Below are 57671 nucleotides of genomic sequence, written 5' to 3'. Positions count from 1 at the left end.
CGATCTACAGGTATCATTGTGAGACGTAGAGTAGATACGCAGCTTAAAGCCCACTACCCTTTAGCGACAGCACAAAATGTTATCGAGCGCTAAAAAAGGTAGGTGGCTTTCACGATACAGCCATGCGGAAGTGATGGTTGGGGCGGTAGCGTTATCTCACCGGGCCTACTCTTTAGGTGGGTACCAAAATCTACTTCGGTTTTATCTTATCACCTTTTTTTGCACAAATATTGTTAATGATTCTCACCCTAATGCAGATTGTAAAATAATAATGAATATCGCGCATTATATTTACTTTATTTGTCAAGGCTGAACGCTGTTCAAGTAATGAAGTAATTGCGATGAATTGAAGGATTATCAGCCTTTATTTTAATTAGTGTGGGGCTTGAGTTTAAATTTTTGTTATATCAAAAGTATTTTTTAAGATAATGGGAAATATATATATTTTAAATTTACTATGTTGAGCTTGAGATATGTAATTTTGATAAATCTCAGTGATTTAATTTCATGTTTAATGAAAAGTTAGCTAATGCAATGCTTGGTAAATCGATGCCTAATAGTCGACAAAGGAGAGACCTTGATTCTTTTTGACGCATTACAAGTATTATCAAAATCATCAAAATATTCTGTTTCAACACTAAGAACTGAATGTATCGTGGGAGAATTTGAAACTTTAAAAGATTATTTATATATTCCAACTGAAATTCATGATGATTTACAAAAAAGTTTGGATCTAGCTTTATTAAAGTCGAATCCTAAAAGTATTATTTGCTTGTGCGGTAGTTCTGGTGATGGAAAATCTGAAATTCTAACAAAATTATATGGTGATTATAGCGATCGAGTTGATTTTCATTTAGACGCTACTCATAGCGATAGTCAGCATAAATCAGCAATAGAATGTCTAAATGAGAAGTTTGATAACTTTAAGGAAAGTAGCAAACCTTTTGTTATTGGTATAAATATAGGAATGTTACAAAAGTTTATAAAACAAGGAGATAACAGGCACTCTGATATAAAAAATTCCTTCAGCACTTATTTCGATAATAGACATAGCAAAGGTTATGTTAATGGGGCTGTTACGTTCTTTGATTTTGAATGTTATCCAAGATTATCATTTTCAAAAGGTAAAATAACGTCAGGCTTCATATCAGATTTTTTAAAGAAATTAACAGACAAATCTCCTAGAAATCCATTTTACGGAAGTTATCTTTTGGATTCCAAACTTGGTGGGTATGTTTCCAAGAATTTCGACGTCTTGTCTTTACAATCATTTCAAAATAAGTTAATCGAGTTATTTGGTCTTGCTAGGTTAATTGATGAGCAATTTTTAATTCCTAGAATATTTGTTGATTTTATATTCCAGATACTAACACGTGAAAATAAGGATGGTATCGTTGGGAATGTTTTCTCAGAAATAGATAATGAATTCAGTAGTTGTTTTAGAAAATTAGATCCAATAAATATAAGGAATAACGAGCTAGACAATTTCTATCTTGAGTATACGTCGAATACATTATCAAAAGACATTATCCAAGATATTGATAATTTTAACCAACTCACAGGAAGAGAGCTCACTCCAGAAGGATTGATTCGGTGTTCATTTTTGTTGCGGGAATTAGGTCTCTCGTTTCCATCCCCAAATTGCTTTGAGAGCGAAATAATAACGAAATCACTAAATTATTACTTGAAATTAATCAATGTATATGAAAAGCCTGAAATTAACTCAGCGGATGAAGATGATTGTTTGAATATTATTGAAGGGGTAATAATTAAGGCTGCAATAGCGTATGCAAATAGAATGCTGTCAATAAATGTTGATGGTCACATAGTCAGTCGTAAACTGAAAGATAAATTCGTTTGCAATAAACTTAATGTTCAAGCGGATCTAGATTGGATTGAGATGCATGAATTAAAATCTACCGATACTCTCCCCATACCGTTAATAATTAACAATCAGCCCTTGTTAATTATTAATATTGATCTAAATACGTTAATTCAAGCTGTGAAAATATCTGATGGCTACAGACCTAATCGACAGAATATTGAAAATACTGCCAAGTTTGATGAAATAATCAGAATTCTTGTGGAAAGTACCCTTGAAACTGAATCAATGAAGGTAGTAAATAAAGACAAAGTATTGCATATAAATAAAAATCGAAATAGATATACATTAGAGATATTAAAATGAGAGATTTTACTTCCTTAGATACTTCTATCTCACTTGTCCGTCGATGCATAGAGAACGAAAATGATTCAAATTATGCAAATATTGCAGATACATACTTACCGATTGGTCCAAATAATAGGGATAATAATATAGAATGGACGCATGTATATCAGAAGCTTTTTGAAAAACTATATGGTCTATCATTAAATGGATATTGTAAAGAAACTTTAAGAGTTGAGGTTCTGGATAGTATTCGTAGTGTTAGAGATACTCGTGAATTAGTTGATGTACTTGATGAGCTTTATTTTACTTCGAATGAATTAGATAATATTACCCCCTTAGCATACTTGGTAAGCAATCAAGAGAAATTATCTGCAAGAACTAAGACAATGATAAATATTATCTCTGGTCTAATAAATGGTCAAGTGGGAGATGATTTTATCATTAAGGGTAATAATCCTTTAGAAAACATACTTATAAGTAATATCCGTAGGCTTTGTACAGAGCATTCCTTAAAAGATGACACTATTTGTTATTTGCCTTTTTTGCAAAAAGTATTTACTCAAGATCTAAATACACTAGCAGCTAATCCAGAATATTTATTAAGTGAAGTTGAACGATTTATACATTTATATGTGTTTATCTACTTGTCACAACTTACAATTCAAGTATGCATCCCCAATAATGTCTACCAACCACCTAGTGCAAAACCACTCTACTTTATATTAGAAACTGAAACTGCAAGTAAAGAAAGGCATGAGTGCAATCAGTACGGGTATGATTATATTTTTAGCAATAAAAAAGGTATAGCATATTATCTTTTCCCAGTTTTAGGTTACTTCAATAGAATTGATAAAAAACCAGCTTGGCAATATGATCTTGATGAGTCAGAAGAACATTTGGGGAAAATAAATGAGTTCAATAAGCTATTGGCTCTATTATTTGGAGAGGATTATCAAAATGAATACTCACTTCAGAGAGCGCTTAACAAAGGTGTTTCGTTTCACAAGCAAATATTTGAAGAAACACTAAGTCGCTCAAAAAAGAACTCGCGGAAGGGTAGGAATAGTACAGTTGTTAATACCTTTGAGGATGTTTTTTCTTCTGGATTTATTACCAATAGAAAAGCGGCAGGTAAATACTTTGTGCTCAATTCAAATATAATCATGCTTCTCACTAATTTAATAATTAAAGGGAAAGATACCGATAAGATACTTATTGATGATTTGATTGAAGGTTTTAAAAATAGAGGTGTATGGCTTGATTTAAAGTCAAAACGTGCACTTTTAAAATTTTATGAGAGTGTTGGTAATATTGAAAAATTAAGCGATAGCGGAGACGCAGTATATGTTAAATCAACCATTTGAGGGTTTTCTGGCTAATTTATTTTGTCAGTCAATAGAGTTATCTAACTCTCTAAATACAAAATATCATTTTGTGAGTTCTAACCCGACGCAATCTATAAAATTATACAATGGTTTTAAAAGCTTGGGATTTAAAGAACTATTTATTAATAATGCACCGCTAAAGTATGTAGAAACATCAAGCGGAAAAAAAATAATTGTTATGTTGCATCATCTTGGTGTTCAGGACAGAAACTCAAGTCACGAGGATTATATAGCAAGTGTTAGAGATGCACTCAATGACATTGATAATGCAATTTTATTTTTGATTAACAATAGTTCGCTCGAAACCTTGACGTCTACTTTCGCTGATGTAAGTGCAGACAACGGAATTTTTACCCCTAAGAGCATAAATCAGGCTCTTTTGGATCTAGGTACTGGTCATAAGAATGAGCTAATTTTTAACTATTTGGTGTCGAATAAACAACGGCAAATAGATGAGGAAAATCTTAGCATTTTTGGATATGAGCCACTATATAAATCAATTCATAAAGACCATATTGATATACAAGAGTATGGTTTTTTCCCTGAGCCAAGAATTTATGATATTGACAATGAGAAACATTTAGCTCGAGAGTTAGATAGGAATATCCGACTAGCAAGAACTGTCCACTCATTAGTCAATGACTTTGGAGATGAGCTAAATGAATTACAAAGACAATTACAAGATTTAGGATTTAGTGAACGTTATATCGAAGATAAGTTTATACAAAATAAAAATCTTTATAAAACAGAAACATTTTCCAATATAGAAGCTGAAATTGAAAAAAATAAACTTAGGAAATTAAATGTAAAAAGTATTGATATTAATGGAAGTACTTTAGAGGAGTGGAAGCATTCATCAGGAAGTGCTTCTGCAAATAGATGTATTTCATTAATAGGTGAAGTAGAAGTTGGGCTGGTTGAAATCAAATTCAAACTAGAAAGAGGAGAGCCTGTACTAAAAACAGAACAAATTCTTGTTAATGGTGATTTTAAACAAAGTCAAGTTTTGATTACAACATCTAATAATGAAAATCATTCTATATTGACTGTAAGAATACCTTTTGATGGAAAACCTTCTTTTATACAAATAAAAATAAAAAGAGAATCACAACGAGAATGTTTTCAATTTAATTGTTGCTTAGTTAGTAAATGCGTTTTTTTCTTAAGTAATTACTTTGAAAAATTAGAAGTGGAATTCAAAAGAAACAAAGGTAGTTTAGTCATTGAAAACATCCAAGGAAAATTACTTGTAAACTCCAATAATAATCTTACACATATTTTCTCAAATGAAAACAACAAGATAAATTGTGATGACTTAAAGTATATTGATTTTAGTACTGTAAGTGAAAATGAAATACTTGGAGAGATGATATTATTTTCTGGTGAATACTATTTGCCCGTAACTATTATTGGTCCAAAAATAGTTGAAACTATTATACTACCAAGTTTATTTGATACTCAACGCAGCATAGATATTTTCGAAAATGATAGGATACCGAAGTATAAATCAGAAACATCAAGAGTAATTATTGGTGGGCGAGAGAAGGATCTTACAGTTCAAGCTAAGGAATTGTGCGTAGCTGAATTTAAAATGATCAGCGAAGGTTTGTTATATTTCGATGATAGTAATGGCGAAGAAATTCAACTCAATGGATTTGAGATTGAATTTCCTGAAGTGTCTCGAGCTTATAAGAATTTGTTTACTTGGCTCTTGGAACATGAAACGATCCTATCGATAACAAATTGGCCAGAAAGCTTGATTAGGATTATTGAACAAATAATATCGACTGTTCATAATGAATTGGTAAACATTCCGCAAGGCGCATTGAATTATAAGAGCAGGCAGTTACTAACACTGGGTATTATTAGGAGATCTAATAGAGAATTCTTTTCACCATTCCACCCATTATGCTTGTCATATGCTTTAGAGTTCGCTAAGTCGAGAATAGCTGATTTAACAAATTCATTTAGCCAAATCCCCTCTTCAACTGTGAAAAAATTTAATGCGAGTGGTTTGCTGCCTATATTATTTGATAATGAATCGATTTTCGTTAGAACAAAATCATTAAGCCATAATAAGTTTTGGCTTGAACTTGGTCCTAGCTCTGAGGGTGATACAAGCTATGTATCGTCATTAGTCTATGAGAAAATTCAAGATTTTATATCATGCTTCGATGTTTTGTTTAAAGATAATAAACAAAACCCACTCATTATTAACTCTATAAACAATCAAAACAATGCAGATATCTTTAACGGGATACTTAATTATTATAAGAAAAATAAAAAAGGCAATATCAAAATACAAGTTAATATTTACAATGACGATCATTCTCTAACTCTATTTGATGATTTTTCAGAAGGTAGGAGTGTATTAAAGTTACGAGAGTTAGCTCGTCTTAACAGCTCCGATAAAGAATCTGAAATAGATGATTTGATATTAAGGATCAGGCGTAATGTAACATTCTATAAAATAGATAACTATGAAGAATTCAACTATGCGCATTTAAGTTTCTTTAAAAACAATGAAGAAGTTGTTATGCGTACTAACAGTGTTGGTGAAGGAAAATCAGGGATTGTATGTAATGGTATTTTGTCTGGTGAGGCATCATATTTAGAAAATGAAGTATTTTATACTGGCTTTGGATTAAAAAACTTAATAACTAAAAATAGTTCTGTGTGTTTAGCTTCTCTTTACAACCAATTGATGCTTCCGTATAGAGATAGCTCAGCAAAATATGTTAAAGGGAGTGTGCCTGTATTAGCTGTAAAAGATAGCTTTAAACATAAATTAAATAAGTCTTACAACTCCAGTATATGGACATGTATCATCGAGCCAAAAGTGACGCTTGAGTTCTTTGATACGAAAGAGACAATTCTAATACATTATGCCGATCAGTATACTAACTCAGTAGCTTATGATGCTATAACAGTATCTTCACGGGTTGGGTTATATAAAGACCTGTTAAGAAGTCATTCTGATGAGTTAATTAATTCCTTTAATGCATTAAATGGACAATGGCTATTAGACGTTGTGAAAGAGTCTGGTAAGCAAAAGTCTGATAATACCAAAAAGAAAATTAAAGAGAAAAAAGGAATTGTCGCTGCTTATAAATTTATTTCAGGTTTACTCTTATCAAGTGATATTGTATGGATACCACTATCAGTTGGTGAAATGCTTAGAGTTACTGGAAATTTAGGGTTGCAAATAAAAGATAACGATTTTTCTGCTCGACTTCATAATAAATCAAAAGGCGCGCTTTCAGATGATATATTATTTGTAGGTATTAAAGGAGGACGCCTTGTATTGCTCCCTCTGGAAGTAAAAACAAGAGCATCTGGAACGGATTTCACTAAGGCCGTAAAACAAAGCAAGTCATTAGCCGAGCATATGAAGCGGTTACTGGCACCGAAGACTTTCAAAGGACAGGTATATCGTTCTCTCTTTATCCAACAATTATTAACTCAAGTCGATAAATTTGAGCTTTACGGCGTGTTCCCGGTTAGGTATTTTGAAAACTTGTATAAAATAAGTGATTCCTTATTACAGGGGGAATATAATATTTGTGAGTTGCCTAACTACCCTGAGGGAATAGCATTATCTATAACTGAAGAGATGGAACGATCTCGTATTGAAAGTGTGTTTGACGTAGAGCTTAATGTTTTGAAATTGCGTATTCCTCATGGTTTTGTAAAAATGCTTCATGAAGAGTCTATAGAAAAGTTATCATCTAAATTTCAAGACGAATCAGCTTATCCAGAAATTTCACATTTGAATTTTCTAAATGCTGAGCTAACATCATTCAATGTTTTCGAACTGCCTGATGATATTTCCAGTCGTAATGAAATTGTAGATGATGATATAATTTTCGAAGAGGAACGAAATACTTCAAATGTAGAGGAGGAACTAAATACTTCAGAAGTAAATAATGAAGGACAGTTTAAAGCAATTTTTGGTTATGATGATTCTTATTCTGATATTTTGGATAAAATACTAGGTTTCTACCAGCGAGATATTCAAATTGAAGACATCCTGTCCTTAACCGAGATGGAACTCAAGAATAGTGGCGGATTTAATTCTTACGATATATTAAGTTTTTACAAACTTAAATCTGAATTGTCACATGATTCATTAATAGAGAAACAAAATGAGCTAGTTAATATAGAAGATGAGTCAATATGTTTAAATATGGTAAATATAACTAATGATTATAAAGCATTAGTTAGCACAATTTTGAGGGAGTTTGGTGAAAATATTACAATTAAAGAGACAATAGCTATTGCAACTTCGTCCTTAGAGAGCATTCCTGGTTTTGGAAAGAAAAAAATTCATAATTTCTTAAATTTGGTTGAGCATTTAAAAAATGGTTCGTTCTCTATCAATTCTGATATAAATAAAAAACAGATCGAAGATTTTGACCTACCAATTGAGGAGCTGGAGCAATTTATTATTAATGATCTTAATAATAACATCCTGAATGTAAGGTCAAGAGAGAATGACATTCTGATTCGTAGATATGGAATCAATTGTGATGGCGAAACTCTAGAGGATATTGGGAAAAGTTACGATATTACAAGGGAAAGGGTTCGCCAAATTGAGTCGAAAGCTAAAAATAATTTCATTGCTAAATTAAGTATTTCACCTAAGGTAATATGGGCTATAACAAAAAGTAATTTAAGTGAATTAAGGACGCCTTTATTCACCACGTTGAGAGGAAGTTTTAGCTCGGATAAGGGCTTTTATTCTTTTTTAGAGGCATGTTGTGGGCTAAAGGAAAATGAAATTAAGTTAATTACTTCCCCTAGTCTGAATAAATCATTTTTTGAAGAGTTTTGGTTATGGAATAAATCTCCTGCCGATCTTGACGATTTATCATGGTATCTGCATGAACGCCTAAATGTTGAACTTGCCGTAGCAGAGAATCAAATAGCCATATGGGAAAAGGAGAATATTCTTCAAATAAATGGGGAGAAGATAAAGCCATTGGCACTATCTAAAGTGCCTGGGATTACTAATGCTTTGCTAGATTTCCCCGATGGTGATGTGTGGGCAAATATTCAATCTCATGCTAATAAAAAATCTATTTGTTCAGGGATTTTCTCAGAAGATCGTCTTGAGCCGAATTTGATGAGAGCTGTCGATAGAGAGTATGTATATCAAAGTGGTAGAGGAACATATCGTCATATTGACTATTTGAAGATAAGTGAAGACGATAAGAAAAGAGTGTTATGCATTATAGCTTCTAAACTTAATGAATATAAATACTGTGGAAGAGACGCAGTAAATTTATCTGTTGATATTTATCAACAAGTTGATCTGGCTGATGACTACTACTTCGTTAGACACATTGTCCGTGCATATGGCGAGTCTTATGGTATTTATTTTAATGGAAAGTCTGGTGCAGACACTGTAAGTTTAGCATCTGATTTTAACCTAGCTTCGCAGAAATCAGTTCTAATCGACTTATTCAAGCAATCATTAAGTCCGTTATCGAAACTCGATGTAGCATCTAAAATTAGAAGCCAATCTATTGGGCATGCTTCATTCTACATTGATAAATTATTAACAGATGGCATTGTAGTTAGGATTGATGAAACAACTTATGCGCATGTAGACAACGCTTTCATAGGTGTCGATATAGAAAATATCATGAAAATGGCTATTGATTTTATCGATAATGAACCTAGGATCATCGAAGCTTCAAAATTGCAATCGAGTATTAATAGACGGCTTGATATTAATTATAATAAGTATTTATATATATCACTGCTTAAAGCTTATGCTACAGATTATGGTAAGAATTATTTCTTTGTTCAGAATCTTATCTCGTCTTCAAATATTAATTATACTGGCCTTACTGATCTTTGCCGAACAGCTTTAGATTTAAATACTTCTCGTGTTAGCGCATTAGAATATCTTAATGAAAAACTATGTATACATGAACATATTTTAAAGAGATGTCTTGAGCAGGTTTATATGGCTTCATCAGATAAATCTAATCATTCAGGTTTAAATATTATTAATGATAATAAAATTATAAGTGATGAGGTGAAAGAGGAAAAGTTTGCTCAAAACTTACCAAGTAAAGAAAAGGAAGTTGAAAGATTTTTAAAAAAAGATATAGACAAATGTCGAGTATTAATTGGTTTGGCTATTGATAATCTAAAGCCTGTCTATTGGGAATATGGTAATAAAAGCTTAGCTAATCGTCACCTAATTATATTTGGACGTTCGGGGCAAGGTAAATCATATTGCATACAAGGGCTGCTGATGGAATTGGCCAAAAATAAAATAAATTCTATGGTTATAGACTACACAAATGGATTTTTGCCTGAACATCTTGAAGAAGAATTCATGGAAAATGTTAAGCCTATAACTGATTTGGTTGTACAGACCCCCCTAAAATTAAACCCCTTTAATAAACAAACACAAAAAGTAGCCGGGATTACTATTGCTGATAAAGCTCATGATGTTGCATCTAGAGTTGCATCAGTATTCAATGCTGTTTATTCAGATATAGGTAGCCAACAACTACAAACACTCATTAAAATTCTTGAGGATGGAATTGAATTATATGGTGCTGAATATAATTTCAATAGAATGCTAAGAGACCTTGAAGATGCTGGAAAACATGGTGAAGCACTTGCAAATAAACTTCACTCAATAGTCAGAGCTAATCTATTTTCCTTTGCCTCTGAGATGGATGGTTGGAAAGATATTTTTGAATCGACATCTTCTACTACTAGGTTAATTCAGTTAGCTAGGCTTTCCAGAGATGTTTGGCTTTTAGCTACAGAGTTTATTCTTTGGGATTTATATTCTTATGTTTGTGCTAATGGTGATAAAAACACTCCGATACCTGTGGTATTAGATGAAGTCCAAAACTTGGACCAAAAATTAGACAGCCCATTAGGTAAAATGTTAACTGAAGGTAGAAAGTATGGATTGTCACTAATTTTGGCTACTCAAACTTTAAGTAACTTGAAAAGAGATGAACAAGACCGATTGTTTCAAGCTGCACATAAATTGTTCTTTGCACCAGCCGAAACTGAAATTCAGAGTTATGCTAAACTGCTTGAACAGGCGGTACCAGGAAGTAATAAAAAAAATTGGCTTACTGAACTGGCAAAACTGAAGAAAGGCGAATGCATCTCCGTTGGTTTACATATCAATGAAAATGGTCATCTTGAGCAAAGTGCGAAAGTCTTAAAGGTTTCGTCACTCGGTAATCGGAAAATGTAATGTTTAATTGGTCATGCCCCATAAGGTAATGGGGCGTTTTGAGTCCTGATGTTTCAAACTTATAATGAAAGAACACTTAGGAAGTAGCAATACAATTGTTGCTACTTCTTAATCTTTAGTTAATAGCTATTCAACTAATTGCAATTGCCTGAGTAAACTCCTTTAGATTTTTATGATTCCGTAGTGACGAAATTCCGTCTTCAACATGTGCAGCCCAGACTCTGATGGACATTTTAGGCTCTAGTTGCGGATAGAGCATTTTCAATACCATTTCTGTTGCTTGTAATGTTTCCCCAAGCCACGTAATTTTATCGAGCACCAAAGAACCATCTAGCCTTTTAGTATCAAATTCCGAAGAATAGCGAAATCCACTCTCAACTGAACAAAAGAATGCTAACCGCGCTGAAACGTTGGGAGTAATTCCCGTATACCCTTTCAATCTCTTCAGTTGCTCTTCAGTCTGACGACTGAGCTGCATACGATTCGGGAGCACTAGATTATCTCCTTAGTTAATTCCCAGAAATATCCTGGTTTAAGTGCAGATGACTTTGTTCGGGCATTAAACACGATCTCATATGCATGAGAAATATCATCTCTAAGCTGATCAACAAAATACCGCTCATCAACTTCAGTATCCGTAGACAGCAATACAACTTGATGACTTGCATATGGGAAATAATGATTAATCAATTTATCTCGATGCTGAGAGTCTAAACGCCCAAGTGGCGTATCAATAATCACAGGTAGTTCACGACCAGAAGTTTTAGCCAAAGCCTCAAGAATAGCTATTGCATAAATTTGCTTCTCACCAGCAGAGAGTAACTTACGATTAATAACCGTATTATTTTCATCTACCAGTTCGACATCAAATGTCGCAGGATTAATATGGGCATTAAGCTGCAAGTCTTCTTTACGAGCTAACTTACGGTAAGCTACTTCAAAGTTAGCTGAAAGTGTTTTTACCCTTGCCTCAGTTAACAGCTCACTATAACGGTCAAGTAGATTAATTGTCTCTTGCGCGTTAATGAATGCGATATTAAAGCTATGCTGGCTGCGAGCTGTGTCGTGAGCCTTTTGAATCTGGCGAGCGCAATCAAGTTGCTGTTGTTTGTAATTTTTTGCTTCTTCAAGCAATGAGCGATACTCCTGCCGCTTAGCTTCACGTTGACGATCTAGCTCTCGGAGTTTATCAAAAATATCCATCAGCTGATCATCTTCCGGCGCTCGGGCGATGTTTGCTGCGGCTTGCTCTAATTGTTCTTCTACTTCTGCCAGCTGGTTACGATAAAGATCGAAGCGTTGCCAGGCTTTCTTACTATCTTGTTCGATGGCTTGCTGAATCATCCCTGCTTCACGTTCAGAGATGTCAAATAACAATTCACCTTTTGGTTTATCAGCAAGATATGTTTTAAGGTTATCTTCTATAGCCTCAGCTGCAATTTTACCTGTGCTTCCTGAACGGAAGGAAATGTCGCTTTTGAGTTGCGTAAGGAATTGATTCAATTCCTTCTCGAAGCTATTTGCCTGTTTTATTTGCGTCTCTGCACTAATCTGTTCTAGCAAACGACCCAGAGTCTTTGGAGCTAAAGCATACGGTAATGAGCTATCACACTCATGACGAAGCGCTTTTTCCAGGCGATCTTTTTCTTTTAAAAGCGTCTCGACCTTCTGTTTCTCTTGGGTTTTTGTTTGAGCAAAAGCCCCGCCTTGTGCGTTGAGAAGGGTCTCATTCTGCACAATTTCCTTGGAGATTAGGTCAATACGCAATTTAGCAAAATCAGCCTTTTCAAGGATTTGCTCGGTTTTAAAGGCAAATTCTTTAATCTTTTTCTCAAGTTCAAGCAGCTTATGCTGTTGAGATTCAGCTAGTTGACCAGATTGTTGGCGCTTCACGAAAATTGTTAAATCATTCCGGAGCTTCTCGATCAGATCCAGGCCCAACAGGCGACGCACAGCCGTACGGAGGATGTTTCCCGATTCGTCCTCAGCAAGCTCAGCAATTTTTTCACCATCAAAGAAGAACAGGTCGGCTATGCCGTGGGGTATTAACTCATTTAAAAAACCCTGGCACTGATCATAGCCAAGCCCTTCAATGAGTTTGCCATCCTGCTGTAAGGACAGTTTGTCTCGCTTACCTTTTTGCCAGGTGCGGGTAACGGTAAATTCAGCCTCCTGACCACCTTTATTGTAGGTGAAAATAAGCTCGACTGAGGCCTCCTCGGGTTGCTCACCCAAAGTTGAGCCGTTGTGCACCAGAGCGCTAAGCTCTTCAACATACTCTTGCTGCTGAGTTGTTGCACCAAATGCAAGCCTTCCGTAAAGGGCCAGGCGAATAGCGGAAAGTATTGATGTCTTACCTGCACCGTTTAACCCGCCGAACAAAACGATAGGGCGCGGATTATCGTCGTTCTGTCGTTTTTTAGGGGCCAGATCGATAACATGGGTTCCATTAAAAACCCGATAATTACGCAGTACCAGCTGTTTAATTAACATGTTCTTTTTCCTCACTGGTAAGCAGAATTGGTTCGCTGACTTCGGCAATTCTCCGCTGTAGCATCTGCAGTTCAGCTTCTATGCTTGCCACTTCTTCCTGATGAACATCACGCTCATTACGTTTCTGCAAAGCTTCCTGCTGTTGTTTGATCTCTTCAAGACTTCCCCAGTCTTGCTTGAGGATCGCCCCTAGCTTGTCGAAGATCCCCTGGCGGCGGCTAAGGCCTTCCATCGAAACTTCTAGCTCGATCAATTTCATCACCATTTCAGGTACAACATCAAACCCTTGTGCAATTTGCTCGAGAAGTTCGGCATCGCTGGCGTCGAAACGTGATTGATCGTCTATAACCCAGTCCAGATCCTTGCCATAAACCTCGCGATAGATACCAGGTAAAGTATCGTACCAGTCAGGTTCATTAGGATCCTTCAGCCATTGCTGACGTATGGCATGCAGCTCAGGTTCTGTGATTAATGTAATGGTATGACCTTGTGCGTTCATATCACGCTCAATCGTCAGCAAATCCTTCAACCATTCCTGCCGATACTTAAGCCAGTAAGGGCCTGGAACATGTTTACGCTCAGCTGTAAGTTCTTCGCCATCCTTCGCATACTGATAGCTCACTTTACCTGTGCGTCGTTTATAGTTGCGGTAGGTATCTTTGTTTACTGGATCGGTTGTGAAAGCTAGCAGGTCGCGGTATTTCAGAAGGGGCGACATCCACTCTTCACCATTCTGGATTAAGCTTTCCATCGCTTTATCTTTTGTGACGACAGTACATGTCCAGCAACCAAAGCGTGAGTTACCGCAGGAAGGCGTGCTGTCATCAATAACTAGCGGGCATTCACCCTGAGCTGAGGAATCCATATAAAGAGTCCACAGCGGGCGGTTATTACCCCCCCAAGGGCTTTCCCACTCGTCTATATCATCAGGCGCATATCTGAATGCACCACGCAGTAATTTCCATACGTCTTCAACATCCCAGGTATCAATCGGGGTGTAAATGAAGGCATTTGAAAGGGTGGTATGGCGTGCAAGGCGCGAGCCGTCAATCTTATGCTTTGCAATAACCTGAGCACGTGATGCACTTTCACTGCTGCGCGATCCAAGAACGACAATAACTTCCTCAAACTGGCTGACCTTATCTTTGATAAAGTCGCTTACCGGGTTGATTTTCATGCGTTCTGTACACCAACGGAAACTACGAGTAGGCGCTGGATAGCCTTTACCAAGCAGGTTTACCCAGAATGTCTCGTTGGTTTTTGGGGTTACAGCATGTTGTGTGATCGGTAAGCCGTCGCGCTTAGCGCCAGCTTCAATCTGGAGCATCGTTTTTTTAATGAGATCTACTACAACCGGCGTCTCAACGAGCGTGTCAGAGGAAACAACAAACACATCCTTCGTACGCATCTCCGGCGGAAGACCCATCAACGCCAGATAAACAAGAGTAATGACTGCTGACGAGTCTTTACCGCCACTGTAGCCAATCACCCAAGGGCGTTTATCTGCGCAGTAGACACGTTGAACTTCAGAGACAAAATCAGCGAGAGTGCGCCCAGCAAATTGCTCTTCGTTTATGAAATCTTCATAGTCGGCCAGATCATAGGCCTGAGTTAATGTACTCATGATACAACCATCTGAGCTTCAAGCTCTTGTTCTTCAGGAGAAAGGGGGAGAGACAGCGCAATTTTTAAAGCGTTGCAAGTTAGCTGAATGGCGGTACCGGTTTTGCTTAATTTGCCATGCTGCATTGCGCGCTTAATCATCTCAGGATTACTTTTACGCCAGTCAAAGGTTTTTAGCTTCGTAAGTTTTTCCTGCCAGTGCTCAGGTTCTTCAGCCAGTAGTGAACGGCCCAGAAGGCCCAAAGCCTGCAAACCGATACCGTGGGCATGCACATAATCCTGGCGGAGCTGTGCCGGAGATACTTCTTTGCGTGCAGCAAGCTGCCAGTCTGGCATGACTTTGAAAATAGCCTGCCAGTATAGCGTAGCGATATGCGTATTGTCCTCAATGCTGCCTACTTTAGGGTCTTTACCAAGCAGGGCGCGTGTTGCCTGTTTAATGCTACTTAGTGTAAACAGTTTATTGGAAAGCAAACTGATACTCGATTTCTCAAGTTCAGTAAGACCAATAAAGGGCTCGATAGACATAGCAAGATAGCGAGCAAGGTTCGAGCTTACGTCGCGATGATCGTACAGCGCGGATAATGATGGGCTTGGGCGTATTGCGTATTTATTCAGGTCGGCAAACATCTGCTGACTTCGCCTTAAACCTTCATCAACAAAGAACAATACGGGGATGTTGTCCTGCCCTAATTCAGGACGCTCCGAAAGGGCATCCTCGATAGCCTTACGGCGATGTTGACCATCATTGATAAGAATTTGCGCATCCATTGGTACGCGAAGCGTTCCAAGATTGTTGGAGTTTTCGAACTCGTCAAACAGTACATCGACCGCAATGGATGCAGTTAATGCAGAGAATACGTAATCTTTAGGGTTTTCAAGTAAGTAACGCACCATCTCTGGGATGCGTGATTTATTCAAGATACGCTGAGCGCGCAGCTCCGGCGGCACGTCTGTCTCATCGAAACTGAAGATCTTCGGAATGATGCGCATAGGGCAAGTGGCGATATAGAATGGTCGTCCAGCCTGGACGCCCCTCACTGCGGGGAAAGAGTAGCAATAATCTGCATCAAAGTTAGCCATGTTCTAGTCCCTGTTTTAAAGGCGCAATTACGTTATATTTTACGTAAAAAATTCCTTATAACGAAATTTTTATGATGATAAAACACGAATTGTTAAAGATTTACGTATGATTTGACGTAACTCTTTGCTGTGCTTGATTCTTCTAGAATGTAAACCCCTTGAGCCAAAGATTTGGAGTAACAACGTGGCCGTATGAGCTCTGGATTGATACCAATTGCTCTGGCATGGAAGAAGTTTACTTTGTGCCAAGGTCTCACAAGAGCGTTAATCGTTGTGTAGGAGCTGACACCTAAGGTGGCGAGCGAAACCTCTTTCCTTTTGAGAACCGCTAAAACACATGCTTTGTACCAAACCATTCTTCATATCCCCCTTGAGAAAAGATGACTGAACCAGACACTACGTTATTCGTAGCTTCTTTGGAATCCATAAAACTACGTTTTACGTAGTTTTGCGAGGGTGCTCGAGGATTTGTGAAATCCTTACGTGAAAATCAATCTAGTGTTTGCACTACGTAAAACGTAGTATCTTCCTTAGGCATTAACTACGATTATCGTAGTTATGAAAACATCCAATTCCCACAATCAGCTCTTCAGTCGACGCCTCAAAGAGGTGCGCTTAGACATGGCGTTATCGCAAAAAAACCTGGGTATTTTGGCTGGCATAGATGAGTTTGCAGCAAGCGCGCGTATCAACCGCTACGAGAAAGGGGTTCACCAGGCAAGCATTGAAGTCGTTCGGCATCTCGCTAAAGTTCTCGAAGTGCCTGTAGCATACTTCTATACAGAAGATGATGAACTGGCCTCTTTGGTCCGTCTTTGGCCGAAGCTGGACCCAAAGAAGAAAAAAAACATCCTCCAGCAGCTTTAAACGAAAAGAGTGCTCCGATGTGCTTTCTCTTTCGAAAAGTTATCCATAATTTAGAACCAAAATCTTGCGTTAGAATCTCGCCTTAATACGTCTGATTGTTTTCCTGAATCCCCCTCGCAAATTCTAAATTTACCCCACCCAAAACCGCTGTATTTATATTCAGCCCTGTATAATAAGCACCAGAAATTACGCCGAACGGCAAATGAAGTATCAAAGAATATTTGAAAAGAGAATTCGCGATATGAAGGTGCTGCAACACCCCCATACCGCTAACCACAACCAACTACTGAGGAGTTGAAAATGGCTGCGACGAATTTTAAGCCAGAGTTTACTGTTTGCAAAACAGAATCAGACGCTTTCACCGGCATGATTGAAAACCGCGAGCTGGTACGCAAAAACAGCGCCCGCCGTCTTCACGGCAACCAGCCCAACGCGGCGCCCGTCCATCCCCGCGCGGAAACGCCGCAGGACAGTGCCGCCTGTTGCGAACTGTATGCACGTATAGACATGAAATATCTTCTGCTAGGCGGGGACTGGTTAACCCGTGCGGGCTTTATCAACGGCATGCCGGTAAAAATCCGCGCCATGAAAGACTGCATTGTGATTACGCCGCAGCATACAAGAGAATTATGGGGATGCCTGGAAGGGATGAGCGTGGTGAATATAAATAAGCAGAAAGTCGCGCAGTGGTTAAAAACGTTTCCGGGGGCGCTGAATGATACCGGCGATATACCCGTTGTGAAGCGGGGAATCGGGCAAGCGATGCCTGAGTAGTTCTGGCTTCCTGCCTTATATTCCTGGAGCAATAAAACGATACGGGCATGTTATCCCATGCCTGTATTAATCAGAAATCACTCGTGCTTTACCTGTTCTTTCACAGCCTTAACCAATACAGCATGCAGTTCGCCAACGGTTAAGTCGCGTATCACAGGTTCGGGTATGCCACGCACCCAGCGCATAAACCTACAGATGCCAAAAAAATCTATACCCTCACCCGTAAACAGATACTCGTTCTCAGCAAGAGAGAACATTTTCATATAGCCATCTTCTTCCGTGGCAAGCTGAACGCCAAAAGCTTCTTCGCAGTCTTCCAGTAGGTCTTCGCCATCCATACCGCAAATATGCAAATCGGCCTCAATCCAGGTGTTGCTATCAATAGGTTTACGATGTATCCCAGAGGACTCACGTACGACCTCAATAACTTGTGCGAGAGTAGGTTCCATTTACAAAATATTCCGTATTCGTTAGTTTCAATTGGCTTTCCGGAACTTAACAGTCACCCGCTATTCGATAAGGTGCGAAGTAGAGTACTGGTCCAGAAAGCATGATTATCTTTGCTATGGTTTGAAACCGGATTTACCATTTTCCCTACGCCACTCCTTTACTTCCTGAACTACACCTTCGGGGCTGTCTTCTCTATCTTCTCGTGGATAGTAAATAAGATCGGAACCATCAGGGTGCTCAGTCAATCGTTTGAATTCGAGGATATTTTTTATATCTTCAGCTTCAGTGGTGGCAGTGACATCAAACAATTTTCTTACGAAATTAAGGAACTCGTATTCTGTATAATCACTTATCGTTTTCAATTTATGCCCCTCGATGAATTTCAATATGACGTTTAGGGGTCACTATCCCCATATTATCAATGTTGTATACTTCACCACCCTCAACTATAGGTTTTATGTGGTGAATCTCATATTTCACTTTACCGCCTACCTGCTCATTTTCTCGTGGTGACGGTGCTTTCCCTACCTTAATGTTACCAACATTCCCTCGGTTAAATTGCTCAAGCAGTCCCGGATCCCTCGATACCTCCAGCCAAAATGCCTTACGAAACTGGTCAAAGTCCGTAAATGTCTGCCCACGTAATCGATCCGCTATCTGGCTTGGAATAGGAGACCCATTCCCCGTATTCGCATCAGATAACCAAATGCCGCTAATTTTCTGCCCCTTGCCTGTGACCTGTCCGGGATTGTGGCGGATATAGACATAAATCGGCGGCGCCCCGCCCACCGGCAGAATCAGAATATAATCCGCAAACGTCTTCTCTTCCGGTGTCGGGCTGGTCGTCGCACCAATCCCCGTATCCTCCGGCAGCGGATCAACCACAACCGGGTTCGGTATCCGTACCGGATTCTGATTACCCGTATCCCACGGCTTACTCTCTCCGGTGCGGTCCGGTGTCCAGATGAGGGTGATGCCGGGGTTTTCTTCGGTAGTAAAGGTGTAAGCCTGGCGTCGGCTATCCCACTCCATCCTGCGAACGCGCACGCTGTCTTTGCCCGACGGCGTATGCCAGCCTCGCGGTGTCGGGTTGCCGCTGGCGTCGTTCTCCCAGGTGAAGCGAACGCGGGTAGGGGCTTCCCGCATCTGCTCGGCGCGCATCCTGTCGATAAAATCCTGCTCTCCGTCGTTCAGCTTGCCGGGATACATCCCTATCAGCAGCCCTGCGACAGGTGCACCAAGGCCTCCCGTGGCTATCTCGCCAAGTGCAGCGCCGCGCACGGCCCATGTGCCGGAAATGACAGTACGCCCGCCAACCAGTACGAGTTCGCTGGCATCGGCTATCGCGTTCCGCGCGGTCCAGGCCCTTTCTTCGGCTGCAACGGCAGCCTGATAGTCCATCTCCTCGTGATGCCCATTCCACCAGAGATAAAGCGCGCTGCGTTGCTTTGGTTTTGGGATCGCCTTACGCTTTGCCGCCTGGGCGTGTTGCGGGGCATTGTTGGGTATGGCCTGGTAAAACGCCATCTCGGCGAAGTTGGTGTGCGGCTCACTTCCGGTGCCTGCATCGTTACAACCATCACCGCGCAGGCAGGATTTCGCAAAGACCCGGTTGCGATCGCGTTCTTCTGCTTGTCGCTGCGCCTCGGCTTCTTCCTCTATTCGGCGTGCCGCGAGCATGGCCTGATGCTTTTCCTGTGCGATCTGTTCAGGAGAGGGACCGGAGCCGAGCCACTCTCCCGATGGGGCGATCACGCGGTTGGTTCCGTGCGGGCAGCCACAAATGACGACAGAACCATCGACGGCTGAGGTTTGTCCCATCCAGTTAACGCGAGGTTCGCCGTCTGCGACAATGCCCTGCTTGCCGCATTTAGGGCATGTCGTGGTTTTATCGCCGACGCGGATAACGCCGCGACCGTGCTCGGTGCAGTTGGGCAGGGTGCTACAGCATATTGCGCCGGTAGTCGTTCTGTCGCCGTGCAGGGCCTGACCGCGGCCGTAGTTCGTGGAACGGTAGCCCATAGCCTATTCTCCGGGCCAGGTTAAGAAATCCTCTTGAGGTGGAATACCTTCGCGAGTGACAAGATAAGTACTGCCGAGCGGTGTGCTGATAATCTCGTCATCGTTATCAAGCAGGCTGCCGACCAGCGCAACGCCGTATCCTTTCCACGTAAACGCGGTTCCTGATGAGGTCATAATCGTGGCGAGCGTACCATCCGGATAGGCCACACAATCCCCTTCGACAATCACGCTGGTGTAACTCCCATCGTCCATGAGCATTGTGGCTTCACGATCGACGGGAAGTACCATGCCGCCCAGTCGGGTCTGGCTGCCAGCCGTAGCGATCCGCCAGATGGCGGTGGCGGGATGTTGTCGATGAAAGGCTTCCTGTTCGGCAATGATGGCGCGCGCGTCCTCAGGCATGGCGGCCAGTTCTTCAGCGGAAAAAGGCGAACGATCTATTTCCGCTTTTAATTCAGCGGTAAATTCATTGGTATAAAGCTGCATGACAATTCCTTGTAGGGGCAGAAGAGTAAATGCAGCAATGCTAGGTTTTAGACTGTAAGGTGAATATACATAAAGTGGTTAATAAGTCGGGCTAAATTCCTAAATAAATATCCAGATTGATATTGGTCATCTTTTAAAGAAGGGATAGTAATGGTTCCTGTTAATAATAAATGTAATATTCGCTGAATTGCCGATAAATAATATTATGCAGCGCATGTAATATTTGAATACATACGCTGCATGACGTTATTTTAAAACACCGGCACCCCCAGCCCCACCTTCACCTCCCTCAACGTCGCCTGCGTCACCCCCTGCGCCCGTTCGGTCCCACGCTTCAGCATCGCCATCAGCTCCCCCTTGTCCCGCATGTACATCGCCCTCCGCTCCCGCATCGGCGCAATCAGCTCCTGCAGACACCCCTCCAGCTCGTTCTTGCACACCCGGTCACCCAGCCCGCCCGCCTGATAGTGCACCTTCATTGCCGCCACTTTGTCCTTGTCCGGATGAAACGCGTCGAGATACGTAAACACCACGTTCCCCTCAATCTGCCCCGGGTCGCTCACCTTCAGGTGGTTCGGGTCGGTGTACATGGCGCTCACCGCACGGTGAATGGTCTCTTCGCTGGCCGAAAGATGCAGCGTGTTGCCGAGCGATTTCGACATCTTGGCGCTGCCGTCGATGCCGGGCAGGCGGCTGGTGTCGCTCAGCATCGCCTTGCAGTGGCGCAGCACCGGAGCAGGCAGCAGGCTATTCATCTTGTGCACAATCTCGTTGGTCTGCTCAATCATCGGCAGCTGGTCGTCGCCGACGGGCACGCACTCGGCCTTGAACGCAGTGATGTCCGCCGCCTGGCTGATGGGGTAGGCCATAAACCCGACCGGCAGCGAGCGGGCGAAACCCTTCTGCGCAATCTCGTTTTTCACCGTCGGGTTACGCTCCACGCGGGCGACGGTGACGATGTTCATATACAGCATCGTCAGCTCGGCGAGGGCGGGCAGGGCGGACTGCAGGCAGATCGTGGTCAGGTTCGGGTCGATGCCGGCGGCGAGGTAGTCGGCCAGCACTTCGGGGATGTTGTCGCGAATTTTTTGCGGGTTGCTGCCGTTGTCGGTCAGGCCCTGCAGGTCGGCAATCAGCACAAACTGGTTGTGCGTCTGCTGCAGCGCCACGCGCTGGCGCAGCGATCCGACGAAGTGGCCGAGGTGCAGCGGGCCGGTTGGGCGGTCGCCGGTGAGGATGGTTTGCGTGTTCATAAAGACTCCTTAACGTTGTAATGCCGAAAGGGGTCTTAGATGTGAGATAGCCGCCTTTCGGCGGCTATCTGGAAATGGGGAAAACTACTCCGTGCCGCCTTTAAGAAGGCAGCCACCAGCGGTTTACGGTGAGCACGGCGTGGTTTATGTTCATCTCTTTACCGTACCACGTCCGGCGCGAAAAACAAAAGGGCACGTCATGCTGCAATCTCTCAACCATCTGACCCTCGCGGTCAGCGACCTGCAAAAGAGCGTTACCTTCTGGCACGAGCTGCTGGGGCTTGCGCTGCACGCCCGCTGGAATACCGGAGCCTATCTCACCTGCGGCGAACTGTGGGTCTGCCTGTCGTACGACGAGGCGCGCCAGTACGTGCCGCCGCAGGAGAGCGACTATACCCATTACGCGTTTACCGTGGCGGAAGCGGATTTTGAACCGTTCTCGCACAGGCTCGAGCAGGCGGGCGTCACCGTCTGGAAGCAGAACAAAAGCGAGGGGGCGTCGTTCTATTTTCTCGACCCGGACGGGCACAAGCTGGAGCTGCACGTGGGCAGCCTCGCCGCGCGGCTGTCGGCGTGTCGCGAGAAGCCCTATGCGGGCATGGTGTTTACCTCAGACGAGGCTTGAGGAGCGCACCTTCAGCCTGCCCGCCAGCGTCACGTGCGTGGCGGCATCTTCCTGATTGCACAGGTACTCCACCGCCAGCCGTCCCAGCTCGCTGTAGGGCAGCTGGATACTCGTCAGCGGCGGGGTGAGCTGCTCGGAAATCTTCTGGTCGTCGTAGCCCGCCAGCAGCATGTCCTGCGGAATGCGCACGCCGTTCACCGCCAGCGCCTGATAGCAGCCAATCGCCAGCCAGTCGCTGGCGCAGAAGATGGCGTCCGGGCGCTCGGCCAGTTCCAGCAGGGACGTGGTGGCGGTAAAGGACTCGCTGAACTGCCAGTTGGTCTGGCGCACCAGGCCGTCGTCGCACGCCAGTCCGGCCTGCTGCAGCGCCGCCTGATAGCCCGCCAGACGCTGGCGGGAGGCCTCCATCCAGCTCTCGCCGGTGATGTGGGCGATGCGCGTGGCCCCGCAGGCGATGAGGTGTTTCGTCACCTGGAAGGCGTTGGCGTAGTCGTCCGGGATAAACGACGGCAGCAGCGGCGAGCCGGGGTCGCGCTGGTTGAGCAGCACCAGCGGGATGCGGGTGCAGTCCTGAAACGCCGTCATGTCCACCAGCGTGGTGACCGGTGAGGCGAGGACAATCCCGATGCAGTTGCGCTTCTCCAGCTGGCGGATGATGTTCAGCGCCAGCTCGATGTCGTCGCCGTAGTCGTAGACGGTGAGCAGGGTCTCGTTGCGCCACGCGGCTTCCCGCGCCTGGCTGATGGCGTCGATAAACGGGTCGAAGCTCTGCATGGAGCTCACCAGCAGGGCGATCTCCTCCTGGTTGCGCGGGGCGTGAACGGCGGGGAGGCGGTCGTAGCCGAGCTCGGTAGCCACATTAATCACCCGCTGGCGGGTGTCGTCGCTGAGCTTGATGTTGCGGGACTGGTTAAGCACCAGCGATACCGTCGCCTGCGACACCCCTGCCGCCCGCGCAATATCGTTCATCGTTACCTTCGTTTTTCGCTTCATCCGTCCTCTCCCTTTCGCGACTTCGCATCATACCCTAACCGCACGCTTTAGCGCCGTCGATCACGTTTCTCATTCATCGAAGCGTGAACTTTGTGAGGGGCATCGCTTTTCTTCGTGCGGGAAATTGCGCATTTATCCCACAACTAATATTTATTAGCTAAATATTATCAGTAAGAGGGCGCGTAATGAAAGAGCAGTGGAGCAGGGAGCAGGCACAGGCGTGGTATCAGCAGAAGGGCTGGCTGTGCGGGTTCAACTATCTGCCGTCGACGGCGGTGAACTGGACCGATATCTGGCAGGCAGAGACCTTCGACGCCGGGACGATTGACCGCGAGCTGGGGTGGGCGGCGGAGGCGGGCTATAACACCCTGCGCATCAACCTGCCGTTTATCGTCTGGGAGCACGACCGCGACGGGCTGATGGCGCGCATCGACCGCTTTTTGACGATTGCCGACGGCCACGGGTTCAGCACCATGCTGACCCTGATGGACGACTGCGGTTTCTCCGGCGACGAGCCGTACCTCGGCCCGCAAAAGCCGCCGGTGCCGGGCAAGCACAACAGCCAGGCGGCGGCGAGTCCGGGGCGCGACAAAGTGTGCGATCCCGACTGCTGGCCGCAGATTGAGCGCTATATCCGCGACGTTGTCCGCCAGTTCCGCGACGATAAGCGCGTGCTGCTGTGGGATCTGTACAACGAGCCGGGCAACCGCGGCATTTTCGCGACCGGCACGCAGGAGGTGCAGTACGACGAGAAGCTGGAGACCTGCGCGCATAAGCTTATGAAGCTGGCGTTCCAGTGGGTGCGTGAAGAAGATCCGACCCAGCCGCTCACCGTCTGCGCGTGGCGTCTGCCGCCGGAAGAGGAGGGCGAGACGTTCTTCCAGCATCCGCTGGACCAGACCGCGCTGGCGCTCTCGGACGTGGTGAGCTTCCACGCCTACACCCACACCGGCCGGATGACGGCGATTATCCAGCAGCTGCAACAGCTCGGCCGACCGCTGTTCTGTACCGAATGGCTGGCGCGCCACGTGGGCAGCACCATTGAAGAGCAGCTCCCGCTGATGTACGCGGCGAAGGTCGCACCGTACCAGTGGGGGCTGGTGCGCGGCAAAACCCAGACGTGGCTGCCGTGGCCGGTGGTGATGAAGGAGTCCACGGACTACTGCCGCCTCTGGTTCCACGACGTGTTTGAGGAGAACGGCATTCCGTTCTCGCGCCGTGAAATCGCCCTGATGCAGCAGCTGCGCAAGATCGCCCCGCAGGCGCAGGACTAATAATATCGACCCGGCGGCCGACCGCCGGGCAACCAGGCAGGCATATATCAATGGCAACGACAATGAAAATACCGTCTCGCGAGCTGTGGTCTTATTTTGGTTATGGATTAGGTCAGTGTTTTAGCTTTGGTTTAGTGGGTTCGTTTATTAACTATTTTTACACCGACGTGCTGGGGATTTCGGCGCTGGCGGCGAGCACCATCTTTCTGATTGCCCGCGCGTGGGACGCGGTTCACGATCCGCTGTTTGCCAGCATTATGGACACCATTAACAGCCGGTTCGGCAAGTTTCGCCACTTTTTGCTGATCGCGCCGCTGCTGATCACCGGCGTCACGCTGCTGTCGTTCTATAAAATCGAAGCGGACATGACCACCAAAATCCTCTACGCCGGGGTGACGTATATCCTGTGGGGGACGCTGTACGCCATCTCCGATATCCCGTTCTGGTCGATGTCGTCGGTGATGACCAACGACTCCGCCCAGCGCACCCGCGCGGTCACGGCGGCGATGCTCGGGGTGAATGCGGGGATCGCCTGCGCCAATATCTTCTTCCCGAAGCTGGCGGCGTTCTTCGCCCAGTACAGCAACGATAAAGGCTACTTTATGGCGGCGCTGGTGATGATGCTGGTGGGCCTGCCGCTGATGCTCAACGGCTTTATGCAGATCAAAGAGCGCGTGCCGCCGAGCCCGGAAAAGGTAACCATCCGCGACACGTTCCACAACCTGCGTCAGAACAAGCCGCTGTTTATCGTCCTGCTGTCGTTCTTCTTCTGTGTGTTTCACAACGTGGCGGGCGGTCTCTATATCTACTTCTTTATCAACAATCTGGGCGACGGCAGCCTGCAGATGGCGATTGGCGTGATGGGAATTGTGGCGGCGGTGCTGTGCCTGGTTGCGCCGATGCTGACGCGGCGGATGCAGAAGCGGAAGCTGTTTATGATCCTCTGCGGGCTGGACGTGGCGGTACGCGTGGTGATGTGGTTTGTCGGGTATCAGCAGGTGACGATGCTGTTTATTCTGCTCGGCCTGAGCACGCTGTTCGTGATGATGACTAACATCCTCACCTCGTCGATGATTGCCGACACCATCGAGTACGCGGAGTACCACACCCACAAGCGCTGCGCGGCGATCACCTTCTCCGGGCAGACCTTTACCGGCAAGATGTCGGTGGCGGTGGGCGGCGGGTTAATCGGCGTGTTCCTGACGATGATCGGCTACGTGCCGCAGGCGCAAATCCAGAGCGAAGGCGTACTGTCGGGGCTGTTCTTCGGGATTTGCCTGCTGCCGGCGATTGGGTCGCTGATCCGCATGGGCTTTATGTCGCGCTTTACCTTCACCGAGGAGAAGCATGCGGAGATTTGTCGGCTGCTGGCGGAGCGGAACGCATCTGCGAAAGCGCCGGGTGGCGGCTGCGCCTTACCCGGCCTACAGGACCAGCCCTTGTAGGCCTGATAAGCGAAGCGCCATCAGGCTTCGCATTTAAAGAGTTACAGCGACTTCACAAACGCCAGCAGATCTTCGTTGAGCTGGTCCTGGTGGGTCAGCGCAAAGCCGTGCGGCGCGTTGTCGTACACCTTCAGCGTGGCGTTTTTGATCATCTCTGCCGCCAGCTTGCCGGTGCTTTCAAACGGCACGATCTGGTCATTGCTGCCGTGGATCACCAGCGTCGGCACGTCGATTTTCGCCATATCCGGGCGGAAGTCGGTTTCGCCGAACGCGGTCACGCAGTCGATGGTGCCCTTCAAAGACGCCAGCAGGGCGATGTTCAGCGTCTGGGTGAGGGCACCGGCAGAGACGGTCTGCCCGGCGTTGATGCCGTAGAACGGCGTCGCGAAATCGCTGATGAACTGGGCGCGATCTTTACGCAGCCCGTCGCGAATGCCGTCGAATACGCTCTGATCCACACCCTGCGGGAAGGTATCGGATTTGCCGAAGATCGGCGTCACCGCGCCCAGCAGCGCCAGACCGGCCACGCGCGCGCTGCCGTAGTTGTTGATGTAGCGGGTCACGTCGCCGCCGCCCATGGAGAAGCCCACCAGCGTCACGTCCTGCAGGTCCAGGGTAGTAATCAGGTCGTTAATGTCGGACGCGAAGGTGTCGTAGTCGTAGCCGTTCCACGGCTGATCCGAGCGGCCAAAGCCGCGACGGTCAAAGGCGATGGCGCGGAAGCCGCGTTCGGCCAGATAGTTCAGCTGGCTGTCCCACATGTCGCCGTCCAGCGGCCAGCCGTGGCTGAAGAGAACCGGTTTGCCCGCGCCGCAATCTTTGTAGTAAATCTGCGTGCCGTCTTTTGCCTTAAACGTTGCCATAGTGTGTTCCTGTGCAGGTGATGATTATGGTTATACCGGCGCGACCAGGTAGCGTATTGCCGGTGATGTTGTGCCCTGATGAAAAGCCAGAACGCGGCTCTGCAGCAGGAGGTCATTCATGGTGTGGCGCTCCTGCTGGCGCAGATGCTCAATCCAGGAGCCCATCAGGAAGGTCTCGATAAACAGGCCGGGACGCTCAATATCTTCGTATACCGCCCAGCTCATCGCCCCGGCGCGGCGGCGCACCCGGCGCAGCTCGTGGACCGCCTCGAGGAAGGCCTTGGTGTTGTTCGGGTCGATGATGTACTCGTGCGACACCAGCACCGGGCCGCGCTCGTTCGGCAGGTCAATCTCTACGCCGTCCAGCGGCTGGCCGCTCAGGTCGAGGTTCAGGTCCGGATCTTTGCCCAGCTTCCAGCGGAATACCGTCGCGCTCGCCAGCACCATCCCCAGCGTGGCGACCACCAGCGAGGTCGGGGTGCCGAACTGCGACGCGATCTGCCCCCAGATGGCGCTGCCCGTGGTCATCGAGCCGAAGAACACCGTCAGGTAAACCGCCAGCGCGCGGGCCTTCACCCAGCGGGCGGCGCTGCGCTGCGCGCCGAGGTTCAGCGTTGAAAGCACCGCAATCCACGCGAAGCCGGTGAAAAACTCAAACAGGTTGAGCAGCCAGAAGTGGCGTACGAACGCCAGCGCCAGCATGGTGAGAGCAAACGTCAGGCTGGCGGCCACCATCAGGCGGTCGGCGTTCAGCCGCTGGCGCAGACGCGGCAGCAGGATGGCCCCGGCAATCGCCCCCAGGCCAATGCAGGCCAGCATCACGCCGTAGCCCGCCGGGCCTAAGCCCAGCTCGCGGCGCGCCACCAGCGGCAGCAGGGCCCAGCCCGCGCTGCCGAAAACGAAGAACGCTACCGTGCGCACCAGCACGTTGCGCAGCACCGGCGCGGCGTGCACGTAGCGAATCCCGGAGCGCACCGCCGAGAAAAAGTGCTCCGGCGGCAGGCGCTGTATGGACGGGGCCGGACGCCAGCGCCACAGCACCCACGCCACGCCGACCACGGAGAGCGCGTTCAGGGCAAACACCATCCACGGCCCGGCGAGCGAGAGCAGAAAACCGCCCAGCGCGGGGCCAATCGCCCGGCTGATGTTCACCCCGAGCGAGTTGAGCGCCACGGCGGCGCCCAGCTCGGGCTTGCTCACCAGATCGGGCACCACGGCCTGGAACGGCGGCGAGCTCATCGCCGCGCCCACGCTCAGCAGAAACGTCGCCACCAGCAGAACGGTGGGGGTGACGTGTCCGGTGAAGGAGAGCACCGTCAGCCCGGCGGCGGCGATGAACACCCACAGCTGGGAGAAGAGCAGGTATTTACGTCGGTCGACGATGTCCGCCATCACCCCGGACGGCAGGGCGAAGAGGAACATCGGCAGGCTGCTGGCCGCCTGTACCAGCGCGATATCCAGCGGATCGGCGCTCAGGGTCAGCATGCTCCAGTTGATGCCGACGTCGCTCATCCAAGAGCCGACGTTAGAGACCACCGTGGCGATCCACAGCATGCGGAAGACCGGCTGGCTCAGCGGCTGCCAGGGCGAAACCGTCGGTGCGGGCGTCGTCTCGACGTGTGCGTCGCGAACGTCGTTAACCTGGGTCATGCAAACCTCTCCGTTGCCTTACGCTGCAGCCGCCACTGACCCGGCCCGGTGAGGGCAAGGGTGGTGAAGATAATCAGCAGCAGCCAGCCAAACTGCCCTTCGGCAATCGACCAGTTCGGGTGGACCGCCAGCATCGCCACCAGCAGCACGGCGATAATCGGCAGGCACGCCAGGCGGGTGTAAACCCCCGCAATGATAAACAGCGGGCAGATCACCTCGGCGACAATCGCCGGGATCAGGCTCGCCCAGGGCCCGAAGCCGAACGGATCCTCAATGCGCGTCAGCTCTTCGCTGAAGTGCAGCACCTTCGGCAGGCCATGCACGTACAGCAGCAGCAGGCTGCCGGTCAGGCGCAGGAAGAACAGCCCCAGGTCGACCCGGGGCGGGGTAACGGTGTTTTTCATCAGAATGCAAAGCAGCTGCAGCCCAGCGCCCCCCAGAAAGCGTTATCGTCGGACACCGGCATCTCTGAGGTGCGGGCGAAATCATGCTGGTGGCTGTGAACCCCGCACGGGCCGCTGCAGTGGTGAACCACACTCATGCCGACGCGGGCGGCCTGCGGCGGCGCGCTGCGGTAGTGGCCCGGCACCTTCACCACCGGGGACCACTCGGGCAGGACCGGAATGGCAGGCGGGGAAAGCGGGCCAAAGCTGCCTGCGGCGTAGACGATGTCGCCGTTTACCACCGTCAGGACGGACTCGATGCCCTTGATCTCCTCTTCCGGCACGCGGAAGAAGTCTTTGCTGAGCACCGCCAGGTCGGCGAGCTGGCCGACCTTGATCTGCCCCTTCTGGTTCTGCTCGCTGGAGAACCACGCGCTGCCCTGGGTCCAGAGCATCAGGGCGGTATCGCGATCCAGGCGGGCGCTGTGATCGTACATCTGCATCCCGCCGACGGTACGACCGGAGACCAGCCAGTAGAGCGCGGTCCACGGGTTGTAGCTCGCCACGCGGGTGGCGTCCGTCCCTAAGCCTACCGGCACGCCGGTCTCGAGCATTTTCGCCACCGGCGGCGTGTGGCGGGTGGCTTCGATGCCGTAACGCTCGGCGAAGTATTCGCCCTGGAAGGCCATGCGGTGCTGGACGGCAATGCCGCCGCCCAGTTCTTTGATGCGGTCGATGTTGGCCTGGGTAACGGTTTCAGCGTGGTCGAAGAACCAGTGCAGGCCGTTGAACGGAATGTCGCGGTTCACCTTCTCGAAGACGTCCAGCATGCGGCTGATGGATTCGTTATAGGTGGCGTGCAGGCGGAACGGCCAGCGGTGCTCCACCAGATGGCGCACCACGCGCTCCAGCTCGTCTTCCATGCCCGGCGCGAGGTCCGGGCGCGGTTCGAGGAAGTCTTCAAAATCGGCGGCGGAGAAGACCAGCATCTCGCCCGCGCCGTTGTGGCGGAAGAAGTCGCTGCCCTGGCCCGGCGTGAGCATGTCGGTCCATTTTTCAAAGTCTTCCAGCTCGTGGCCCGGACGCTGGGTAAACAGGTTATAGGCGATGCGGATGGTCATCTGCTTTTTCTCGTGCAGCTCGGCAATCACCTCGTAATCTTCCGGGTAGTTCTGGAAGCCGCCGCCCGCGTCGATGGCGCTGGTCAGCCCCAGGCGGTTCAGCTCGCGCATGAACTGGCGGGTAGAGTTGACCTGCTGCTCCAGCGGCAGCTTCGGCCCTTTCGCCAGCGTGGCGTAGAGGATCATGGCGTTCGGACGGGCAATCAGCATCCCGGTCGGGTTGCCGTTGGCGTCGCGCTGGATCTCGCCGCCCGGCGGGTTTGGCGTGTCTTTGGTGTAGCCGACCACCTTCAGCGCGGCGCGGTTGAGCAGGGCGCGGTCGTACAGGTGCAGGATGAAGACCGGGGTGTCCGGCGCGGCGTCGTTAATTTCGTCGAGGGTCGGCATGCGGCGCTCGGCAAACTGGAACTCGGTCCAGCCGCCCACCACGCGCACCCACTGGGGCGACGGCGTGCGCAGGGCCTGCTCTTTCAGCATCCGCAGGGCATCGGCCAGGGACGGCACGCCTTCCCAGCGCAGCTCGAGGTTGTAGTTCAGCCCGCCGCGGATCAGGTGCAGGTGCGAGTCGTTCAGGCCGGGGATGGCGGTGTGGCCTTTTAAGTCGACCACTTTAGTGCCGTCGCAGTGGTGTTGCATCACCTCGGCGACGGTACCCACTTCCAGAAATTTTCCGTCGCGCACGGCAACGGCTTCCGCGACGGGGTTTTCGCGATCGACGGTGTGAAACTGGCCGTTAACCAGAATGAGATCGGCTTTACCGAGGGTAACCATAACTGCTCCTGACTGAGAGGGGAATGGTCAGGATTATGGGAACCGGTTTCGGCAAAGATCCAGTTATACAATAGGATAGGTATACCAAAGTATAACTATACCTAAGGTTAACTATACGAAGAGATAATTACGCGCAGGGACGGAAAACCGCAGGATGAGGGTGACTTTATCGTCGCGGCGCTCGCGGCGATTTCACCCTTAACCACTGGAAAATGCTATGACCTCTTCAAAGCTCGAAGTGTTAACCCCTGCGAACTGTCAGATTATTTTCATCGACCACCAGCCACAGATGGCGTTTGGCGTGCAGTCTATTGACCGCCAGGTGCTGAAAAACAACACCGTGGCGCTGGCGAAAGCGGCCAAAGTGTTCAACATCCCGACCATCATCACCACCGTAGAGACCGAAAGCTTCTCCGGTAACACCTACCCGGAGCTGCTGGACGTGTTCCCGGGCCAGGACATTCTGGAGCGTACCTCCATGAACTCCTGGGACGACCAGAAGGTGCGCGACGCGCTGAAGGCCAACGGCAAGAAGAAGGTGGTGGTTGCCGGCCTGTGGACCGAAGTGTGCAACAACAGCTTCGCCCTGTGCGCGATGCTGGAAGGCGACTACGAAATTTATATGGTGGCGGACGCGTCCGGCGGCACCTCCAAAGAAGCCCACGACTACGCGATGCAGCGCATGATCCAGGCGGGCGTGATCCCGGTGACCTGGCAGCAGGTGATGCTGGAGTGGCAGCGCGACTGGGCGCGTAAAGAGACCTACACCGCGGTGATGGATATCGTGCGCGAGCACTCCGGCGCGTACGGCATGGGCGTGGATTACGCCTACACCATGGTGCACAAAGCGCCGTCTCGCCAGAAGAGCGAGCACCGCACCTTAGCGCCGGTCCCGGCTCGCTAAGCCCCGCTGGCGGGCTGGTCCCTCATCCGGCTCGCCGCTGCCTCTTTCTCTGGAGTTCACAATGAGTACTGGGCTGATATCCCTTGCCGCAGGCGTGTTGATTGGCCTGATGTATGCCGTGCTGAAGGTGCGCTCCCCCGCGCCGCCCGCGCTGGCGCTGATTGGCCTGCTGGGGATGCTGGCGGGTGAACAGGCGACGCGCCATCTGTTATCCCGCGACGGCGTGCCCCCTCCTCAGGTAACCGTTCCGCAGGCCAACTCGCAGACGGGAGCGTCCTCATGAAAGCATGGATAATTTCGCTGGTGTGCGGCGTGGCTGCTGGGGTAATTTACGCTCTGCTCGACGTCCATTCCCCGGCGCCGCCGGTTGTCGCCCTGCTTGGCCTGTTTGGCATGCTGGTGGGCGAACAGCTCATCCCGGTGGGACGGCGTTTACTGAGTCGCGAACCGCTTACCCTCGCCTGGTTTCGTCACGAATGCGTACCGAAAATCAGCGGCACGGCGCCTGCTGCGCCCGCGAAGGACGATCGCGACGTTTAATGATTGACCAGAGGAAAGACAGCATGACGCTGCCGTGGCGCATTGCCATCATTGATGACGAACGTTCCGTCCGCAGCGGGCTGAGTAATCTCCTGGAGTCGGAAGGCTATTCGACCGATACGTTTGATTCGGCAGAGGTGTTTCTGAGCCATCCGCTCGCCCTGTCCGGCGCGGCGCTGGTGATCGCCGATATCAAGCTGCGGGGCATGAGCGGCCTGGAGCTGTTTGACAAGCTGCGGCTGCTGGCCGTACCGCCTCCGCCCGTGATCTTTATCTCCGGTCATGCTGATGAAAATATGCAGCGGTACGCTCTTAATCTGGGCGCCGCTGCATTTTTGCGAAAGCCCATTAACATCGATATTCTGCTGGATCATCTTCAGCGGGAGCTGGCCCGCCGACAATAAGGATCGCGGATGAACGAACACGAGCAGCCTGCATTCTGGCCCGCCCAGGGGAATCTTCACCAGGGGCGGGTTTTTGTCCTTAAAGAGGATGTGATTTTTACCGTGCTGGCGCAGGAGGGCGGTATCGCCTGGATGCACGCGCGACATCCCCATTCCGGCGGCTCGTTCATTATCGCCACCGCGGTGAGCGACGAAGAGGAAGAGCGGGCCACCCGGCTGCTCAAAAACGAGTTTGCGCTGCGCGATATGCTGCAGGACAGTTGGGCCATCCGCGCCGTTGCCTCCACCCAGTACCGCGGGCGCTTCGCGCTGGTGTACGCCCCGTTTGCGTTTGAGCTGCTGGCGCGGCGCGCGGGCAGGGCGATCTCGGGCATCGCGCGCTTTATCGAGATGGCGATCCAGATCTGCGTTCCCCTGCGCCAGATGCATCTGCAAAACCTGATCCACGGGGATATCAAGCCCGGCACGATTTTTGTTCAGCACGATGCCACCTGCCGTCTGGGCAGCTTTGGTCTTTCCAGCAGCCTCTCCGATGCCATCACCCAGACCCGGCTTGCCGTTTCAGGCGGTACGCCCGCGTATATGTCGCCGGAGCACACCACCCGCACCCAGCGCCCCGTCGACGGCCGCAGCGATCTCTACAGTCTCGGCATAGTGCTGTATGAACTCCTGACCGGGCGCCTGCCGTTTGAGCTGGGGGAGGACGATCGGACCCACTGGGCGCACTACCATATTGCCTCGGCGCCGCTGGCCCCGGACGCGATCCGCCCTGACGTGCCGGAAATGCTGTCGACCATCATCCTGAAGCTGCTGGAAAAGCACCCCGATAACCGCTACCAGACGGTCGACGGCCTGATTGCCGATCTCCGCCGCTGCCAGGCAACGCTGACCTGCGAGGGCGAGATCGTCGCCTTTACCCCCGGCCAGCAGGACCGCACCCCGGCGATCCATCTGGCGGACTCCCTGTTCGCGACCCATCCGCAGGCGAACGACGTCATTGCCGCGTTTGAGCGGGTGGGGCAGAACCTGGTGCCTGAGCTGGTGACGATCGGCGGGCCGTCGGGGATCGGCAAATCCTCGATCATCGCGACGGCGCTCAAAACGCTGCAGCAGCGTACGGTGCTGCTGGCGGTGGGCAAAGTCGATCAGTTTTCGCCGTCGCTGCCCTACGGCGTATTAAGCTCCGCGTTCCGCACCCTGACGCTGCACCTGCTCGGGCTGCCCGCAGAGGACGTGGCGAAGTGGAAAATCCGCCTCTCCCGCGCCCTGGAGGGGCACGAGGCGCTGGCCGTTAGCCTGGTGCCCGAGCTGGGCCTGCTGCTGGAGAGCAAGCCGCGATTCTCGGCGGATACGTTTTCCATTGATGCCCGGGCGCGTTTTAGCCACATGGTGCTGGCGCTGGTAAAAACCTTTGCCTCGCAGGGCTGTCCGCTGGTGCTGGTGCTCGACGACCTCCAGTGGAGCGACGCCGCCAGCCTGCATACGCTCAAATATCTGCTGATGAACTGCGGCGCGGTTCCGCTGCTGGTGGTCGCGGCCCACCGGGATATCAGTTCCGTGTCCGACGCCGCCCTGCAGGCGCTGCTGGCAGGCCTGCCGGAGGCGGCGCAAAACGCGAGCGAGATTGTCCCGCAGGCGCTTTCCGTGAAAGCGGTGGCGCGCTGGCTGGCGACGGTATTTCGCACCCGCAGCGCGGCGACGAACGACCTCGCCACGCTGATCCACGAGAAGACGGGCGGCAACCCGCTCTTTGTGCACGAGTTTTTCCGCCGCATCGTCGATGATGGCCTGGTGGTGCACAACAAATATCAGGACAAGTGGCACTACGATCTGCAGGCCATCCGCGCCCGGCATTACACCGAAAACGTCGTCACCCTGGTGCTGGAGAAGCTGGAAGAGCTGCCCGACGAGACGCGTCGCCTGCTGGGCAGCCTTGCCTGCCTCGGCGGCACGGGCGAGATGGAGATGATCTGCCGCGTGGTTGGTATATCGATGGCGGAAATGCGCTATGCGCTGCACCCGGCGGTAATGGCCCAGCTCATCGTGCTGACGGAAAAAAAGTATGCCTTCACCCACGACCGGGTGCAGGAGGCGGCCTTTGCGCTGCTGGATCGCCATGAGAAAAGCCATATTCACCTGACCACCGCCAGCCTGCTGGCCGACGCCGCGCGTCAGGCGGCGGGGAACGAGCTGCTGTTCCGCGCCGTTCACCACGTCACGGCCGCGCTGGACAGCATCCAGCCCGCGCCGCAGCGCCAGATGTTCCGCGAGCTGAGCCTGCTGGCCGCGCGACGCGCGAAGCGTTCGGGAGATTACCTTTCGGCGCTCGGCTATATCCAGACCGCCAGAGCGCTGGGCAACGCCGGGACGGTGTCAGACTTTATGCTCGATATCGAAGAGGCGGGCTGCGAGTTTGCGCTGGGGCATCTGGAGCGCACCCGCGAGCTGTGTGACGCCATTCTCGGCTGCCCCGGCGGGCTGACCGAAAAGGCGCTGGCGGCCAACCTGCTGGTGGAAGTCTACATTCGCCAGTCGGACAGCCGTCTGGCGCTGGAGGCGGCGCTCTGCTGGCTGGGGATTTTCGGGATCCAGATTAGCCGTTATCCGGAAGATGCCGACTGCGACGAGGCCTGGGCGCTGTTTTGCAACCGCACGGCCGACGCGCCGCAAAACCTGTTTGCCCAGCTGTCGCGGATGGATAACCCGGAAACCGAAGCGGTGATGAACCTGCTCTACAGCGCCAGCATTTGCGCCAGCTTCATCTGCCCGCGCCTGCACTTTTTGCTGCTCTGCCGCATGATGCACCTGACCCTCGACCACGGCATTACCGGCGCGTCCACCACGGCGATGGCCTGGTTTGGCGTGCTGATGGGCCACCGCTACGCCGAATATCGCCTCGGGTTCCAGTACGGCACCCTGGCCCGCGAGCTGGTCAATCGCCACGGCTACGATGCCTTCGAAGCCAAAACCCTGCTGCCGCTCGACCAGCTCAGCGTCTGGACCCAGCCTTTATCGTTTACCATCGAGTGCGCGAAGGCCTGCTTCACCTCGGCGGTGACCCACGGGGATATGACGATGGCCTGCTTTGCGGCCTGCCACCAGGTGATTAACTTCCTCTCGCGGGGCGACCACCTGGACGGGGTGCTGACCAGCATCGATCGCGGCCTGGCGTTCGTGCGTAAAACCCACTTCCAGGACGTGGAAACCATTTTGATGGTTCAACGCGGCTACGTTGAGTTCCTGCGCACGCCGGTCATCGGCACCTGGACCGCGTCGCAGGTATTGCCGGAGGCGCTGCTTCCCGCGTCGCCGGAGCAGGCGCCGGAGAAGAACGCCACCATGCTGTTCTGGTACTGGCTGTATCGCGGCATGGCGCACTTTACCTGCGGGGAGTATGCCGACGCGCAGGCGGATCTCGAGATGGCGGGCTGGTACGCGTGGTCTGCGCCGGGGCACATCCATCTGCTGGACTACCATCTCTACAGCGCCCTGGCGCTGTCGCGTCAGCTGACGCCGGAGACCTTCTCGGCGAATCACCGCCGCAGCATTCACGCCCACTACGACAAAATTGCCCTCTGGGCGCGCATTAATCCCGGCACGTTCGCGGATAAAGAGGCGCTGATCTACGCCGAAATCGTGCGTCTGGACGGGATGAACAGCATTGCGCTCGAGCAGTATGAGAAGGCGGTCCGGCTCTCCCGCGAGGGCGGGTTTAACCCGATTAACGCCCTGGCCCACGAGCTGGCGGGGCGCTTTGCGCTGGCCTGCGGCTACCCGACCGCCTCGGACGCGCACTTCCGCGGCGCGATTGCCGCCTGGGGACGCGCGGGCGCGCAGGCCAAGGTATGCCAGCTGGAGCAGGATTTCCCGCACCTGCTGGCCTCCGGGCAGGCCAGCGCCTACGACACGGTGGCCTTCGCCCAGAACGAGACCATCCGCGATCTGCAAAGCGTCATCAAAGCCTCCCGCGCGCTGTCGGAAGAGATTAACCTTGAGCGCTTAATCGAAAACCTGATGACCATCCTGCTCGAACGCGCCGGGGCGCAGCGCGGCCTGCTGCTGCGCGTGAGCGAGAGCCTCATCCCGGAGATCGAGGCCAGCGCCTGGACCAGCACCGAGGGCGTGCGGGTGCGGATCCTGAAAGATGTGCCGACGGCGACCGACCTGCCGCTGTCGGTGCTGGCGGCGGTGATCCGCACCGGGCAGGAGATCCGCACCGGCAGGCCGGAGGAGTTTCATCCTTTCAGTCAGGATCCCTATCTGGTGACATCCGGAGCGGCGGTGATGTGCGTCCCGATGTTCAAACAGGCGCGGCTGGTGGGGGTGCTGTACCTGGAAAACCGCCTGATGCCTGAGGTCTTCACCGCCGAGCACTCGCGCGTGGTGAGCCTGCTGGGCGCGCAGGCCGCGGTATCCCTGGAGACGGCGCGGCTGTACGCCGAGCTGCTGGCGGAGAACATCCAGCGCCGACGGGTGGAGAAAGAGCTGAGATCCAGCCAGACCTCGCTGATGCTCGGCGAGCAGATCAGCCACACCGGCAGCTGGCGCTGGGAGCTGGAGCAGGATCTGATGTTTGTCTCGGAAGAGTACGCCCGCATTCTCGGTCTGCCCGAGCAGCAAAAGATGATCTCCATGGCGGAGTTTTTGACCTTCGTTCACGAGGACGATTACGCCCGCATCAGCGCCATCGTCACCCGGAGCGTGCGCGACGGGCTCTCCATGCGCGCGGAGTTTCGCGTTAAGCGTACCGACGGCTCAACCCGCTACATCCTCGGGATTGGCGATCCGGTGGGCGTGGGCAGCGAGGTGAACGAGTATTACGGCATCATCACCGACATCACCAGCCAGCGCGCCGCGGAGGATGCCATGCGGGTCGCGCAGGCGGATCTGGCGCGGGTGTCCCGCGCCACCACCGTCGGGCAGCTGACCTCCTCCATCGCCCACGAGATCAACCAGCCGCTGATGTCGATCGTCTCGAACGCCGGGGCGAGCCTGCGCTGGCTCAACCGCGAGCCCGCCCGGCTGGACAAAGTCCGCGAAGGGCTGGAGGAGATCGCCGCGGAAGGCGCGCGCGCGGGGGAGATCATTCGCAGCATCCAGTCTCTGACGCGCAAGCAGGATCCCACCTTCTCGCGCATCGACATGCACTACCTGATCCACCATATCATCACGCTTTCGCGCAGCGAGCTGGAGCAGCGACACATTAGCGTTGATTATCTGTTAAGGGCGCAGGACAGCTTTATCACCGGCGACAGTGTGCAGATCCAGCAGGTGCTGTTGAATCTGGTGATGAATGCGGTAGAGGCGATGGCCGAGGTCAAGGATCGCGCCAGCACCATTACCCTCAGCACCGCCAACGCGGATGGGAAAGTGATCGTCGAGATCGCCGATACCGGGAGCGGCATTGAGCCCGAACGGCTGGAGCAGATTTTTGACTCGTTCTACTCCACCAAAGCGCAGGGGATGGGGATGGGGCTGACCATCAGCGCCAGCATCATCGAGCGGCACTGCGGGAAGCTGAGCGCGCGACGCCGGGAGCCGTACGGCACGGTGTTCGCGTTTGCGCTGCCGCTGGCGGCGCAGGAAGGGTAAAGGTTACTCCGCAGGCAGGCTATTGGTCAGGCGCTCAACGGCCCTGACCAGCTCCGCCACGGAGCGCACCTGCATTTTCTCCATCACGCGGCGACGGTGCACCTTAACCGTGATCTCGCTGACGCCAAGCTCGGCGGCAATCTGCTTGTTCAGCATGCCGCTTATCGCCAGCGTCAGCACCTCGTGTTCACGCGGGGTGAGGGACAGATGGCGCTGCTTCAGGGCGTAGTGCTCTTTATTGCGCGCGGCGTTGTGTTCCGCCAGCTGAAGCGCGGACTCGATGGCATCGATCAGCGCGGTGGATTCGACGGGCTTGGTGAGAAATTCGTACGCGCCGCCTTTAATGGCGCGCACCGACATCGGGATAGTGCCGTGGCCGGTAAGAAAAATAATCGGGATCTCGCGCCCGCTGTCCTTTAGGGCGTCAGCCACCTCAAAGCCCGAGATGGTGGGCATTTGCATATCGAGGACCACGCACGACGGTAGCTCTTCAAAGCGGTGTTGAAGAAACGCTTCTGCCGATGAAAAGCCGACGGCGTTCAGGTCTGCCGAGTCCAGCAGCCCGATTACGGACTGTCTGACTGCGTCATCGTCATCTACCACATACACAATGTGTTCCATTCACCGCCCCGGTGCTGATTGACATGTCGAGGATGCAAACAGTCCCGACGCTTACGTAAGAGACTGTTTATGCTGACTTTCATCTTAACACATTAACTATCATTATCATTTAACAATATGATAACCGTATGAAGATGAAGTATAGCGATACGTGACCGGGGCGGTTAAGCAACGAAACGCTGATTTTATGCACCGACAAGCTCAATGCGGTTGCCGTCCGGATCCGCGATCACCGCTTCATAGAAGCCGTCTCCGGTCATGCGCGGGGCGCTGAGCAGCGTGCCGTTTGCCTGTGCCCTCTCGGCCATGCCGTCGACCTGCGCTTTGCTGCCGACGTTGATGGCGATATGCGCCCAGCCGATAAACTCCGGGTGGGCAGGGGCGTCAGGCAGATCCGGCAGCGTCATCAGCTCGATGGTCGGCCCGTTATCCAGCGTAATAAAGTGAGATTCGAAACCGGGACGATTTTTACTGACGTAGCGTTCGTTACTGCGGCCATTAAAAACCGTTTCCCAGAACTGAACCTGTGCGTTCAGGCTGCGGGTCCAGAGTGCGACATGGGCAATATGCATATGCTCCCTCGTTATTTGTCTGTGAGGACTTTGATCGGTAAAACAGGCTACACTCTGGTTTTGAGCGCTACAAGCTGAGGAAATAACAATGCACTACACACTGAAAGAAAGCGACAAGGATAAAGCGGAAGGGTCAAACGGCGCGGGCGCTCTGCAGCAAAAACTGCTGGAGTCTCGTTCGATTGTGATCTCCGGTGAGATCAACCAGGAGCTGGCGCAGAAAGTGATCACCCAGATGATCCTGCTGCAAAGCGTCAGCAACGATCCGATCAAGCTGTACATCAACAGCCAGGGCGGCCACGTGGAAGCGGGCGATACCATCCACGACTTCATCAAATTCATCCGCCCGGAAGTGCACGTCATCGGCACCGGCTGGGTGGCGAGCGCCGGGATCACCATCTTCCTGGCGGCGAAAAAAGAGCACCGCTACTCGCTGCCAAATACCCGCTTTATGATCCACCAGCCGCTGGGCGGCGTGCGCGGTCAGGCGACGGATATTGAGATCGAAGCGCGCGAGATCATCCGCATGCTGGATCGCGTGAACAAGCTGATCGCTGACGCCACCGGCCAGCCGCTGGAAAAAGTGAAAAAAGACACCGACCGCAACTTCTGGATGTCTCCGGCAGAAGCGCTGGATTACGGCATTGTGGGTAAACTGATTACCCATTATGACGAGCTGAAGCTGGATTAAGGTTTTATCGCCGTGTACGTGTCGGGTGGCGGCTACGCCTTACCCGACCTACACGTCCTCGTTTGACCCATGACAAGTTCCCCTCGTACCGTCTCTTCTATAATCGCGCCTGTTTCCCCTCTCACTGGTGCTATCCATGGCGTATCAACTGAACCTGAACTGGCCGGAATTTCTCGAAAAATACTGGCAAAAAAAACCCGTTGTGCTGAAAAATGCCTTCCCGAATTTTGTCGATCCGATTACCCCGGACGAGCTGGCAGGGCTGGCGATGGAGCCGGAAGTCGATAGCCGTCTGGTGAGCCATTTCAATGGCAAATGGCAGGCCAGCAATGGTCCGTTTGAGCACTTTGACGATCTGGGCGAAACCGGCTGGTCGCTGCTGGCGCAGGCGGTGAACCACTGGCATATGCCCGCGGCGGAGCTGGTGCGTCCGTTCCGCGTCCTGCCGGACTGGCGTCTGGATGACCTGATGATCTCCTTCTCCGTGCCGGGAGGCGGCGTGGGTCCGCATATCGATCAGTACGACGTGTTTATCATTCAGGGGATGGGCAGCCGCCGCTGGCGCGTGGGCGACAAGCTGCCGATGCGTCAGTTCTGCCCGCACCCGGCGCTGCTGCATGTGGATCCGTTCGAGCCAATCATCGATGAAGATCTGGCCCCGGGCGATATCCTCTACATCCCGCCTGGATTCCCGCACGACGGCTTTACCCATGAGACGGCGCTTAACTACTCCGTTGGCTTCCGCGGGCCAAACGGCCGCGATCTGATCAGCAGCTTCGCCGATTACGCCCTGGAAAACGATCTGGGCGGCGAGCACTACAGCGATCCGGATCTGACCTGTCGCGAGCACCCTGGCCGCGTGGAGCAGTACGAGCTCGATCGCATTCGTCAGATGATGTTCGACATGATTAGCAAACCAGATGATTTCACGAAGTGGTTCGGCAGCTTTGTTTCGACGCCGCGCCACGAGCTGGATATCGCAGCCGCCGAGCCGCCGTATGCGCCGGAAGAGGTGCTGGACGCGCTGCAGGGCGGCGAAACGCTGTCTCGCCTGAGCGGCCTGCGCGTGCTGAACATCAACGGCAGCTTCTTCATCAACAGCGAACAGCTGGAGACGGTAGACGCGAAGGCGGCGGATGCGCTGTGCCGCTACACCGAACTCGGCCAGGCTGAGCTGGGCGATGCGCTGAATAACCCGGCGTTTGTTGAAGAGCTCACCGGGCTGATTAACCAGGGATACTGGTACTTCGACGAGTAGCGGAGGGCGGCGTTGAGTGAGGCTCAACGCCGCCTCGTTTAGACCAGCATATTACACGCCTTCCAGTAGTTCAGAAGGCGTTCGTCATCGCGCTCTTTTTCCGCTTTTATTTTCATCGCCTGCGCCAGATTTTCTCGCGACACTTCATGGCCTTTCTGGACGATGTCTAATACCGCTTCACCAAGAGCCAGTGAAATTTCTGTCCGATTATTGCGAATCGTCATAAATACCTCCTCGTTGGTTGCGTTAATTTAATTATGAAAGAGAAATAACCATCCGGTAATAATTCATCTCATTCTTAATTTTTTATTTCTCTCATTTTCAACGGGTACGAAAATGAAAAGGGGATATTTTCTTCCTTATGGGCAGTAATAATCTTTCGACTAACACGGGTGCATAATCCCGTTAAGCCCAGAGATTGCCGCCATCCCCGGTGAATGGTACTGTTTGACCTGTCCTTTTCCCCATGCAGGCTTGACATTATGCTCCAGAGTGAAAATACATCAGCGAAACGCCTGTTTTTTGTTGAGGATTTTCAGCTATTCGGCGAGCGCTATGGCATCGACTATCGTTTTCCCCAGCTAAAAGATGCAGCCGCCACCCGCACTCCCGTTCTCCAGGGGGACGTGGAAGAGATGACGCTCTCCTCGGGCATTTCCCTGACCCACTCCGACGTTCGCGTGTTACAGCCTTACGAAACGACCTCTCGCCACAGCAGCCCGCTCTATATGCTGGTCGTGCTGGAAGGGTGCGTCACGCTAACGCTCCGCGGTAACGAGTATGTCGTGCGATCGGGTATGGCCTTCAGCGCCTGCCTCAGTGAAGAGCAGATTATGAGCGCGCGGCACGATGCGGACAGTGCCCTGAAGACGCTCTCGTTTGGCGTGTACCCCTATGACACCAGGCGTGAAAGCCTGCTGGAAACATTGCTGCTGGAGTGGCAAAGCCGGAATGCGCCTGCCGTTGTCTGGCACGTTCCCGGATTCGTGCTCTCCGGCATTCAGCATGCACAGCAGCAGGGTGTATGCGCGTTATCACGCAGACTGCTGCTAGAGGGGCTGATGTATCAGCTGCTTGGCCATGGCCTGAATCAGTGTCAGCAACACCGTCCCTGTCGACCGGAGTATGCGCGTCTGGAACGCGTACGGTGCATGCTGGAACAGTCGCCTGAACAGAATCACTCCCTTGCCGAACTGGCCGCCCTCGCGGCAATGAGCCAAAGCAGCCTGCGCAGCAAGTTCCGCCAGCGCTATGGCTGCACGCTGTTTGATTATCTCCGCGACTGTCGGCTCGCGCTGGCCCGGCGCTATTTGCTGGAAGGCTATAGCGTACAGCAGGCGGCGTGGATGTGCGGCTACCAGCATGCCACAAATTTCTCTACCGCATATCGTCGCCGCTACGGTATTTCGCCCGGCGAGGTACGTAAAACGCAGTAATGCACTTTTCCCGTTCCTGCTAACGCTTCCCGTGCGGTTTGTCATCGCGCATAGGTAACCTGGCGGCACGCATAGCCGTTTGCTCTCTCAAAAAGGTAATAATTCTTATTAACAATAAGAATTATCTCTGGAGAGAGTTATGTTTGCTAAAACGCGTCTGGCACTGCTGGTGGGATGGGTTACCGGAAGTGTCGTTTTTCCTGCGCTGGCGCAGGATGCCCAAAAAACGGATACCGTGGTGGTGACGTCGCAGATGCAGTCTGCGGCCACTAAGCTTGAAACCCCTGATATCGAAACCCCGCAGTCGGTCTCTATCGTCACGCGCGAGCAGTTCGAGGAGCAGGGCGCAACCAGCGTGCGTCAGGCGGTGAGCTACACGCCGGGGGTCTACAGCAATCAGATCGGTGCCTCAAACCGCTTCGACTATATCGTGCTGCGCGGCTTCTCCGACGGCAGCCTGGATAACATCTATCTCGATGGCCTGAAGATGATGGGAGACACCAACTCCCACAGCTCGCTGGTGATCGATCCCTGGTTCCTTGAGAGCGTAGAAGTGGTGCGCGGCCCGGCCTCCGTGCTGTACGGGCGCTCATCGCCGGGTGGGATTGTGGCTCTTACGTCCCGTAAACCGTCGTTCGATCCGGGCGGGGAGATCAAGCTGTTCGCCGGGAACAATAACCAGCGCGGGGCGATGTTCGACGTCACCGGTCCGGTTGACGATAACGACCGCGTGGCGGTGCGCCTCAGCGGGATGACCCGCTACGCTGATTCCCAGTTCGATCCGCTGAAGGAAGAACGTTACGCGCTGATGCCGAGCCTGACCTGGCGCATCACTGACAATACCCGTCTGGAACTGATGGCCTATCTGCACCGCGATCCGGAAGGCGGCGGCCACTCGGGCCTGCCGTATGAAGGGACTGTCGTACCGCACTACGGCAAGAAAATCTCCAACACCTTCTTTGAAGGCGAGGATGATTATGACAAATACGATCGTCGTGAAAACATGGTGGGCTACAACATTGAGCACATGTTTGACAGCGGCTGGTCGGTGCGTCAGAAGCTGCGCTATGCGCATACCAAAGTGGAATTGAACCAGGTTTATGCCGCAGGCTGGCTGAATGAAACCGAGCTTAACCGTGGCTATTCGGGATCCGACGAGAAGATGAATGCCATCACGCTGGATAACCAGATCGACGGCAGTTTTGACACCTGGGCGGTGAACCACCGCGTGCTGATCGGGATGGACTACCAGGATCGCACGAATAACGTGACGGGTTATTACGGCGGATTTCCGCCGATCGACGCCTTCAATCCGGTCTACGGCGCGAAGCCGGATTACATTACGCAGTACAGCCAGGAAAAGCACAAGCTGCGCCAGACGGGGTATTACCTGCAGGATCAGATGTCCCTGGATCGCTGGCGTCTGACGCTAGGCGGGCGTTACGACCGGGTCAGCGTGTCAAATATCGACAGCTTTAACCATACCCGCAGCGATCTGGATAAGCACAACGTCAGCAGTCGCGCGGCGCTGCTGTATCTGTTTGATAACGGTGTGGCACCCTACGTGAGCTACTCAACCGCCTTTACGCCGACCAGCTTTGCCGACGAGCAGGGCAATATCCTGGAGCCGATGAAGGGCAAGCAGTGGGAAGCCGGGGTGAAATATGAGCCTGAGGGGATGAACAGCCAGTTCAGCGCCTCGGTGTTCCGTATCAATCAGAAGAACATCGCCACCAAGGAGGAGCCAACCGATCCGTACCGTTCGATCGGCGAAATTGAGTCAGAAGGGGTTGAGCTGGAAGCGATTGGACAGTTGACTGACAGCCTGCGCATGCAGGCCGCGTATACCTATACCGACATTCGCTATAAGAAAAGTAGCCCGGAAGAGCAGGGCAAACGCGCGGTTTATGCCCCGCGTAACATGGCCAGCGCCTGGTTGAGCTACGACGTCAAAACGGGTCCGCTTGACGGCCTGACCGTGGGTTCGGGCGTACGCTATGTGAACGGCGTCACCAGCGATCGTCAGAACACCCATACGCTGCCGTCGTACACGCTGATGGATATGGTGGTGGGGTACGACCTGTCTAAGATTGGGCTGACGGGGATCAGCGCGCAGCTGAACGTTAACAACCTGACGGACAAGCGCTACGTGGCGGCGTGTAACTCGCTTTCCTACTGCTACTTTGGCGCAGAACGCAGCATTGTGGGCAGCGTTTCGTGGACGTTCTGAGCCGTTAGCCAGCGCCCGGTGCGGTTTTCACCCTCTCCCTGTGGGAGAGGGTCGGGGTGAGGGCATCGGACCGCACTACTCCTCCATCGCAATCACAATCGCCTCTCCCAACTTCCTCAACGCCTCGCGATGCTTATCCGTCGGCGGCAGCGCCACGTTGATCCGCAGACAGTTGCGGTACTTCCCGGAGGCGGAAAACAGCGACCCGGCCGCGGCCTGAATTTTCAGCCGACACAGCTGCTTGCTGACGCACACCATGTCGACCTTCTCCGGCAGCTCAATCCACAGCAGGAAGCTTCCCTGCGGGCGCGTGACGCAAATCTCTGCCGGAAAATACTGCCGCACCCAGCAGGTGTAGGTTTCCATATTCTGCTGATAAATCTGACGCATGCGGCGCACGTGGCGATGGTAATGGCCGTCGCGGATAAACGCCGCCACCGCCATCTGCGTGCCAGGGACGTTAAACCCGCCCGCAGCGTATTTCATGTGCATCACCCGGTCGTAATAGCGCCCCGGCACAATCCAGCCGACGCGCAGGCCCGGCGCCACGGTTTTGGTAAACGAGCTGCAGAGGATCACGCGGCCGTCGATATCCATCGAATGAATGGTGCGCGGGCGCGGGTACTCAGCCGCCAGCTCGCCGTAAATATCATCCTCAACAATTACGATATCGTGCCGCTGGGCGAGGGATAAGACCTGCTTTTTCCGCGCTTCGGGCATGATAAACCCGAGCGGGTTATTGCAGTTGGGCACCAGGATCACCGCCTTGATAGGCCACTGCTCCAGCGCCAGCTCGAGCGCCTCGATGCTGATCCCGGTCTCGGGATCGGTGGGAATTTCAATCGCCTTGATATCGAAGCCGCGCAGCATCTGCATGGTGCCGTGAAACGACGGCGATTCTACCGCCACGATATCTCCCGGTTTGCACACCGACAGCAGGGCAATCGACAGCGCGCCGTGGCAGCCGTTGGTGATCACAATCTCGTTTGCCGCGACGGTGGAGCCGCCGTCCAGCATCAGGCGGGCGATCTGCTCGCGCAGCTCCAGCCGCCCGTCAAGCACGTCATAGCTCAGCATCTCGCCCGGGTTATGCTGCGCAATGCGGCTCATCTCGCGCCACAGCGGCTTCAGGCTCGGCTGGTTAATGTCCGGCGAGCCGCCGCCGAAGGAGATCATCTCTTTGTCGGCGCGGGCGTCCAGCAGCATCATCACCTCATCCCACTGGGTCACGTCCACGGGGCGCTGCACCGGGCGCGTCATGGCCGGTACCGGCGGCTGGGCTTTACGCTGCGAGACAAAATAGCCGGAGCGCGGCTGAGGGGTGATCAGCTGGAGATTTTCGAGGATCTGGTAGGCCTGCTGTATGGTGCTGATACTCACGCCGTGCTCCTGGCTCAGCGTGCGTACCGACGGCAGACGTTCGCCGCTGCGATACAGCCCTTGTTCGATACGTTCCGCCAGAAGGTTGGCCAGATGTTGGTAGCGCGTCATGCTGTATCCTTTGTTTTCACCATACAGATTGTTAAACCAGTACAGATTGATGGGTAAACCGCCATGCAGATACCGTTTTATCGGATCTGTATGGTAAACAAAAGCAGTTTTTGAATCTGTATTGTACAGGCCGTTTTCCGTGATGATAACCCCACTGACACAGCGAGGAGAGCATCATGGAATTCTACGAGAATCGTTCAAAACGTCCGTTTATCGTGTTTGTCTGGGTAGCGAAAACGCTGCGTAACTGGTATCGCATCAACCGTACCCGCCGCATTCTGAGCCAGATGAGCGACGAGCAGCTCAAGGACGTTGGGTTGTCGCGGCATGATGTATGAGCCGCGTCATCGCCCGGTGGCGCTACGCTTACCGGGCCTACGGGATCGAGTAGGCCGGGTAAGGCGTAGCCGCCACCCGGCGATGTTCAGCTCAACAGCTCAAACGTCTGCCGTTTCGGCCTTTCCAGCAATTCCACTGCCTCTTCATACGACCGCACGTTGTTATAGCCCATCACCAGCCCGTAGCGCTTCCCGGACCCGCGATACCACTCCGAAAGCGCATTGACCTGCAGCTGCTGTTCCTGCCAGCAGCGCGCCACGTCCCGGTCGCCGCTTCCTCTGGTGAGAAACGCCACGATATGCATCCCGCCGTCGTTTTGCTCGGTGAAAAACAGATCGCCATACACCTCCTGCAGGGCGGCAATCATCCAGTCGCGGCGGGTCTGATACAGGGCGCGCATCTTCTTCAGGTGACGAAAGAAATGCCCTTCGTTGAGAAACGCGGTGAGGATCTTTTGCGTCAGCACCGGCTGGCCGCTGGTGGTTATATCCGCGCAGTCGGTAAAGGCCCCGACGGTGCTGGCGGGCATCACCACGTAGCCCATGCGCAGCGACGGCATAATGGTTTTACTGAAGGTGCCCATAAAAATCACCCGGTCGTGCAGGTCGAGGCTTTTTAGCGACGGCAGCACCTTGCGGGTGTAGTGAAACTCCCCGTCGTAATCGTCTTCGATAATCCACGCCGCGTTCTGGCTTGCCCAGTCGAGCAACTGCTGCTTGCGCGGCAGGGAGAGCGTGACCGCCAGCGGGCTCTGGTGCGACGGGGTGACGATGGCAAAACGGGCGTCGCGATGGTGACGGAGCAGGTATTCCGTGTCGATACCGCTGCGATCGACCGGCACGGTGTGCAGGCGAGGCACGATCCGCTTGAGCAGCTGCTGGCCCATAAAATAGCCCGGATCTTCAAACACCACCTTGTCGCTGCGGCTGGCAAGCGTGTCGAGGATCAGCCGCAGGCTGCCGCTGTAGCCGCTGGTGATCAGCACCTGCTCGGCGGTGCAGGAGAGCCCGCGCGAGATGTTCAGATAGCTGGCGATGGCCTGGCGCAGCGGATACCAGCCCAGCACCGGCGGGTTGAGCATCTCCTCCTGGCGCATGGAACGCGTCGCCTGGCCTGCCAGCAGCAGCCATTTTTTATACGGAAAACTGTCGAGGGCAGGGATTCCGGGGCGCAGAAACCCAGCTCGTTCGCGCTGGCTGATGAGCGATGCCGGAAGCGTGCCGGTGGGCTGTTCCGCAGGGGCAGCCTTGTCCGGTAACAGTAAATCCGGGTTCACGCGCGTGCCGCGCGCGCCCTGGCTTACCAGATACCCTTCGCCCGTCAGGATGGCATACGCCGTTTCGACGGTTTTACGCGCCACCTTCAACTCTTCGGCCAGCACGCGGATGGCAGGGACCTTATCGCCCGGCTTAAGCACGCCGCGCGTGATGTTGTCGCGATAGCGGGAATAAATCTCGTGATAGCCCGGCTTCATGTCCTACCTCGTTTCACGCTTTTTGTATCTTTTTACTATGTCATGAACGGCGTAGATTTGCCTCATCGCATGACACATACAGTGTAAATTAGAGGAAAGACCATGAGCACTCGCGTCAACCACCACAAAGCCACACCTGCCCTCGCCAACGCCCTGTCCGCCCTGAGCATGGAGGTGGCAAAAACCTCCATCGACCCGGCGCTGAAGCACCTGATCGACATTCGCGTATCGCAGCTGAACGGCTGCACCTTCTGCCTGGATATGCACTCGAAAGAGGCCAAAATCGCCGGTGAGCGCGAGCTGCGTCTGTACCATCTGGCGGCCTGGCGCGAGTCCCCGCTGTTCAGCGCCCGCGAAAAAGCCGCGCTGGCCTTCACCGAAGCGCTGACCCAGATCGGCGTTCACGGCGTGAGCGACGCGCTGTACCGCAGCGTGGCGGAGCACTTCTCGGACGTTGAGATTTCAGAGCTGAACTTCGCCATCGTGGCGATCAACGCCTGGAACCGTCTGGGAATCACCTCCCGCATGGCACCCGGCTCGCTGGATGCGGCTTACGGGCTGAATAAGGCTAACCTGGAATAATCCCGCGCTCGCGGATCGTCGCCACCAGCGCCCGTAGCCCCGGCGGGACGTGGCGATGGCCGGGGTAGTACAGGCGCAGCCCGGCAAAGGGCTGCGCCCACTCGTCTAAGACGCTCACCAGCTCTCCCTTCTCAAGCTCTTCACGAATATAGAGTTCCGGCAAAAATCCCACCCCTAATCCCGCTTTCACGGCGCGGATCGAGGCAAAAAGATCGGACGTCGCAAAGCGCGGCGGCACGGCAAGCGCGTACGTTTCACCCCGACGCGCCAGTTCCCAGCGGTAGATCCCGCCGTGGGCCATGCGCATGCCGATCCCCTGATGTGAAAGCAGATCGTCCGGCGTTTCGGGTATACCGTGACGGGCGAAATAGTCCGGTGTGGCGGTAACAAGCTGGCGGATCTCGCCGGTCAGCGGCACGGCGATCATGTCCTGCGGAACGGACTCTTCAAGGCGGATCCCCGCGTCATAGCCTTCGGCGACGATGTCGATCATCCTCGCTTCACTCACCGTTTCCACGCGCATTTTCGGGTAGCGGATCATGAAGTCGATCAGCAGCTGGTCCAGAAACAGCGCGCCGATATGGTTCGGCACGTTGAGGCGCAGCGTGCCGGCGGGTTCCCCGGTGTCGCTGTGGATCTCCTCCCCGGCGAGACGGATCTCCTGAAGAGCCGGGCCGATACGCGCCACGTAGCGCTGCCCGGCGTCGGTGAGCGCCACGCTGCGGGTGGTGCGGTTGAAAAGGCGCGTCTCAAGGCGGCTCTCCAGCCCGGCGATGGCATTGCTGACCGCCGTGGCGGACATCCCAAGCTCCTGCGCCGCGCCGCGAAAGCTGCCGCGCCGCACCACCGCCATCACCACTTCCAGCTCTGTCAGACCTGAACGATGCATAGATTATCCTGAAAATCGAAACAACCCTTGCAGCATAGCGTGGATTATCGCAACGGAGAAGCCGTGCCAGACTGTGCTCACACAGCCTGAGGAGGTTTATATGCACACCATCGAACAGATCTTTATTAACGGCGAATTTGTTACCCCGCACGGCACCGAGTGGTTTGATTTGTACAACCCGGCGACGGCGCGGGTCATCGGTAAGGTTCGTCTGGCGGATGAGGTCGACGCAGAGCGCGCCATCGCGGCGGCAAAAGCGGCGTTTCCGGCGTGGTCGCAGACCACAAAGCAGGAACGCATCGCCGCGCTGAAGCGCATGCATGCCGCCGTGGTCGCCCGACACGACGATCTGCTGGAAGCGGTAATCGAAGAGTACGGCGCGCCGGCCTCGCGCTCGGCGTGGATGGCCAGCTACCCGGCGGAGGTGATTGCCCAGGCCATCGAGGCGCTGGAGGCGTTTGAGTTTGTCACCCCCGCAGGGGCAGCCACGGTGCAGATGACGCCGCTTGGCGTGGCCGGGCTGATCACGCCGTGGAACAGCGATGCAGGGTTTATCTGCGGCAAGCTGGCGGTCGCGCTTGCGGCGGGCTGCACGGCGGTGATCAAGCCGAGCGAAATGAGCGCTCTGCAAACCCGGATTATCACCGAAGCGCTGCGCGATGCCGCGCTGCCGCCGGGCGTGTTTAATATCGTCACCGGGCGCGGCGAGACGGTGGGCGAAACAATCAGCCGTCACCCGGACGTCGCGAAAATTTCGTTTACCGGTTCGACGAATACCGGCAAGTCGATCCTGCGTAACGCGGCGGAAAGCTTTAAGCGCGTGACGCTGGAGTTAGGCGGCAAATCGCCGACGATCCTGCTGGATGATGTGGATCTGGCGCAGGCGATCCCGCTGGCGATCCAGTCCGGGTTTATGAACAGCGGGCAGGCGTGCGTGGCCGGGACGCGTATTCTTGTGCCCCGGTCGCGCCAGGAAGAAATTGAAGCCGCGCTGGCGCAGGCCGTGGCGGCGGTGAAATCCGGCGACCCGCGCGATAGCGCGACAGAGGTTGGCCCGATGGTCAGCGAGAAGCAGTGGCAGCGGGTGCAGGGGTATATTCGCAAAGGGATCGAAGAGGGGGCGCGCCTGCTGGCGGGCGGCGAAGGGCGACCGGACGGGACGCGGGACGGCTGGTTCGTGCGTCCGACGCTGTTTGCCGACGTTAACAACCGGATGACCATTGCCCGCGACGAAATTTTTGGCCCGGTGCTGTGCGTCATCCCGTATCAGGATGAGGCGGAGGCGATCGCCATTGCCAATGACACAGAATACGGACTGAGCGCGATGGTGCTTGGCCGTGATGCGGGCCGCGCGCGATGCGTGGCGCAGCAGATTGTTTCCGGTCGCGTGCTGGTGAACACGCTTGCCCATGAACCGAAAGCGCCGTTCGGTGGCTTCAAACACTCCGGCGTGGGGCGCGAGATGGGTGAGTGGGGAATTCGGGCGTTTATGGAGCCGAGGTCGGTTCTGGGTTAAGTCTGCTGAAGGTAAAGCACGCCCCGCTAGCCGGGGCGTTACGTGCAGTATCACTCTTCAAACACGCTCTCAAAGGTTTTCGTCGGTAAGAACAGCGTGAATTCATTCTCGGCCTGGAGCGGTATGAACCCCATTTTGAGGTAAAAATCTTTGGCTTTATGGTTGAGTGCTTCAACAAACAGACCGTGGATGCCGACGGCAAAGGAGGCCAAATAAACGGTCTTCATGGCATGAATAACGAGTAATTCTCCGTATCCTTGCCCCTGAAGATGTTTATCAATCGCCAGGCGGCCAAGGGTGACACTCGGCACATTTTTATAAGGAATACGTTTTTGCTGAGTTTTTGAGGGCAGGTAAGCCTTTTCAAAACAGCTTCCGGAGAGTGTGTAATAGCCCAGAATACGCGGTTTTGGCTCTTGTGTGGTGAGGACATAACCCCGCAAAAACTTTCCACGATGCTGGCGTTTCAGGTGCTCCGTCAGAAAGGTATTAAGGCTCTCTTCTCCGCAATCGAACTGGCTTAGGTCATACTCAACGTCTTCTGAAAAAATCCCTATCTTCACGTCGTTCACGTTTTACTCCATATCCCGGAGACGCTTAGCCGCTTGCTTCAGGCGGTCATTTGGCGCAGGCGGATTGCTGATGGCATCCATCACCGTATTCCAGGATGCTTCGCTAAGGACCAGGCGGCGGTGCTGGTCAATTACCTCTGCTGCGCGTTCAGAGGCTGTGCTGACCATGAATTGTGAAATCGACTGGTTTGTCATTGCCGCCGCTTCTTCGATCATGTTTTTGTCATCTTCGGTTAACCGGAGATCGATGCGCTGCTTCTTCAGTGCTGACATGGTTTCATTCTCAATCTTTATCCGGGCTTTACGCCTCGTTAACAGGCAAAAATAATGTACGGCATTTATCCGTACATTAATCATAGGTGCGTCATCACCGGAATTCAACGAGAAGTTGAGCACAGCGCCATCTGTCTTAACACTTCGCTCCTTACCGAAGCATTGTGTTTTTTCCTCCTGCATTCTCTCCTCACCCTTACAACGGAGAGACACCCATGATTGCAGTCCTTTTTGAAGCCAAAGCGGAGCCTCATCATCAGGCGCGCTACCTGCAGCTTGCCGCCGAACTCAAGCCTTTGCTGGCGGATATCGACGGCTTTATTGATATCGAACGTTTTCAGAGCCTGACCACCGACGGCAAAATTCTCTCGCTCTCCTGGTGGCGTGACGAAGAGGCTATACGTCGCTGGAAGCAGAACGCGTTTCACCAGGCGGCGCAGGCCGAAGGGCGGGAGTCGATTTTCGCGTACTACCGCATTCGCGTGGCGCAGGTGGTGCGGGAGTACAGTTCCGAAACCGGAGGGCATAGCGATGTATGACGTTCATGTGATTTTTAGCGATATCCCCGGTGAACTGGCGCGCTTTGGACAGCTGCTGGGCCGCAACGGTGTAGGGCTGGAAGGCGGTGGCGTATTTGGCACGCATGCCCACTTCCTGGTGGAAGAGGGGGAAAAGGCTCGTCGCGTGCTGACCGATGGCGGGTTCAACGTGCAGGACGTACGCAAGCCGGTTATCAGAAAACTCAAGCAGGAGCGTCCCGGCGAGCTGGGTGAAATTGCGGCGGCGCTGGCCGCAAAGGGCGTGTCAATCCTGACCCAGTACAGCGACCATGCGAATCACCTTATTCTGCTGACGGATGATGATAAGCTGGCCGCAGAGATCACCGAACCCTGGGCGACGAATGTTAAAGACGAGCTTACCCCCTGATAACAGCGCGGCGCTGGAGCAGGCCGTTGCCGCGGTGGCGGCGGCAATGGCCGATCCGTCGCGCGTGAAGATGCTCTGCGCGCTGATGGACGGGCGGGCGTGGACGGCGACCGAACTGAGCGCTGCGGCAGAGGTGGCGCCGTCGACCGCCAGCGGGCATCTCGCCCGGCTGGTGGAAGGGAAGTTGATTACCTGCCTGTCTCAGGGGAGACACCGCTATTATCGCCTTGCCGGGCACGACGTGGCGGCGCTGGTCGAGCAGATGATGGGGCTCTCCTGGAGCCGCATCACGCCGCCGGAAACCTCGGCGCCAAAAGCCCTGCGTGAAGCCCGGACCTGCTACGACCATCTTGCGGGCGCGGTGGCCGTGCAGATCTATGAGTTCATGCAGGCGGAAGGCTGGCTTGAGGCAGACGGTTCAGCGCTCACGCTACATGGCCGCGAGCAGTTTCTGACGCTCGGCATTCCGCTAAGTTCTCATCCCCGCCGCAAGGCCTGCTGCGCCTGCCTGGACTGGAGCGAGCGGAGGTTTCATCTTGGCGGTGAGGCCGGCGCGGCGCTGCTCATGCATCTGGAAAGTAAAGGCTGGATCCAGCGGGTGGCGGGGTACAGGGAGGTGGTGGTGACGGCGTCGGGGAAAAGTGCCGTCAGGAAGCATTTTAGCCGCTAAACTTTGCTGCGGGCTGGTGCCCTCACCCCGGCCCTCTCCCACGGGGAGAGGGAGACATCATTTCGCAATTCCTGCGCTTTAACTTCTCGTTTCTTGATACTTACCCTGATAACTATTATCGTGACTGCGTGTGACGAGAGGTTTCCCCATGAGTGAAGAAGAACTGTTCTGCCGCAGGCCGATGGGCATGCGGATGGCGATGATCGTGCGCCAGTGGCGCGCCGTGATTGACGACGCCATTCTCGATACCGGGTTAACCCAGTCGAGCTGGACGGTGATGATGCAGCTGCATCAGCTAGGGGATAACGTCTCGGTGAGTGAGCTGGCGGAGGTGCAGGGCATTGAACTGCCGCCGCTGATGCGCACCCTGACACAGCTGGAAAAACAGGGTTACCTGCTGCGCACCGTATCGCCTTATGACAAGCGCATCCGGCTTCTGACGCTGACGCCTGAGGGAAAAGCTGTACTTAAAAGGCTCACCCAGGTCATTGAGACGCTTCAGACGCGCGTATCGCAAAATATCGCGCCGGAACATCTCGACGTTTTCAGCGCCACCCTGAATCAAATCGCCTGCAATTTGCGGACAATCCGCGAAGAAGATAACAAGACCGAAAAATAATGACTCCTGAACAAAAGTTTGCCCGCTGGGTAAGGGTGAGTATTGCCTCTTTCCTGCTGATGTTTGTCTACTTTGTCGTCGCCGACATCTGGATCCCGCTGACGCCGGACTCCACCGTGATGCGCGTGGTAACGCCGGTTTCTCCGCGCGTTTCCGGCTATGTGGCGGCCGTGCATGTGCACAACAACAGCCAGGTGAAGCGGGGCGATCTGCTGTTTGAGCTCGATGACACGCCGTTTCGCAATAAAGTGGAAGCGGCGCAAATCGCGCTCGAGCAGGCTCGCCTTTCCAACGAACAGCTGGACGCGCAGATCGCCGCCGCGCAGGCCAGCCTGAAAACCGCGGTGCTGACCGCGCGTAACGACAAAGTGACCTTCGATCGCTACCAGAAGCTGAGCACGCTACAGAACGTCTCGCAGTCGGATCTGGATAAGGTCCGCACGACCTGGCAGAGCAGCGAGCAGTCCGTCAGCTCGATTCAGGCGAACATCCAGAACCTGCGCATTCAGCGCGGCGAGCGGGACGAGCACCGCAACGTGACGCTGCAAAAATACCGTAACGCGCTGGACGAAGCGGAGCTGAACCTCGGCTGGACGAAGGTCTACGCCCAGGCGGACGGCACGGTCAGCAACCTGCAGCTAAGCCCCGGTTTTTATGCCACCTCCGGCTCGGCCGCGCTGGCGCTGGTGAACAACCAGACCGATATCGTGGCCGATTTTCGTGAAAAAAGCCTGCGCCATACCCACCAGGGCACCGATGCCGCGGTGGTGTTTGACGCCTTCCCGGGGCACGTTTTTCGCGCCCACGTGACCAGCAGCGACGCGGGGATCCTCGCCGGTCAGGAGGCCGTTAACGGCCAGCTTTCCGAGCCAGAAACCTCTAACCGCTGGGTACGTGACGCCCAGCGAATGCGCATTCACGTGACGCTGGACGAGCCGCTGCCGAAGCATCTGCCGACCGGCGCCCGCGCGACCGTGCAGCTTTACAATAGCGAAGGGCCGTTAGCGCGCTTCTTCTCCGGGATGCAAATACACCTGGTGAGCCTGCTTCACTATGTCTATTAGCACCCTGGCGCGGGTATTTACCCCGCACGGCAACATCGTCTATACGGCAAACGACTTTCGCCAGACTCTGCGCATCGTCTTTGCCGGGATGATTGCGCTCAGCATCTCCAGCTTTTACAACACTAGCTACGGCGTCTTTTTTGTGGTCTACCCGATCATGCTGCTTTCGCTGGTCCCGGTGTTTAACCGCCACGTGGCGAAGCAGTTTATCTTCAGCGCATCGCTCAACTGCGTGGAAATGGTGATTATTATCGGCTATCTGTCGCAATGGCCGGTCATCATGACGCTGGTGGTGTTTGCCCTGTACGTGATGCGCTTTCGCTTTATGAGCAAGGGGCCGCTGTTTCTGTTCGGTTCAATGGGCGTGGTGTGCCAGAGCGTGATGCTCAATTTTATGAGCTACCCCACCACCAACTGGCACACGCTGCTGTTTTCCAACATCGAAGCAAGCGTGATGGCGGTGTGCCTGAGCGCGCTGATGAATTATCTTCTGCCGGACGTCGAGCCGCGCAGGCCACCGCCGCTGATCGATAAAGATGACGCCCGCGTGCGCCACGAGTCGCTGCTCTCCGGCACCGTTGCGACGCTGATTTTCGTCGTTTTTCAGATGAGCGATTTAAGCGATTCGCTTTCGGCGCTGATGGCGGGGATTTTAATCCTGTTCCCGATGCACTATCGCGGCGCGGTGATGAGCTCCATCTGGCGCGTGGTCGGCGTGGTGCTGGGCTGTCTCTATATTCTGGTCGTCCAACTCATCCTCTACGACCACAGCAGCCATATGCTGCTGATGATGCCGCTGATCGGCCTCGGGCTGGCGTTTGGCGCGCGCCTGCACGTGATGGAGAAGGTCGGTGCCGGCGTGGGGTTCTCCAGCATTACCACCATCGGCATTATGTTCGGGCAGAACATGCACCCGGACAGCGACCTGGTGTTCAGCGATCTCTATCGCATCACCTCCGTCACCTTTTCGCTGGTGGCAACGCTGACGATGGTCTTTCTGGTGCATTTGATCCTGAATCGCTTCGAGGCGACGCGCTACATCATCGCGCCGCCTAAAGCCGATTAATGCCCCAGCACGGCGGGGAGTTGTGAAAATAAAAACAGGACCAGACCAATCGTCCCGCCCACCAGCGTGCCGTTGACGCGGATAAACTGCAGGTCCTTGCCGATGTTCAGCTCAATCTGCCGGGACATGTCTTTGGCGTCCCAGCTTTTGACCGTGTCGCTGATGTGGCGGGTCAGAAACGCCGCGAAATCCGGCGCGAGGCGGTGCGCGGCCTGTTCCAGATGCTCGTTCAGAGACGCCCGCAGGCTGGCGTCGTTTGTTAGCGTTTCGCCAAACCACAGCCCGGCGTTGGCGATGCGCTGCTTCACGCGCGAGTCTTCACTCTGCATATCCGCCTTCAGCCACTGGCGCAGGTCGGCCCACATCTCGCCCAGATAGCGGTTAAACGCCTCGTCGTTTTTCAGGTAGTGCTTGATGTTGTCGGCTTTTGCCGCCATTTCCGGATCGTTTTTCAGGTTGTCGATAAGCTTCAGCGTGGCGCGGTCGAACGCCTGGCGGATCTGGTGCGTGCGGTCGTGGCTGATGTCGTCCAGCAGCGTGTTCACCGCGTTCGACACCATCTCCGCGCTTTGATCGCCCAGCCACTCGGTGGGCAGCACCATCGCTTTGCGCGGGTGCTCGGTCTTCAGCCAGTGGACAATCTGGTCGGCAATAAAGTCCCGCGTGCTTTCCCGCTGAATCAGGGTAATCAGGCGGTTGATGATGGCGTCCAGCAGCACCTGGTGGCGATTGTTTTTGGTCATGCTCTCCAGCATCACGGCGCTGGTTTCGGTGAAGTCGACCTTGTCGATGGCCTTATGCACCGCGCGTTTGAGCAGACGCTGGATGCGCCCGTCGTCGGTCAGTTCGAGAAAACCGCTCATCACCTGCATCAGATGCAGCCCGACGCGCTGGGCGTTTTCAGGCTTGCTGAACCAGGCTCCTATCATCTGTGCGGGCTTATAGCGGCGGATCAACGCTACCAGCGACT

Annotated in this window: 50 protein-coding genes (1 of these 50 only partly in view); 26 read left to right on the top strand and 24 right to left on the bottom strand. The window is 53.1% G+C overall.

Translation table 11 applies throughout. The features are described from left to right. The first annotated feature begins 577 nt into the window (after positions 1–577). Genes dptF through dptH form a run of 3 tightly spaced genes read left to right on the top strand, consistent with a single transcriptional unit; the run spans position 578 to position 10795 of the window. On the top strand, positions 578–2188 hold the full coding sequence (gene dptF, locus AC3WOK_RS15075; protein ID WP_174951949.1) for a DNA phosphorothioation-dependent restriction protein DptF: 1611 nt from the start codon (positions 578–580) through the stop codon (positions 2186–2188). Next, positions 2185–3534: a DNA phosphorothioation-dependent restriction protein DptG gene (dptG, locus tag AC3WOK_RS15070; protein WP_492354752.1), complete on the top strand. Its 1350-nt coding sequence runs from the start codon at positions 2185–2187 to the stop codon at positions 3532–3534. Before dptF ends, dptG begins: the two co-directional genes overlap by 4 nt. Beyond that, positions 3515–10795 (top strand): DNA phosphorothioation-dependent restriction protein DptH, encoded by a 7281-nt coding sequence (gene dptH / locus AC3WOK_RS15065; protein WP_492354751.1) that lies wholly within the window; start codon positions 3515–3517, stop codon positions 10793–10795. Before dptG ends, dptH begins: the two co-directional genes overlap by 20 nt. Before the next feature lie 130 nt (positions 10796–10925). Here dptH and dndE read toward each other — a convergent pair whose 3' ends face one another. The 5 genes from dndE to AC3WOK_RS15040 all read right to left on the bottom strand — a co-directional run bounded on the left by dndE (position 10926) and on the right by AC3WOK_RS15040 (position 16350). Continuing rightward, positions 10926–11288 (bottom strand): DNA sulfur modification protein DndE, encoded by a 363-nt coding sequence (dndE, locus tag AC3WOK_RS15060; RefSeq protein ID WP_088208773.1) that lies wholly within the window; start codon positions 11286–11288, stop codon positions 10926–10928. Next, positions 11288–13288, bottom strand: a complete 2001-nt coding sequence (gene dndD, locus AC3WOK_RS15055; protein ID WP_126495432.1) for a DNA sulfur modification protein DndD — start codon at positions 13286–13288, stop codon at positions 11288–11290. The genes dndE and dndD overlap by 1 nt, the downstream gene beginning before the upstream one ends. After that, positions 13278–14912, bottom strand: a complete 1635-nt coding sequence (gene dndC, locus AC3WOK_RS15050; RefSeq protein ID WP_126495431.1) for a DNA phosphorothioation system sulfurtransferase DndC — start codon at positions 14910–14912, stop codon at positions 13278–13280. Before dndC ends, dndD begins: the two co-directional genes overlap by 11 nt. After that, the gene (dndB, locus tag AC3WOK_RS15045) at positions 14909–15994 is read right to left on the bottom strand and encodes a DNA sulfur modification protein DndB (protein ID WP_126495430.1); all 1086 of its coding nucleotides are present in this window, start codon (positions 15992–15994) and stop codon (positions 14909–14911) included. The genes dndC and dndB overlap by 4 nt, the downstream gene beginning before the upstream one ends. Before the next feature lie 92 nt (positions 15995–16086). Further along, the gene (locus tag AC3WOK_RS15040) at positions 16087–16350 is read right to left on the bottom strand and encodes a helix-turn-helix domain-containing protein (RefSeq protein WP_126495429.1); all 264 of its coding nucleotides are present in this window, start codon (positions 16348–16350) and stop codon (positions 16087–16089) included. Between the two features lie 202 nt (positions 16351–16552). Between AC3WOK_RS15040 and AC3WOK_RS15035 the strand changes: the two genes are divergently transcribed. Together AC3WOK_RS15035 and AC3WOK_RS15030 are read left to right on the top strand one after the other, a co-directional pair. Continuing rightward, positions 16553–16861 carry a helix-turn-helix domain-containing protein gene (locus tag AC3WOK_RS15035; protein ID WP_126495428.1) on the top strand — a complete coding sequence of 103 codons (309 nt, stop codon included), beginning with the start codon at positions 16553–16555 and terminating at the stop codon, positions 16859–16861. 300 nt (positions 16862–17161) lie between these two features. Beyond that, the gene (locus AC3WOK_RS15030) at positions 17162–17635 is read left to right on the top strand and encodes a SymE family type I addiction module toxin (RefSeq protein WP_074161275.1); all 474 of its coding nucleotides are present in this window, start codon (positions 17162–17164) and stop codon (positions 17633–17635) included. 77 nt (positions 17636–17712) lie between these two features. Here AC3WOK_RS15030 and AC3WOK_RS15025 read toward each other — a convergent pair whose 3' ends face one another. From AC3WOK_RS15025 to trpS, 5 genes are all read right to left on the bottom strand, one after another. Continuing rightward, positions 17713–18084, bottom strand: a complete 372-nt coding sequence (locus tag AC3WOK_RS15025; RefSeq protein ID WP_149500152.1) for a hypothetical protein — start codon at positions 18082–18084, stop codon at positions 17713–17715. 114 nt (positions 18085–18198) lie between these two features. Then, complete coding sequence (locus AC3WOK_RS15020) at positions 18199–18447, bottom strand: bacteriocin immunity protein (RefSeq protein WP_077266469.1); 249 nt, start codon at positions 18445–18447, stop codon at positions 18199–18201. Position 18448: 1 nt separating this feature from the next. Beyond that, complete coding sequence (locus AC3WOK_RS15015) at positions 18449–20107, bottom strand: pyocin-S2/colicin E7-DNase domain-containing protein (protein WP_492354750.1); 1659 nt, start codon at positions 20105–20107, stop codon at positions 18449–18451. A 3-nt stretch (positions 20108–20110) separates the two neighbouring features. Next, the gene (locus AC3WOK_RS15010; RefSeq protein ID WP_348557107.1) at positions 20111–20593 is read right to left on the bottom strand and encodes a hypothetical protein; all 483 of its coding nucleotides are present in this window, start codon (positions 20591–20593) and stop codon (positions 20111–20113) included. Between the two features lie 251 nt (positions 20594–20844). Beyond that, entirely contained in the window at positions 20845–21846 is a 1002-nt protein-coding gene (gene trpS / locus AC3WOK_RS15005) for a tryptophan--tRNA ligase (protein ID WP_492354749.1), read from the bottom strand. 199 nt (positions 21847–22045) lie between these two features. On the opposite strand from trpS, the gene fosA reads away from it, so the two are divergent. Further along, positions 22046–22471, top strand: a complete 426-nt coding sequence (fosA, locus tag AC3WOK_RS15000; protein ID WP_492354748.1) for a FosA/FosA2 family fosfomycin resistance glutathione transferase — start codon at positions 22046–22048, stop codon at positions 22469–22471. Here fosA and AC3WOK_RS14995 read toward each other — a convergent pair. Beyond that, a complete protein-coding gene (locus tag AC3WOK_RS14995; protein ID WP_492354747.1) occupies positions 22457–23464 on the bottom strand; it encodes a LacI family DNA-binding transcriptional regulator in 1008 nt (335 codons plus the stop codon). The genes fosA and AC3WOK_RS14995 overlap by 15 nt on opposite strands. Before the next feature lie 185 nt (positions 23465–23649). Between AC3WOK_RS14995 and AC3WOK_RS14990 the strand changes: the two genes are divergently transcribed. Both AC3WOK_RS14990 and AC3WOK_RS14985 read left to right on the top strand, forming a co-directional pair. Then, positions 23650–24738 (top strand): cellulase family glycosylhydrolase, encoded by a 1089-nt coding sequence (locus AC3WOK_RS14990; RefSeq protein WP_492354746.1) that lies wholly within the window; start codon positions 23650–23652, stop codon positions 24736–24738. A 50-nt stretch (positions 24739–24788) separates the two neighbouring features. Beyond that, positions 24789–26183, top strand: a complete 1395-nt coding sequence (locus AC3WOK_RS14985; protein ID WP_237423965.1) for an MFS transporter — start codon at positions 24789–24791, stop codon at positions 26181–26183. A gap of 41 nt (positions 26184–26224) precedes the next feature. Here the strand turns inward: AC3WOK_RS14985 and AC3WOK_RS14980 are convergent, their stop codons facing one another. The 4 genes from AC3WOK_RS14980 to AC3WOK_RS14965 are packed head-to-tail and all read right to left on the bottom strand — an operon-like array spanning position 26225 to position 30971. Then, positions 26225–27046 (bottom strand): alpha/beta fold hydrolase, encoded by an 822-nt coding sequence (locus AC3WOK_RS14980; RefSeq protein ID WP_014830493.1) that lies wholly within the window; start codon positions 27044–27046, stop codon positions 26225–26227. Between the two features lie 30 nt (positions 27047–27076). After that, positions 27077–28696: an MFS transporter gene (locus AC3WOK_RS14975; protein ID WP_492354745.1), complete on the bottom strand. Its 1620-nt coding sequence runs from the start codon at positions 28694–28696 to the stop codon at positions 27077–27079. Continuing rightward, positions 28693–29100, bottom strand: a complete 408-nt coding sequence (locus tag AC3WOK_RS14970; RefSeq protein WP_492354744.1) for a DoxX family protein — start codon at positions 29098–29100, stop codon at positions 28693–28695. Before AC3WOK_RS14970 ends, AC3WOK_RS14975 begins: the two co-directional genes overlap by 4 nt. Then, the gene (locus AC3WOK_RS14965) at positions 29100–30971 is read right to left on the bottom strand and encodes an amidohydrolase (RefSeq protein WP_089598052.1); all 1872 of its coding nucleotides are present in this window, start codon (positions 30969–30971) and stop codon (positions 29100–29102) included. The genes AC3WOK_RS14970 and AC3WOK_RS14965 overlap by 1 nt, the downstream gene beginning before the upstream one ends. A 217-nt stretch (positions 30972–31188) precedes the next feature. On the opposite strand from AC3WOK_RS14965, the gene AC3WOK_RS14960 reads away from it, so the two are divergent. The 5 genes from AC3WOK_RS14960 (at position 31189) to AC3WOK_RS14940 (ending at position 38411) form a co-directional block, all read left to right on the top strand. Then, positions 31189–31875: a hydrolase gene (locus AC3WOK_RS14960; RefSeq protein WP_008501349.1), complete on the top strand. Its 687-nt coding sequence runs from the start codon at positions 31189–31191 to the stop codon at positions 31873–31875. A 61-nt stretch (positions 31876–31936) separates the two neighbouring features. Then, entirely contained in the window at positions 31937–32158 is a 222-nt protein-coding gene (locus AC3WOK_RS14955; protein ID WP_063428699.1) for a DUF1427 family protein, read from the top strand. Then, positions 32155–32415: a XapX domain-containing protein gene (locus tag AC3WOK_RS14950; RefSeq protein ID WP_492354743.1), complete on the top strand. Its 261-nt coding sequence runs from the start codon at positions 32155–32157 to the stop codon at positions 32413–32415. Before AC3WOK_RS14955 ends, AC3WOK_RS14950 begins: the two co-directional genes overlap by 4 nt. 23 nt (positions 32416–32438) lie before the next feature. Continuing rightward, entirely contained in the window at positions 32439–32819 is a 381-nt protein-coding gene (locus AC3WOK_RS14945; RefSeq protein WP_010427261.1) for a response regulator transcription factor, read from the top strand. A gap of 9 nt (positions 32820–32828) precedes the next feature. Next, positions 32829–38411: an ATP-binding protein gene (locus tag AC3WOK_RS14940; RefSeq protein ID WP_492354742.1), complete on the top strand. Its 5583-nt coding sequence runs from the start codon at positions 32829–32831 to the stop codon at positions 38409–38411. 3 nt (positions 38412–38414) lie between these two features. On the opposite strand, the gene AC3WOK_RS14935 is transcribed toward AC3WOK_RS14940, so the two are convergent. Further along, positions 38415–39032 (bottom strand): response regulator transcription factor, encoded by a 618-nt coding sequence (locus AC3WOK_RS14935; RefSeq protein WP_059312687.1) that lies wholly within the window; start codon positions 39030–39032, stop codon positions 38415–38417. Positions 39033–39217: 185 nt separating this feature from the next. After that, entirely contained in the window at positions 39218–39604 is a 387-nt protein-coding gene (locus AC3WOK_RS14930) for a VOC family protein (protein ID WP_063428703.1), read from the bottom strand. 88 nt (positions 39605–39692) lie between these two features. On the opposite strand from AC3WOK_RS14930, the gene AC3WOK_RS14925 reads away from it, so the two are divergent. Continuing rightward, entirely contained in the window at positions 39693–40295 is a 603-nt protein-coding gene (locus AC3WOK_RS14925) for an ATP-dependent Clp protease proteolytic subunit (RefSeq protein ID WP_008501342.1), read from the top strand. Positions 40296–40431: 136 nt separating this feature from the next. Then, the gene (locus AC3WOK_RS14920; RefSeq protein ID WP_010427254.1) at positions 40432–41553 is read left to right on the top strand and encodes a ribosomal protein uL16 3-hydroxylase; all 1122 of its coding nucleotides are present in this window, start codon (positions 40432–40434) and stop codon (positions 41551–41553) included. A 38-nt stretch (positions 41554–41591) separates the two neighbouring features. Here AC3WOK_RS14920 and AC3WOK_RS14915 read toward each other — a convergent pair whose 3' ends face one another. After that, positions 41592–41777, bottom strand: a complete 186-nt coding sequence (locus AC3WOK_RS14915; RefSeq protein WP_010427252.1) for a hypothetical protein — start codon at positions 41775–41777, stop codon at positions 41592–41594. Between the two features lie 258 nt (positions 41778–42035). Between AC3WOK_RS14915 and AC3WOK_RS14910 the strand changes: the two genes are divergently transcribed. Beyond that, a complete protein-coding gene (locus AC3WOK_RS14910) occupies positions 42036–42989 on the top strand; it encodes a helix-turn-helix transcriptional regulator (protein WP_492354741.1) in 954 nt (317 codons plus the stop codon). Between the two features lie 139 nt (positions 42990–43128). Further along, a complete protein-coding gene (foxA, locus tag AC3WOK_RS14905) occupies positions 43129–45219 on the top strand; it encodes a ferrioxamine B receptor FoxA (protein ID WP_492354740.1) in 2091 nt (696 codons plus the stop codon). 75 nt (positions 45220–45294) lie between these two features. Here foxA and AC3WOK_RS14900 read toward each other — a convergent pair whose 3' ends face one another. Beyond that, positions 45295–46710 (bottom strand): aminotransferase-like domain-containing protein, encoded by a 1416-nt coding sequence (locus AC3WOK_RS14900; protein WP_059312684.1) that lies wholly within the window; start codon positions 46708–46710, stop codon positions 45295–45297. 176 nt (positions 46711–46886) lie between these two features. On the opposite strand from AC3WOK_RS14900, the gene AC3WOK_RS14895 reads away from it, so the two are divergent. Next, positions 46887–47048, top strand: a complete 162-nt coding sequence (locus AC3WOK_RS14895) for a DUF1127 domain-containing protein (RefSeq protein ID WP_063428712.1) — start codon at positions 46887–46889, stop codon at positions 47046–47048. Positions 47049–47134: 86 nt separating this feature from the next. On the opposite strand, the gene pdxR is transcribed toward AC3WOK_RS14895, so the two are convergent. Continuing rightward, on the bottom strand, positions 47135–48523 hold the full coding sequence (gene pdxR, locus AC3WOK_RS14890; protein ID WP_492354739.1) for a MocR-like pyridoxine biosynthesis transcription factor PdxR: 1389 nt from the start codon (positions 48521–48523) through the stop codon (positions 47135–47137). A 102-nt stretch (positions 48524–48625) separates the two neighbouring features. Here pdxR and AC3WOK_RS14885 point away from each other — a divergent pair, with 102 nt between their 5' ends. Next, positions 48626–49105 carry a carboxymuconolactone decarboxylase family protein gene (locus AC3WOK_RS14885; RefSeq protein WP_008501331.1) on the top strand — a complete coding sequence of 160 codons (480 nt, stop codon included), beginning with the start codon at positions 48626–48628 and terminating at the stop codon, positions 49103–49105. On the opposite strand, the gene AC3WOK_RS14880 is transcribed toward AC3WOK_RS14885, so the two are convergent. Next, positions 49092–49994 carry a LysR family transcriptional regulator gene (locus AC3WOK_RS14880; protein WP_492354738.1) on the bottom strand — a complete coding sequence of 301 codons (903 nt, stop codon included), beginning with the start codon at positions 49992–49994 and terminating at the stop codon, positions 49092–49094. The two genes, AC3WOK_RS14885 and AC3WOK_RS14880, sit on opposite strands and share 14 nt — an antisense overlap. 100 nt (positions 49995–50094) lie before the next feature. Here AC3WOK_RS14880 and AC3WOK_RS14875 point away from each other — a divergent pair, with 100 nt between their 5' ends. After that, the gene (locus tag AC3WOK_RS14875) at positions 50095–51510 is read left to right on the top strand and encodes an aldehyde dehydrogenase family protein (protein ID WP_492354737.1); all 1416 of its coding nucleotides are present in this window, start codon (positions 50095–50097) and stop codon (positions 51508–51510) included. A gap of 50 nt (positions 51511–51560) precedes the next feature. Here the strand turns inward: AC3WOK_RS14875 and AC3WOK_RS14870 are convergent, their stop codons facing one another. Together AC3WOK_RS14870 and AC3WOK_RS14865 are read right to left on the bottom strand one after the other, a co-directional pair. Beyond that, a complete protein-coding gene (locus tag AC3WOK_RS14870; protein ID WP_059312679.1) occupies positions 51561–52082 on the bottom strand; it encodes a GNAT family N-acetyltransferase in 522 nt (173 codons plus the stop codon). A 3-nt stretch (positions 52083–52085) separates the two neighbouring features. Beyond that, a complete protein-coding gene (locus AC3WOK_RS14865; protein WP_059312717.1) occupies positions 52086–52355 on the bottom strand; it encodes a type II toxin-antitoxin system TacA family antitoxin in 270 nt (89 codons plus the stop codon). Between the two features lie 215 nt (positions 52356–52570). Between AC3WOK_RS14865 and AC3WOK_RS14860 the strand changes: the two genes are divergently transcribed. From AC3WOK_RS14860 to AC3WOK_RS14835, 6 genes are all read left to right on the top strand, one after another. Beyond that, on the top strand, positions 52571–52894 hold the full coding sequence (locus tag AC3WOK_RS14860; RefSeq protein ID WP_447855048.1) for an antibiotic biosynthesis monooxygenase family protein: 324 nt from the start codon (positions 52571–52573) through the stop codon (positions 52892–52894). Further along, a complete protein-coding gene (locus AC3WOK_RS14855; protein WP_492354736.1) occupies positions 52887–53282 on the top strand; it encodes an amino acid-binding protein in 396 nt (131 codons plus the stop codon). Before AC3WOK_RS14860 ends, AC3WOK_RS14855 begins: the two co-directional genes overlap by 8 nt. Further along, complete coding sequence (locus AC3WOK_RS14850; protein WP_492354735.1) at positions 53257–53952, top strand: ArsR/SmtB family transcription factor; 696 nt, start codon at positions 53257–53259, stop codon at positions 53950–53952. Before AC3WOK_RS14855 ends, AC3WOK_RS14850 begins: the two co-directional genes overlap by 26 nt. Positions 53953–54100: 148 nt before the next feature. Beyond that, complete coding sequence (locus AC3WOK_RS14845; protein WP_059312675.1) at positions 54101–54571, top strand: MarR family winged helix-turn-helix transcriptional regulator; 471 nt, start codon at positions 54101–54103, stop codon at positions 54569–54571. Further along, complete coding sequence (locus AC3WOK_RS14840; protein ID WP_492354791.1) at positions 54568–55635, top strand: HlyD family secretion protein; 1068 nt, start codon at positions 54568–54570, stop codon at positions 55633–55635. Before AC3WOK_RS14845 ends, AC3WOK_RS14840 begins: the two co-directional genes overlap by 4 nt. Beyond that, entirely contained in the window at positions 55625–56701 is a 1077-nt protein-coding gene (locus AC3WOK_RS14835) for a DUF2955 domain-containing protein (protein ID WP_059312674.1), read from the top strand. The genes AC3WOK_RS14840 and AC3WOK_RS14835 overlap by 11 nt, the downstream gene beginning before the upstream one ends. Here the strand turns inward: AC3WOK_RS14835 and AC3WOK_RS14830 are convergent. After that, positions 56698–57671, bottom strand: the 3' portion of a protein-coding gene (locus AC3WOK_RS14830) for a DUF445 domain-containing protein (protein WP_492354734.1). The gene runs 298 nt beyond the window's last position; the window shows 974 of its 1272 coding nt (coding positions 299–1272); its start codon lies beyond the right edge, outside the window; its stop codon occupies positions 56698–56700. The genes AC3WOK_RS14835 and AC3WOK_RS14830 overlap by 4 nt on opposite strands.

The sequence above is a fragment of the Enterobacter sp. FW301-JW81 genome (assembly GCF_058788735.1).
The sequence above is the reverse complement of the archived record's forward strand: the minus strand, read 5'-3'. Positions and strand labels throughout refer to the sequence as shown.

Coding starts and splice junctions, on each gene's coding strand:
- AC3WOK_RS14930 (WP_063428703.1), bottom strand. CDS start 39,604: ATGCATATTGCCCATGTCGCACTCTGGACCCGCAGCCTGAACGCACAG.
- foxA (WP_492354740.1), top strand. CDS start 43,129: ATGTTTGCTAAAACGCGTCTGGCACTGCTGGTGGGATGGGTTACCGGA.
- AC3WOK_RS15025 (WP_149500152.1), bottom strand. CDS start 18,084: ATGGAACCTACTCTCGCACAAGTTATTGAGGTCGTACGTGAGTCCTCT.
- AC3WOK_RS14850 (WP_492354735.1), top strand. CDS start 53,257: ATGTTAAAGACGAGCTTACCCCCTGATAACAGCGCGGCGCTGGAGCAG.
- dptH (WP_492354751.1), top strand. CDS start 3,515: ATGTTAAATCAACCATTTGAGGGTTTTCTGGCTAATTTATTTTGTCAG.
- dndC (WP_126495431.1), bottom strand. CDS start 14,912: ATGAGTACATTAACTCAGGCCTATGATCTGGCCGACTATGAAGATTTC.
- AC3WOK_RS14935 (WP_059312687.1), bottom strand. CDS start 39,032: ATGGAACACATTGTGTATGTGGTAGATGACGATGACGCAGTCAGACAG.
- AC3WOK_RS15040 (WP_126495429.1), bottom strand. CDS start 16,350: ATGGTTTGGTACAAAGCATGTGTTTTAGCGGTTCTCAAAAGGAAAGAG.
- dndD (WP_126495432.1), bottom strand. CDS start 13,288: ATGTTAATTAAACAGCTGGTACTGCGTAATTATCGGGTTTTTAATGGA.
- AC3WOK_RS14845 (WP_059312675.1), top strand. CDS start 54,101: ATGAGTGAAGAAGAACTGTTCTGCCGCAGGCCGATGGGCATGCGGATG.
- AC3WOK_RS14970 (WP_492354744.1), bottom strand. CDS start 29,100: ATGAAAAACACCGTTACCCCGCCCCGGGTCGACCTGGGGCTGTTCTTC.
- AC3WOK_RS14865 (WP_059312717.1), bottom strand. CDS start 52,355: ATGTCAGCACTGAAGAAGCAGCGCATCGATCTCCGGTTAACCGAAGAT.
- AC3WOK_RS15015 (WP_492354750.1), bottom strand. CDS start 20,107: ATGGGCTACCGTTCCACGAACTACGGCCGCGGTCAGGCCCTGCACGGC.
- AC3WOK_RS14860 (WP_447855048.1), top strand. CDS start 52,571: ATGATTGCAGTCCTTTTTGAAGCCAAAGCGGAGCCTCATCATCAGGCG.
- AC3WOK_RS14925 (WP_008501342.1), top strand. CDS start 39,693: ATGCACTACACACTGAAAGAAAGCGACAAGGATAAAGCGGAAGGGTCA.
- AC3WOK_RS14955 (WP_063428699.1), top strand. CDS start 31,937: ATGAGTACTGGGCTGATATCCCTTGCCGCAGGCGTGTTGATTGGCCTG.
- AC3WOK_RS15035 (WP_126495428.1), top strand. CDS start 16,553: ATGAAAACATCCAATTCCCACAATCAGCTCTTCAGTCGACGCCTCAAA.
- AC3WOK_RS14975 (WP_492354745.1), bottom strand. CDS start 28,696: ATGACCCAGGTTAACGACGTTCGCGACGCACACGTCGAGACGACGCCC.
- AC3WOK_RS14965 (WP_089598052.1), bottom strand. CDS start 30,971: ATGGTTACCCTCGGTAAAGCCGATCTCATTCTGGTTAACGGCCAGTTT.
- AC3WOK_RS15010 (WP_348557107.1), bottom strand. CDS start 20,593: ATGCAGCTTTATACCAATGAATTTACCGCTGAATTAAAAGCGGAAATA.
- AC3WOK_RS14915 (WP_010427252.1), bottom strand. CDS start 41,777: ATGACGATTCGCAATAATCGGACAGAAATTTCACTGGCTCTTGGTGAA.
- fosA (WP_492354748.1), top strand. CDS start 22,046: ATGCTGCAATCTCTCAACCATCTGACCCTCGCGGTCAGCGACCTGCAA.
- dndB (WP_126495430.1), bottom strand. CDS start 15,994: ATGGCTAACTTTGATGCAGATTATTGCTACTCTTTCCCCGCAGTGAGG.
- AC3WOK_RS14920 (WP_010427254.1), top strand. CDS start 40,432: ATGGCGTATCAACTGAACCTGAACTGGCCGGAATTTCTCGAAAAATAC.
- trpS (WP_492354749.1), bottom strand. CDS start 21,846: ATGAACACGCAAACCATCCTCACCGGCGACCGCCCAACCGGCCCGCTG.
- AC3WOK_RS14910 (WP_492354741.1), top strand. CDS start 42,036: ATGCTCCAGAGTGAAAATACATCAGCGAAACGCCTGTTTTTTGTTGAG.
- AC3WOK_RS14880 (WP_492354738.1), bottom strand. CDS start 49,994: ATGCATCGTTCAGGTCTGACAGAGCTGGAAGTGGTGATGGCGGTGGTG.
- AC3WOK_RS14950 (WP_492354743.1), top strand. CDS start 32,155: ATGAAAGCATGGATAATTTCGCTGGTGTGCGGCGTGGCTGCTGGGGTA.
- AC3WOK_RS15030 (WP_074161275.1), top strand. CDS start 17,162: ATGGCTGCGACGAATTTTAAGCCAGAGTTTACTGTTTGCAAAACAGAA.
- AC3WOK_RS14855 (WP_492354736.1), top strand. CDS start 52,887: ATGTATGACGTTCATGTGATTTTTAGCGATATCCCCGGTGAACTGGCG.
- AC3WOK_RS14900 (WP_059312684.1), bottom strand. CDS start 46,710: ATGACGCGCTACCAACATCTGGCCAACCTTCTGGCGGAACGTATCGAA.
- AC3WOK_RS14990 (WP_492354746.1), top strand. CDS start 23,650: ATGAAAGAGCAGTGGAGCAGGGAGCAGGCACAGGCGTGGTATCAGCAG.
- pdxR (WP_492354739.1), bottom strand. CDS start 48,523: ATGAAGCCGGGCTATCACGAGATTTATTCCCGCTATCGCGACAACATC.
- AC3WOK_RS14875 (WP_492354737.1), top strand. CDS start 50,095: ATGCACACCATCGAACAGATCTTTATTAACGGCGAATTTGTTACCCCG.
- AC3WOK_RS14835 (WP_059312674.1), top strand. CDS start 55,625: ATGTCTATTAGCACCCTGGCGCGGGTATTTACCCCGCACGGCAACATC.
- dptG (WP_492354752.1), top strand. CDS start 2,185: ATGAGAGATTTTACTTCCTTAGATACTTCTATCTCACTTGTCCGTCGA.
- AC3WOK_RS14940 (WP_492354742.1), top strand. CDS start 32,829: ATGAACGAACACGAGCAGCCTGCATTCTGGCCCGCCCAGGGGAATCTT.
- AC3WOK_RS14895 (WP_063428712.1), top strand. CDS start 46,887: ATGGAATTCTACGAGAATCGTTCAAAACGTCCGTTTATCGTGTTTGTC.
- AC3WOK_RS14960 (WP_008501349.1), top strand. CDS start 31,189: ATGACCTCTTCAAAGCTCGAAGTGTTAACCCCTGCGAACTGTCAGATT.
- AC3WOK_RS14980 (WP_014830493.1), bottom strand. CDS start 27,046: ATGGCAACGTTTAAGGCAAAAGACGGCACGCAGATTTACTACAAAGAT.
- AC3WOK_RS14885 (WP_008501331.1), top strand. CDS start 48,626: ATGAGCACTCGCGTCAACCACCACAAAGCCACACCTGCCCTCGCCAAC.
- AC3WOK_RS14945 (WP_010427261.1), top strand. CDS start 32,439: ATGACGCTGCCGTGGCGCATTGCCATCATTGATGACGAACGTTCCGTC.
- AC3WOK_RS14995 (WP_492354747.1), bottom strand. CDS start 23,464: ATGAAGCGAAAAACGAAGGTAACGATGAACGATATTGCGCGGGCGGCA.
- AC3WOK_RS14985 (WP_237423965.1), top strand. CDS start 24,789: ATGGCAACGACAATGAAAATACCGTCTCGCGAGCTGTGGTCTTATTTT.